The 44679-nt window shown below is 57.9% G+C and carries 27 protein-coding genes and 15 pseudogenes (1 of these 42 running past the window's edge); 14 read left to right on the forward strand and 28 right to left on the reverse strand.

Annotated features, from left to right (window positions below; all coding sequences use genetic code 11):
* Both CUN63_RS26415 and CUN63_RS26420 read left to right on the forward strand, forming a co-directional pair.
* On the forward strand, positions 1 to 1271 hold the 3' end of the coding sequence (locus CUN63_RS26415) for an efflux RND transporter permease subunit (RefSeq protein ID WP_129443763.1). 1888 nt of this gene lie to the left of the window's left edge; only the last 1271 of its 3159 coding nucleotides appear in the window; its start codon lies beyond the left edge, outside the window; the stop codon is at positions 1269 to 1271.
* Entirely contained in the window at positions 1268 to 1618 is a 351-nt protein-coding gene (locus CUN63_RS26420) for a copper-binding protein (RefSeq protein ID WP_129443765.1), read from the forward strand. Before CUN63_RS26415 ends, CUN63_RS26420 begins: the two co-directional genes overlap by 4 nt.
* A gap of 137 nt (positions 1619 to 1755) precedes the next feature.
* Here CUN63_RS26420 and CUN63_RS26425 read toward each other — a convergent pair.
* A pseudogene (locus CUN63_RS26425) lies at positions 1756 to 1986 on the reverse strand (LysR family transcriptional regulator); the annotation flags it as partial.
* Positions 1987 to 1988: 2 nt separating this feature from the next.
* Here CUN63_RS26425 and CUN63_RS26430 point away from each other — a divergent pair.
* From CUN63_RS26430 to cydB, 4 genes and pseudogenes are all read left to right on the forward strand, one after another.
* Positions 1989 to 3401 (forward strand): annotated as a pseudogene (locus CUN63_RS26430) ((Fe-S)-binding protein); the annotation flags it as partial.
* 131 nt (positions 3402 to 3532) lie between these two features.
* A pseudogene (locus tag CUN63_RS26435) lies at positions 3533 to 3887 on the forward strand (transposase); the annotation flags it as partial.
* Between the two features lie 377 nt (positions 3888 to 4264).
* The gene (locus CUN63_RS26440; protein WP_129443767.1) at positions 4265 to 5641 is read left to right on the forward strand and encodes a cytochrome ubiquinol oxidase subunit I; all 1377 of its coding nucleotides are present in this window, start codon (positions 4265 to 4267) and stop codon (positions 5639 to 5641) included.
* Between the two features lie 12 nt (positions 5642 to 5653).
* The gene (cydB, locus tag CUN63_RS26445; RefSeq protein WP_129443769.1) at positions 5654 to 6655 is read left to right on the forward strand and encodes a cytochrome d ubiquinol oxidase subunit II; all 1002 of its coding nucleotides are present in this window, start codon (positions 5654 to 5656) and stop codon (positions 6653 to 6655) included.
* A gap of 103 nt (positions 6656 to 6758) precedes the next feature.
* Here cydB and CUN63_RS26450 read toward each other — a convergent pair whose 3' ends face one another.
* Positions 6759 to 15428, reverse strand: a complete 8670-nt coding sequence (locus tag CUN63_RS26450) for a GH36-type glycosyl hydrolase domain-containing protein (protein ID WP_129445165.1) — start codon at positions 15426 to 15428, stop codon at positions 6759 to 6761.
* 977 nt (positions 15429 to 16405) lie between these two features.
* Between CUN63_RS26450 and CUN63_RS26455 the strand changes: the two genes are divergently transcribed.
* Both CUN63_RS26455 and CUN63_RS26465 read left to right on the forward strand, forming a co-directional pair.
* Entirely contained in the window at positions 16406 to 16636 is a 231-nt protein-coding gene (locus tag CUN63_RS26455; protein WP_129443771.1) for a hypothetical protein, read from the forward strand.
* A gap of 459 nt (positions 16637 to 17095) precedes the next feature.
* Positions 17096 to 17311: pseudogene (locus CUN63_RS26465) on the forward strand (group II intron reverse transcriptase/maturase); the annotation flags it as partial.
* A 219-nt stretch (positions 17312 to 17530) separates the two neighbouring features.
* On the opposite strand, the pseudogene CUN63_RS26470 reads toward CUN63_RS26465, so the two are convergent.
* The 8 genes and pseudogenes from CUN63_RS26470 to CUN63_RS26505 all read right to left on the reverse strand — a co-directional run.
* Positions 17531 to 17704, reverse strand: a pseudogene (locus CUN63_RS26470) (OprD family outer membrane porin); the annotation flags it as partial.
* Positions 17705 to 17854: 150 nt separating this feature from the next.
* Positions 17855 to 17971 (reverse strand): annotated as a pseudogene (locus CUN63_RS32585) (aldehyde dehydrogenase family protein); the annotation flags it as partial.
* Between the two features lies 1 nt (position 17972).
* A pseudogene (locus tag CUN63_RS26480) lies at positions 17973 to 18371 on the reverse strand (bifunctional methylenetetrahydrofolate dehydrogenase/methenyltetrahydrofolate cyclohydrolase); the annotation flags it as partial.
* A 227-nt stretch (positions 18372 to 18598) separates the two neighbouring features.
* Positions 18599 to 18748 carry a hypothetical protein gene (locus CUN63_RS26485; RefSeq protein ID WP_178082677.1) on the reverse strand — a complete coding sequence of 50 codons (150 nt, stop codon included), beginning with the start codon at positions 18746 to 18748 and terminating at the stop codon, positions 18599 to 18601.
* A gap of 32 nt (positions 18749 to 18780) precedes the next feature.
* Positions 18781 to 20136, reverse strand: a complete 1356-nt coding sequence (locus CUN63_RS26490) for an ATP-binding protein (protein WP_129443775.1) — start codon at positions 20134 to 20136, stop codon at positions 18781 to 18783.
* Positions 20112 to 20777 carry a response regulator gene (locus CUN63_RS26495; RefSeq protein ID WP_129443777.1) on the reverse strand — a complete coding sequence of 222 codons (666 nt, stop codon included), beginning with the start codon at positions 20775 to 20777 and terminating at the stop codon, positions 20112 to 20114. Before CUN63_RS26495 ends, CUN63_RS26490 begins: the two co-directional genes overlap by 25 nt.
* A gap of 69 nt (positions 20778 to 20846) precedes the next feature.
* Entirely contained in the window at positions 20847 to 21281 is a 435-nt protein-coding gene (locus CUN63_RS26500) for a hypothetical protein (RefSeq protein WP_129443779.1), read from the reverse strand.
* Positions 21282 to 21310: 29 nt separating this feature from the next.
* The gene (locus CUN63_RS26505) at positions 21311 to 22075 is read right to left on the reverse strand and encodes a hypothetical protein (protein WP_129443781.1); all 765 of its coding nucleotides are present in this window, start codon (positions 22073 to 22075) and stop codon (positions 21311 to 21313) included.
* Positions 22076 to 22289: 214 nt separating this feature from the next.
* Here CUN63_RS26505 and CUN63_RS26510 point away from each other — a divergent pair.
* Both CUN63_RS26510 and CUN63_RS26515 read left to right on the forward strand, forming a co-directional pair.
* Positions 22290 to 22577: pseudogene (locus CUN63_RS26510) on the forward strand (helix-turn-helix domain-containing protein); the annotation flags it as partial.
* A 238-nt stretch (positions 22578 to 22815) separates the two neighbouring features.
* On the forward strand, positions 22816 to 23688 hold the full coding sequence (locus CUN63_RS26515) for a DNA/RNA non-specific endonuclease (protein WP_129443783.1): 873 nt from the start codon (positions 22816 to 22818) through the stop codon (positions 23686 to 23688).
* 217 nt (positions 23689 to 23905) lie between these two features.
* Here CUN63_RS26515 and CUN63_RS26520 read toward each other — a convergent pair whose 3' ends face one another.
* From CUN63_RS26520 to CUN63_RS26540, 5 genes are all read right to left on the reverse strand, one after another.
* Positions 23906 to 24694, reverse strand: a complete 789-nt coding sequence (locus CUN63_RS26520) for an SDR family oxidoreductase (protein ID WP_129443785.1) — start codon at positions 24692 to 24694, stop codon at positions 23906 to 23908.
* A gap of 60 nt (positions 24695 to 24754) precedes the next feature.
* The gene (locus tag CUN63_RS26525; RefSeq protein WP_129443787.1) at positions 24755 to 26302 is read right to left on the reverse strand and encodes an amino acid ABC transporter permease/ATP-binding protein; all 1548 of its coding nucleotides are present in this window, start codon (positions 26300 to 26302) and stop codon (positions 24755 to 24757) included.
* A 64-nt stretch (positions 26303 to 26366) separates the two neighbouring features.
* On the reverse strand, positions 26367 to 27161 hold the full coding sequence (locus CUN63_RS26530; RefSeq protein WP_129443789.1) for an ABC transporter substrate-binding protein: 795 nt from the start codon (positions 27159 to 27161) through the stop codon (positions 26367 to 26369).
* A gap of 45 nt (positions 27162 to 27206) precedes the next feature.
* Complete coding sequence (locus tag CUN63_RS26535; RefSeq protein ID WP_129443791.1) at positions 27207 to 28277, reverse strand: isopenicillin N synthase family oxygenase; 1071 nt, start codon at positions 28275 to 28277, stop codon at positions 27207 to 27209.
* Positions 28278 to 28291: 14 nt separating this feature from the next.
* Positions 28292 to 29143, reverse strand: a complete 852-nt coding sequence (locus CUN63_RS26540; RefSeq protein ID WP_129443793.1) for a sugar phosphate isomerase/epimerase — start codon at positions 29141 to 29143, stop codon at positions 28292 to 28294.
* 734 nt (positions 29144 to 29877) lie between these two features.
* Here CUN63_RS26540 and CUN63_RS26545 point away from each other — a divergent pair.
* Both CUN63_RS26545 and CUN63_RS26550 read left to right on the forward strand, forming a co-directional pair.
* On the forward strand, positions 29878 to 30429 hold the full coding sequence (locus CUN63_RS26545; protein ID WP_129443795.1) for a chalcone isomerase family protein: 552 nt from the start codon (positions 29878 to 29880) through the stop codon (positions 30427 to 30429).
* A 19-nt stretch (positions 30430 to 30448) separates the two neighbouring features.
* Positions 30449 to 30973, forward strand: a complete 525-nt coding sequence (locus tag CUN63_RS26550; protein ID WP_129443797.1) for a DUF3833 domain-containing protein — start codon at positions 30449 to 30451, stop codon at positions 30971 to 30973.
* A 1-nt stretch (position 30974) separates the two neighbouring features.
* Here the strand turns inward: CUN63_RS26550 and CUN63_RS26555 are convergent, their stop codons facing one another.
* The 12 genes and pseudogenes from CUN63_RS26555 to CUN63_RS26610 form a co-directional block, all read right to left on the reverse strand.
* Positions 30975 to 31478 carry a DUF2878 domain-containing protein gene (locus tag CUN63_RS26555; RefSeq protein ID WP_129445167.1) on the reverse strand — a complete coding sequence of 168 codons (504 nt, stop codon included), beginning with the start codon at positions 31476 to 31478 and terminating at the stop codon, positions 30975 to 30977.
* Positions 31479 to 31511: 33 nt separating this feature from the next.
* Positions 31512 to 32135, reverse strand: a pseudogene (locus CUN63_RS26560) (DUF1365 domain-containing protein); the annotation flags it as partial.
* Positions 32132 to 33381 (reverse strand): annotated as a pseudogene (locus tag CUN63_RS26565) (NAD(P)/FAD-dependent oxidoreductase). The pseudogenes CUN63_RS26560 and CUN63_RS26565, both read right to left, overlap by 4 nt.
* Positions 33378 to 34139, reverse strand: a pseudogene (locus CUN63_RS26570) (SDR family NAD(P)-dependent oxidoreductase). The pseudogenes CUN63_RS26565 and CUN63_RS26570 overlap by 4 nt, the downstream one beginning before the upstream one ends.
* A complete protein-coding gene (locus CUN63_RS26575) occupies positions 34136 to 34558 on the reverse strand; it encodes a nuclear transport factor 2 family protein (protein WP_129443798.1) in 423 nt (140 codons plus the stop codon). The pseudogene CUN63_RS26570 and the gene CUN63_RS26575 overlap by 4 nt, the downstream one beginning before the upstream one ends.
* 292 nt (positions 34559 to 34850) lie before the next feature.
* Complete coding sequence (locus tag CUN63_RS26580) at positions 34851 to 35372, reverse strand: DUF3455 domain-containing protein (RefSeq protein WP_306108937.1); 522 nt, start codon at positions 35370 to 35372, stop codon at positions 34851 to 34853.
* A gap of 291 nt (positions 35373 to 35663) precedes the next feature.
* Positions 35664 to 35864, reverse strand: a pseudogene (locus tag CUN63_RS26585) (adenosine-specific kinase); the annotation flags it as partial.
* Positions 35861 to 36772 carry a YeeE/YedE thiosulfate transporter family protein gene (locus CUN63_RS26590; RefSeq protein ID WP_129443800.1) on the reverse strand — a complete coding sequence of 304 codons (912 nt, stop codon included), beginning with the start codon at positions 36770 to 36772 and terminating at the stop codon, positions 35861 to 35863. The gene CUN63_RS26590 and the pseudogene CUN63_RS26585, both read right to left, overlap by 4 nt.
* 231 nt (positions 36773 to 37003) lie before the next feature.
* Positions 37004 to 40024, reverse strand: coding sequence for an EAL domain-containing protein (locus tag CUN63_RS26595; RefSeq protein WP_129443802.1), 3021 nt, complete (start codon positions 40022 to 40024; stop codon positions 37004 to 37006).
* Complete coding sequence (locus CUN63_RS26600; RefSeq protein WP_129445168.1) at positions 40012 to 41031, reverse strand: substrate-binding domain-containing protein; 1020 nt, start codon at positions 41029 to 41031, stop codon at positions 40012 to 40014. The genes CUN63_RS26595 and CUN63_RS26600 overlap by 13 nt, the downstream gene beginning before the upstream one ends.
* A gap of 648 nt (positions 41032 to 41679) precedes the next feature.
* Positions 41680 to 42483: a putative hydro-lyase gene (locus CUN63_RS26605; RefSeq protein ID WP_129445169.1), complete on the reverse strand. Its 804-nt coding sequence runs from the start codon at positions 42481 to 42483 to the stop codon at positions 41680 to 41682.
* Between the two features lie 91 nt (positions 42484 to 42574).
* Positions 42575 to 43105 (reverse strand): annotated as a pseudogene (locus tag CUN63_RS26610) (substrate-binding domain-containing protein); the annotation flags it as partial.
* Here CUN63_RS26610 and CUN63_RS26615 point away from each other — a divergent pair.
* Positions 43105 to 43962, forward strand: a pseudogene (locus CUN63_RS26615) (OprD family outer membrane porin); the annotation flags it as partial. The pseudogenes CUN63_RS26610 and CUN63_RS26615 sit on opposite strands and share 1 nt — an antisense overlap.
* Before the next feature lie 150 nt (positions 43963 to 44112).
* Positions 44113 to 44328, forward strand: coding sequence for a molybdopterin-binding protein (locus CUN63_RS26620; protein ID WP_008145745.1), 216 nt, complete (start codon positions 44113 to 44115; stop codon positions 44326 to 44328).
* Between the two features lie 65 nt (positions 44329 to 44393).
* On the opposite strand, the pseudogene CUN63_RS26625 reads toward CUN63_RS26620, so the two are convergent.
* Positions 44394 to 44679 (reverse strand): annotated as a pseudogene (locus tag CUN63_RS26625) (IS4 family transposase); the annotation flags it as partial.

Genomic DNA, 44679 nt, shown 5'->3' on the forward strand with positions numbered 1-44679 from the left:
TCAAACCACATGAGCAATGGCGTCCAGGCATGACCCAGGAAAAGTTGGTGGAAGAACTGGATCGAGTGGTACGAGTCCCTGGGCTGACGAATATCTGGATACCACCGATTCGCAACCGTATCGACATGCTGGCCACTGGGATCAAGAGTCCCATCGGAGTGAAAGTTGCCGGCACCAACCTATCGGAGATCGATGCCGCGACTCAGGCCGTCGAGCGTGTGGCCAAGGGCGTACCCGGTGTCAGTTCGGCTCTGGCCGAGCGACTGACCGGTGGCCGTTATATCGATGTGGATATTGACCGTAAGGCGGCCGCTCGCTACGGACTGAATATCGCCGATGTGCAGTCCATCGTGGCCGGCGCTATCGGCGGTGAAAACGTCGGCGAAACCATTGAAGGGCTTGCACGCTTCCCGATCAACGTGCGTTACCCACGGGAGTGGCGTGACTCGCTCGGTGCCTTGGAGCAATTGCCGATCTATACCCCGCTAGGGAACCAGATCACCCTCGGCACAGTGGCGAAGGTCAAGGTCAGCGACGGTCCGCCGATGCTCAAGAGCGAGAATGCACGGCCTTCTGGTTGGGTGTACATCGATGTGCGTGGCCGGGACATTGCCTCGGTAGTCGCCGATCTGCGCCGGGTCGTCAGCGAGCAGGTCAAGTTACAGCCCGGCATGAGCCTGAGTTACTCAGGGCAGTTCGAGTTTCTCGAAAGGGCCAACGCACGACTCAAACTGGTGGTGCCTGCCACGCTGGTCATCATCTTCGTGTTGCTCTACCTGACTTTCGCCCGCTTCGATGAGGCCTTGCTGATCATGGCCACTCTGCCGTTCGCCCTTACTGGCGGGGCATGGTTCCTCTATCTGTTGGGGTTCAACCTGTCAGTCGCCACCGGGGTCGGTTTTATCGCCTTGGCCGGTGTTTCCGCCGAGTTTGGCGTGATCATGCTGCTCTACCTGAAGAACGCCTGGGCCGAACGTGAAGACCTCGGCGACAGCACAGAGCGCGGTCTGGTTGCGGCGATTCGTGAAGGCGCCGTGCAGCGTGTTCGACCCAAGGCCATGACCGTGGCCGTCATCATTGCTGGCTTGTTACCCATCTTGCTGGGCAGCGGGACCGGCAGCGAGGTGATGAGCCGAATTGCTGCACCCATGGTCGGCGGCATGGTCACGGCGCCCTTGCTTTCCCTGTTTGTCATTCCGGCGGCCTATCGCCTGATGCGTCGCCGGCACCTCTCAGTTGAACCCATCACCCCTCAAGGAAAAGTCGTATGAAACTGACCCTGATTGCAGTTGCAAGCACCGTATTCACGGCGTCTCTATCGGCCCATGCAGAGGATATGCCAGGCATGAAAATGGGCGGAATGGAGGGCATGCAGATGAAGCAGGAAACAACGCAGGCTCCAGTCGCCACCGCCGACGGAACGATCAAGGCTATCGATACTACGAAGCATACGGTGACCGTCTCTCACGGCGCTGTTCCAGCTGTGCAATGGCCGCCGATGACCATGGCCTTTTCCGTGACGGAAGATCAGCTGACAGGGCTGACGGCTGGAGACCGAGTGTCGTTTTCCTTCCGGCTTGAGGGCGGCAAAGCCACGATTGTGTCCATCAAAAAATAAAATTGCGGTGGTAAAAATGGCCGGCATGCTTTGGCGCGCCAGTGATTCCCAGTAAATCCTCTTGTTCAGGAAAAGCGGTATGTCAGGAGGTTGCTCGAGTGACCGCTTTTAGACTGTGGATTCAACCGGTCAGTGGGGGAGGGGAAAGTGGCCAGGCGCAACGTGCCGCTGCCGGATTGATAAGCCATGGCCTGCAATGTGGCGCTGCGGATGCGTCCGAGCGCTTCGCTCATTTCCCGCTGATAAAGACGACCGACATCGGTCAGTTGCACTTGCCGGCCTTCACGGCGGAATAGCGTCAGGCCCAGTTGCTGTTCCAGCGCCTGGACTTGCCGGCTCACGGCGCTTTGGGTCAGTGACAGTTCCATCGCGGCCCGCCCAAGGCTTGCTCAAAGTCAACTAAGTGACGTTGCGCGGTGATCTGGATCGGCAGATCGACGAGCGCGTCTGGCAAAGCTTCGGCACCGCCATGCACTGCAACGGTAACGGCGCTTGCTACAACGACGACCCCAACGATGCGATGTGCCCGTCGTGGAAAGCCACCCGTGAACGCCAGCATTCGCCGAAGGGCAGGGCGTCGTTGATTCGCGAATGGTTGCGTCTGCAAGGCGCGGCCAATATCGATGTGTTGCAAGCGGCCCGGGGCAAGTTGTCGTGGTTGAGCGGATTGCCGACGCGGTTGCGCAATAACCTGGCGCGCTCGAGCGGTGAGGCGGATTTCTCCCATGAGGTCTACGATGCGATGGCGGGCTGCCTGGCCTGTAAATCCTGTGCGGGACAATGCCCGGTCAAGGTCAACGTCCCGGAATTCCGATCTCGTTTTCTCGAGCTGTACCACGGTCGCTATCAACGCCCGCTCCGTGACTATTTGATCGGCTTGCTGGAGTTCACCATTCCTTACATGGCCTACGCGCCGGGCCTGTACAACGCGGTGATGGGCTCGAAATGGGTGAGCCGCCTGCTGGAGCAACAGGTCGGCATGCTCGACAGTCCGCTGATCCACCGCCATGACTTGCAGGCCACGTTGACCCGCTGCAAGGTCGCTGTCGCCAGCGTGCCAGCCCTGCGCGAACTGACCGCTGCACAACGTGAGCGGAGCGTGGTGTTGGTGCAGGACGCCTTCACCCGTTACTTCGAAACGCCGTTGCTGGCGAGCTTTATCCAGTTGGCGCATCAGTTGGGCTACCGGGTGTTTCTGGCGCCCTATAGTGCCAACGGCAAGCCTTTGCACGTGCAGGGCTTCCTCGGCGCTTTCGCCAAGGCGGCGATCCGCAACGGCAATCAGCTCAAGGCGCTCGCCGCCTGTGGAGTGCCGCTGGTGGGCCTGGACCCGGCGATGACGCTGGTCTACCGCCAGGAATATCAGAAAGTACCAGGGCTCAACGATTGCCCGAAGGTCCTGCTACCTCAGGAATGGCTCTTCGATGCGTTGCCTGAAAACCCGCACACCGCGACCGAGACATTCCGTTTGTTGGCGCACTGCACCGAGAAGACCAATGTCCCAGCCAGTACTGCGCAATGGGAAACCATGTTTGCCCGGCTTGGGCTCAAGCTGGTGACGGAGGCGACCGGCTGCTGCGGCATGTCTGGCACCTACGGCCACGAAGCCCGAAACCAGGACACCTCGCGGACCATTTTCGAGCAGTCATGGGCCGGCAAGCTGGATAAACAGGGTGAGGCGCTGGCCACGGGCTACTCCTGTCGGAGTCAAGTGAAGCGCTTGGCCGACAGGCAGCTGCGTCATCCGTTGGAAGTGGTGTTGGAGCATGTGCGCGCGAAGTAGCTTCACTCGCACTTATGAAGCACCACGCTGAATTTTAAGTTATCCGCCTGCAATTGCTCTGCATTAACCAGGTCTTCGATTCTTAACCCGGATTCAACTTTTTCGATCAGCTGCATGATGCGATTTTCATGGTGGCGACAGGCCTGAAGTTGCACCGTTACTGGAGTTCTTATTGTCAGGGATGAGCGCTGAAATCGAAGTGCACACCGAGCAAGCAACGGCGAGTTCGGCGCTGGGAGCATGAAACCGTATTGGAGGAAATGCAGAACAGGCTGAGCAACGCGCCGTGGATGATGCGGATCCGAAAACGGACTGTTGAGCATCCTTTCGGGACGCTCATGCAATGGAAGGGTGCGACGCACTTCCTGACCCGAAAGCTTAACGGGGGTAAGCGCCGAGATGAGCTTGAATGTGCTCGCCTACAACTTGAAACGGGTCATGAAAATCATCGGCGCTAACGGTTTGATGAAGGCGCTGTCGGCGTAAAGAAGGCTGGTTTTGGCCCATCCAGAGGCTGTAAAACAGCGTTGACGTGCTCCAGGTTGCTACCGATGCAACCCATGGTATTGATCGTGCGATCGCTCAGCCAACGAACGTCGATGCCCCAAGAAAATGAGGCCCATGATCGTTTTTACACACTCTGGGCCGATAGCTGCCGCTCAATTCCGATTGTCCAGGGAGGAATATTCTGTTCGAGCTTTGACTTTCGGAATCATTGGCACTGAGGAGAGTCAACCGACAAATACTGCATCGGACACGTGCCATGCCTATTCTCGCTAACACATTTAGCTATCCGCGTAACCTTCGCTTGGTGCTGCCAACAGCTCATTCCTGCATGCGTTGGCTAACGGTGAGTGGACGGCATGGACGCAATTGATTCGGCGCTGATGGCCGCGCGGGCCCAATTCGCGATCACCATCAGCTTTCATATCGTGTTGGCGGCCTTCACCATTGGTTTGGCCAACTTTCTGATGGTACTCGAAGCGCTTTGGCTGTGGCGTGGGCGAAAGGTCTATCTGGACGTCTACCTTTACTGGCTGAAGGTGTTTGCCCTCAACGTGGCGGTGGGCACTGCCTCGGGTCTTATATTGGAGTACCAATTCGGGCTCAATTGGTCGCGGCTTTCGACTCAGGCAGGAGATATCCTCGGCCCATTGATGTTCTACGAAGTGCTTGCCGCTTTTTTTCTGGAGGCTGGCTTCCTTGGCATCATGTTATTTGGATTGAAGAAGGTAGGCCGTCGTCTGCATTTCTTCGCCACCTGTGCCGTAGCGCTTGGATCGTTAATCAGCGCATTCTGGATCCTGTCGGCCAATTCCTGGATGCAAACACCCGCCGGTTACTCCATTGGCACAGATGGACGGTTCATTGCCGAGGATTGGTGGGCGATCATCTTCAATCCGTCGTTCCCTTATCGGCTTGTGCATATGACGTTGGCCGCGTTGCTCGGCACCGCCACGCTGGTGGCCGGTATCAGCGCTTGGCAGCTGTTGCGTGTGCCTGAGAATCTGCGAGCACGGCTTGCATACTCCATGGTGCTGTGGGCGATTGTCTTGATCACACCTGTGCAAATGGTGGTGGGAGACCTTCATGGTCAACACAGCCTCAAAGTTCAGCCGCAGAAGGTCGCCGCCATCGAAGGCTCCTGGACTCGCCCGGCTGATGGTGCGGGCGAACCATTACGCTTGTTCGCTCTTCCCGACATGAATGAGCGACGCAACCATTGGGAAGTGGCGATTCCGCGCATAGCTTCGCTGTACCTGCGGCATGACCTGAGTGGCACCATCGCTGCACTGGACGAGTTCCCGCCTCAGGACATACCACCTGTTCCAGTGGTGTTCTTCGCTTTTCGTTTCATGGTCGGTCTGGGTCTGTTGATGCTGGGGCAGGGCCTGACCGGTTTGGTATTGCGATGGCGACAACGGTTGTACACGGCGCCTTGGATGCTCCGAGGGTGTGTGCTGATGGCCCCGGCTGGATTTTTGGCGATGCTGAGTGGCTGGGTAGTGACCGAGGTTGGCCGCCAACCCTTCACCGTCTATGGTCTGCTGCGCACGGCTGACAGTCTGTCATCGGTTTCTCGGCAGCAGGTGATTAGTTCAACATGGTTCATCTTGTCGTTTTACCTGCTGATATTCGGTGTTGGGCTCTGGGTGCTGCTGCGAATTCTGCGCGAGCCACCTCACAAGGACGAGGCCGGGCCGCAGCCAACCTTGGCCGACGAGACGGGTGAGTCCTGAGGGCATGAATCCATGTTAGACAACGACTGGATAACACTACTATCCGCTGCAGCCCTGGCGTTTTCGGTGTTGAACTATGTGCTGTTGGACGGCACTGATCTTGGCGTCGGCGTACTGCTGGGCCTTACCCGATGTAGTAAACATCGCCGTGTCATGGCAGTGACAATCCTGCCGATTTGGGATGCTAATGAAACTTGGCTCGTGCTAGGAGGCGGCGGCCTGCTGGCGTTATTTCCGCTGGCCTATGCCATCCTGCTGCCGGCGCTTTATCTGCCGTTTATTATGATGTTTTTGGCATTGATTCTTCGAGCGGTAGCGCTGGAATTTCGTGACTACGCGCCCAGTGACGGGATCAAGCGCGCCGTCGACGGCTTGCTGTTGGGCGGTTCACTGCTCGCCGGTGGATGCCAGGGGCTGGTCTTGGGTTCGCTTGTTCAAGGCATATCTAATGATGGTAGGCAGTACAGTGGTAACGGCTGGGAGTGGCTGGGTATGTTTCCGCTGTACTGTGGCGCAGTGCTCGTGGTGGGCTACACGTGGCTGGGCGCCTGCTGGCTTTATTGGCGTACTGAAGAAGAACTTCAGCAACGATCAGGTCGTCAGGCGAGGGCGCTGGCAATCGTAACCTTAGGGCTATTGGCCGTGTTGGTTACCTGGACAACGACACTGGACACTCGATATGCACATCGGCTTTTAGATCCTCTTCTCTGGCTGCCGGCCTCAACAATGCTCATTGCACTGTTAATCGGCTTCGTCTTGGGATTTCGAAGCCGCCGGGAATATCTGCCGCTGTTCGCTGCATTGGGAGTCTTCGTTTTGGCCTTCGCATTGGTCATCGCAGCGCTTTATCCGCTGATTATCCCGCCGAATCTGACGCTGCAAGCCGTCGCCTCCAGTCCGACCAGCCAGATTTTCATTTTGGTTGGTTTCGCCGTACTGATACCGGTGACGCTGATATACAACACCTATGGCTTTAAAGTCTTTAGCGGGAAGGTTCGTGCCGCTCGTGATTGACTGCATCCACGCTACCGTTCAGAGAATGAGTACTTTCTCCCTCCGGCCTAATCCAAACAGGCACTCTGTGCGCTATCGCTCAGAGCCCCTGTTACAACAGTCGTTAAGAAGTTGATGTGACGTGCCCCTCATTAACCACCGTAGATTTCGGGAAAGTCGCCACAATACGGTGTTCGATCCCATCGTCCAGCAGTCCTAGCGTCGCATCGGTGAGTAGCGTGCCATCCAGGCTGAGTGTGCGTGTTGCGTCTTCGTTTTGGCGCACCTCTATGTGGTAGAGGGTTGCACCGAACCAGTAATGGAGGGTGAAACCCGGCCAATCGGCTGGCAGCACCGGTTCAATGTGCAGCGAGTTGGCGCAGCGTGTCAGTCCCAGTAGTGATTCGACGATCAGGCGATACATCCAGCCAGCGGAGCCGGTGTACCAGGTCCAGCCGCCGCGTCCAGTGTGGGGTGCAACCCCGTAGACGTCGGCGGCCATCACGTAAGGCTCAACCTTGTACGTTTCGATTTGTGCAGCGCTGCGACGGCTGACGGGATTGATCATACGCAGCAGCTCCCATGCCTTGTCGCTGTCGCCAAGACGGGCGAAGGCCATACTTGCCCAAACGGCAGCGTGAGTGTATTGGCCTCCATTCTCGCGTACGCCGGGTACGTAGCCTTTGATGTAACCGGGATCCAGTGCACCCTTGTCGAACGGCGGATCCAGTAACAACACCACGCCGGTATCGCGCCGGACCAAGTGCAGATCCAGTGAGTCCATGGCCGTTCTGCGCCGTACCTGCGACGCGGCCCCGGAGAGCACCGACCAGCTTTGCGCTATGGAGTCGATACGACATTCCTCGTTACCCGCAGAGCCCAATACCTGGCCGTCGTCGAAGTAAGCGCGGCGGTACCAGGCGCCATCCCAAGCCTGATCTTCCAGGCTCACACGCAAAGTCGCCGCCTGCTCAGTACAACGCTGGGCGAAGACCCTGTCGCCTTCCAGCTGCGCAGTACTGGAGAATTGCAGCAGCACCTCGTAGCCGAAGAAGCCAAGCCATACGCTCTCACCAAGGCCTTGCTCTCCGACCCGATTCATTCCGTCATTCCAGTCTCCGCACCCCATCAACGGCAGCCCATGGGAACCGCGCTTGAGGCCATGCTCAATGGCGCGAACGCAATGTTGGTAGAGGCTTTCCTGGAGTTGTGAAGTGCCGGGCAGATCGTAGTAGGACTCTTCACCAGCAGTGAGTGCGCGTCCCTCGATATAACCCACCACTTCGCTCAGTACGCTACGATCACCGGTGATGTACACGTAGCGGCTGGTTGCCAGGGGCAACCAAAGAAAGTCGTCGGAACAGCCCGTTCGCACACCCCGACTTTGCGGTGGATGCCACCAGTGTTGTACGTCGCCTTCGGGGTACTGATGCGCGGCGCAGAGCAGCAGGTGGCGGCGCGCGGCAGCCGGGTCGGCATGGATCATTGCCATGCTGTCCTGCAATTGATCACGAAAGCCAATGGCTCCGCCGGATTGGTAATAACCACTGCGCGCGCAGAAGCGGCACGCGATGACCTGATACATCAGCCAGCCGTTGACCAGCACATCGATGGCTGGATCGGGAGTCTGAATTTGTATGGCCCCCAAGGTCGTGCGCCAATGCAGACGCACAGCGTCCAGTTCGCCCGCCGAGGCCTTGGCACCGCGGTATTTCTGCACCAGGCGGGTGGCTGATTTGGCGTCCTGTTCGGCGCCGAGGCGGAACACCACGTCCTGGCTTTCGCCGTCCGCCAGATCCAGTGCGACCTGCATCGCTGCGCAGGGATCGAAGCCACCACCGCAGCGTCCAGACAGCCGAGCACGAGTCAGGGCTGCCGGCGCTTGCAGGTTCCCATTGCGGCCAAGAAATTCGGCACGGTCACCGCTAAAACTGCGCCCCGTCGAATCCGTGTCGAGAAAGGCGACGCGCCCGGAGAACTCGATCGAAAAGGCGTTGCGCGCGAACAGCGCGCCACTGAATGGGTCCACCTCCGTGACCACATGCATGGCCGACTTGCCGCGCAAATCCCCCAGTACCCACTCCACGTAGCACGTTGCCGACAAACGCCGCGGCCGGCCGCTGGTATTGCGAATTTTCAGGCGCGAGAATTTGATCGGTGCATCCAGCGCCACATAGACCCACAACTCGGTATGGATGCCGTCCTCTTCATACTCGAATACGCTGTAGCCGAAACCGTGGCGAGTACGGTAAAGGCCACTACCTGGGCAGGGTTGTGGGGTTGGCGACCAGAAGTGGCCGGTATCTTCGTCGCGCAGGTACAACGCCTCACCGCTGGGGTCAGAGATCGGGTCGCTATGCCAAGGGGTGAGACGATATTCGTGAGCATTCTCGCTCCAGGTGTAAGCACCGCCACTTTCGGAAATCACCGTGCCGAATTGCGCATTGGCCAGCACATTGACCCAAGGCGCTGGTGTGGGTTGGCCTGGGCGCAGGATCACTACATATTCGTTACCGTCCGGGCTGAAGCCACCGTAGGGATTGTTCAATATCAAGGCAGCGTCGGTTTGTGTGGCACCGGCCACAGGTGGTTGCTCCACTCGCACAAGACTCGGTTCGAGCCTGGGGAGCAGAGGGTCCGCGCGGCGCCGATGGACCTGATCGGCCAGGCTGCCGTGGCTGTCATTGAGTACCAGGCGGGCCACCGATAGCATCAGTGTCCGGTCCTCGCCCGACAACTGTTGTGCCTGCCGCACAAAAATCCCGCCAGGACGGTCGACCAGGCTCGCTTCACTGCCCGAGGTCACCAGTCCCATAATCAGGTCATGCAGTTGCTGGCGATAGCCGGCCTGATCCTCGTTCCAGATCACCAGATCTACCGACAGGCCCTTCTGACGCCAATAGGCATGAGCTTTGACCATCTGCTGCACAAACTCGATGTTAGCCAGATCGTTGATCTGCAGCAGCACGATGGGCAAGTCGCCCGATATCGCCTGGCCCCAGAGGCTGGACTGGTTACGCCGGTTGGCCACCAGCACGCTGCTCTCGGCCCGTAATGCAGCGCTGGCGTAGATGATCGACGCGGCCATCTGCTCGAACAGACGTGCGTCGCTCAGTGAAGCGTTGAGCTGGCGCAGCAGCACCTGGCTATGGGTCCAGGCCAAGTCAAAGACGCGATCGGCCAGATGACGGTCGCGGTACTTGTTGATCAGGTGCAGGCAGTTGTCACGGCTGTCGGCAAGGCCGGTCACCAAGTCGATGGTCGCCGTCTGACCGGGGGCCAGGGTGATGCGACAACGTATCGATACAATCGGATCAAGTACCGGGCCGGCGGTTCCTGATAATTGTTCGACCTCATCGTCCATTGCCGCCGGGGCCACGACACTGCGCCCACGACCGATAAAGCGCGCACGGTCGGTCTCGTAGGAGATCGCATCGACATCTACACCGTGCGCTGCCAGCAAATGACACATCCAGGGCACTGTTTCCTGGCTGGAGCGCGGCCGACGGGTGCAGATGATTGCCTGCAGCGGGCGCAACAGCTCGGTCTGCACGAACAGATTGCTGAAGGCCGGGTGCATCGCATCGCTGATGGCCGAAGCCAGCACTACCTCGGTGTAGCTGGTGAGTTCAATACTGCGGCGCGTTCGCGCGCGGTTGGTGATGTGCAAGCGGCGCAACTCGATGTCGTCTTCCGGTGATACGACGATTTCGGTATGGGTGTCGAAGTCTTGCTCACGTACACGGAATTCGGCACGGGCATCAGTGAAGATGGCTTCGTAGCTTTCCGGATGGCGCAATGTCGGTTGGTGCGCGGCGGACCAGAAAGTGCCGCTTGCAACATCGCGCAGGTAGCAGAACATACCCCAGTTGTCGCAGGTGAAGTCTTCATGCCAGCGGGTAACAGCAATTTCGTTGCTGCGGCTGTAACCTGCGCCTGCACTGCTGACCATCACATGGTAGCGGCCGTTGGAGAGCAACTGCACCGCAGGGCGTTTGCGGTCAGGGTCGGCAAAGACCCGCAGCTTGGTTTCACGTACTCGTGATGCATGGTCCACAACCGGCGCGTTCGAGGCATGCAGGTACTGTGCGGCGGTCTTCGGCACACGCTCCTGCAACAGCAGGGCGGTCGCCTGGAATTGCGGGTCGGATTCGAAACGTCGCTGCATTGGCCGGTCGAGTAGCAGGCAAGTCAGCGCCAGCAGGCTCATGCCCTGATGGTGTGCCATGAAGGAATAGACGACTGCGCAACGCTGTCCGCGTTGCAAGCGCGCCTCTGTAAAGTCCACGGCTTCATACAGACCGTAGCGCCCGGCCAGGCCCAGCGCGGCAAGTCGCTGCAGGTTCCGGCACGAGGCCTCGGGGGCCACCATCAGCGCCAGGGCGCTGGCATAGGGGGCGACAACGGTGTCTTCGCCAAGGCCTCGCTTGAGACCCAGGCCTGGTACACCGAATGCGCGATATTGGTAGTTGAAATGAGCATCCTGAATGTTGTAACCCGACTCGGAAACCCCCCAGGGAATGCCCAAGTGATTGCCGTACTCTATCTGCAAGGCGACCGCTGCGCGGCAGGTCTGGTCGAGCAGGGTACCTTCATAGTTGGGCATTACCAGCATGGGCATCAGGTACTCGAACATCGAGCCTGTCCATGACAGCAGCACGGGTATGCCGCCGCTGCTGGTGAGCAGCCTTCCAAGGCTAAACCAGCCTTCTTGAGGTAACTGGCCTTGAGCGATAACCACATAGTTGGTCAGTCGCGCCTCCGAGGCCAGCAAGTCGTAATAACCCGTATCCAGCTTGTGCTCGCTGGCGTTATAGCCAATGGCGAAAAGATCGCGCTGGGAATCATAGAGAAAGGTGAAGTCCATGTTCGCCATGGTGTCGACCAGATTGGCCAGGCGGGTGACCGAGGCAATGCGCTGTACAGCCAGGCGCTGCACGGACGTCACTTGAGCCTGCTGAGCCGGCAACCAGCGAGCGACATCGAGTTGCGCCAACTGGCGCCAGCTGAGTGCCAACGGCTCGGCCTTGTCAATGGCGGGCGGCAGCCTGAAGCTCAGCAGTTCGGCCTGCAGATCCTGACATTGTGCACGCAGCGCCTCGAGCCAGAAGGCGGCCTCGCCGATCGTCGCCAAGTCGCTGAGGGCAGTGGGTGCACTCATGCGCTCCAGCAAGGTCAGGAGGGTCTCGGAGGCGTCGTCAGGGCTCGAAACAACCCGGGCCTGCGCCACGAGCGCTTCGTCTTGCAGGGTTCGTACGTCGTGGTCGTCCAGCCCCGCGGCGAGGAGGGTGTCTTGCAGCACATCCAGGGTGTCGATAAGTCCGTTGACCACCCGTAGATCAAACAGGGGCGCATCAATCAGGTCCAACAGCCCAGGGCGCAAGGTCAGTAGCAGTCCTGCCAGATTCCCGCTATCTACCGTCGATACGTAGAGCGGTGGCAAGGGCTTGAGCGTCAAGGTGTCATACCAGTTGTAGAAGTGCCGACGGTAGCTCTCCAGGCCGGCCATGCTGGACAAGGACTGATCGAGGCGCTCGAGCAACCGTCCACTACTCAGGTAGCCAAAGTCGTGCGCGGCCAGGTGGGACAGCAGCGCCATACCCATATTGGTCGGCGATGTACGGTGTGCAATGGCTGGGTGGGGCTGCTCCTGGATGTTGTCAGGGGGTAACCAATTGTCGGCCGGACCGACGTATTGATCGAAGAATGCCCAGGTTTTTCGCGCCAGACATCGCAGGAAGCGCAGCTCCTGCGCTGAAGGATTGAATTTCGCCCGGGGGGAAGGCCGGCTGAGCCACCAAGCGACGGCCGGGCTCGTCAGCCACAGCACCAAAAATGGTCCGGCCAAGGCGAGCACATTCGGAGTGGGTAGTAACAGTACAAAAAGGACCGTCGTCAGCAATGGGGCTATCCACATTGTGCGGTACAGCTCAGATAGCTTGTTGCTGTCGCTGCGTTCCACTTCCCGTGAAGGGTTCCACTGCAACAGACGACGCTTGCTGATCAGCATGCGCCACAGCGTACGGCCGATTGCATCCAGGCTGTATAAGGCTTCGAACGGCAGCCAAACCAAAGGAAGGATCGCCCGCGTAAAGTGTTGGCTGGAGGTGCCCAGGGCCGCTGTCAAATGCTGCTCGATCGGAACGTCGACGGTTTTGTGCATGAGCTCCTGCAAGGCGCTCGACAGCGGTTGGATCAGTACCAGGATAAGCACCGCGAAGGTCCACGAACGCGGCTCCATTGCTCCAAGCCAGCCCCACAGCAACATTGTCAGGAAAGCGGTCGGCTCCAGACTACGCCGGAGATTGTCAAAAATTTTCCACCGAGCCACGGCGCAAAGGCGATTGCGTTCCAACCCTCCACCTGCCTTGGGCGTCCAGGGCATGACCCATGGCAGCAATTGCCAGTCCCCGCGAATCCAGCGATGCCGGCGCTTGACGTCGGTGCTGTAACGGGAGGGGTATTCTTCGAACAGTTGCACGTCGCTGAGTAATCCCGAGCGGGCATAACAACCCTCGATCAGGTCATGGCTAAGGATGCGGTTCTCCGGGAAACAGCCTTCCAGGGCGTGCTCGAAAGCATCCACGGCGTAGATCCCTTTGCCAATGAATGAACCGAGCTGGAAAAGATCCTGATAGACGTCCGAAACAGCGCGGGTGTAGGGATCGACGCCTGCATCGCTCCCGAACAGCCGGGCATAGGAAGAGCGTGCAGTACTCGGCAGACTGATACCCACTCGCGGTTGCAAAATCGCATAACCGCTGCTGATATGGCCCTGATGCGGATCGAACACGGGGTGGTTTAGCGGGTGCTCCATCGCGCCGATGCATTGCTGTGCAACATCACGCGGTAGTTGGGTATCAGTGTCGAGGGTGATCACGTAACGAACGGGAGTCAGTGTCTGGATATCGCCAACGATCAGTGAAAAGTACTCCTGGCCACGGCCTCGCAGCAGGGCATTGAGCTCGGCGAGCTTGCCGCGTTTGCGCTCATAGCCCATCCAGGTCTGCTCTGCCTCGTTCCAGCGTCGTGGTCGGTGCAACAGGAAAAATCGGTCGTTGTCTGGGGCGGGGTATTTCTGATTTAACGCTTCTATCAGCCGCCGTGCCAGCAACAGCAGACTCGCATCCTGCTCCAGCTCCTGGGTGGGGGCATCCATGAAATCGGTGAGCAGGGCGAAGTGCAAATTGGCATCCCGATTGGCCAGGAAGCGTACTTCCAGGCCTTCGACCAACTCTTCGACATCTACGCAATGGGCTATCAGCGCGGGAATGACCACCAACGTGCGCGCTTGCACCGGGATACCCTGGCTGTAGTCCAGTCGGGGAAGAATGCAGGGGGGCATGGTGAGAGTGATCAGCCAATTGACCAGCCCGATGGCCAGGCGGCTGGACATCAGCAGCGTGGGTATCGCGAGCAATACCAGCAGGTATCCAGACCTTGCGTCGCGATAAACGGCCTCAAGGAAAGGCCAAGCGAACAATGTTGACAGGATCAGCACCAGACCCAGGTAGAAGGTCAGCGGTGCGCGAAGCAGCAGGCGTGCCCATTGCTCGCCCAAGGGCACCCGAGCGGCGATTCGATGCTCGAGCTCATTGAGTCCAGGGCCCACCAGGTAGTAACCCACATGTCCGGCCACATCGCCCTCGGGCGGTGGTCTTACCCGCGCATCGGCCAGCGCGATGGCCGCTCGCGCGACGTTTTCTTCAGTCTGGTCACAGTTCTTCGCCATGCGTTCGACCACATGCCGATAGTGATCGCGGGTGGCGAAATCCATCCGCGCATAGATCCCTGCCGGGTCTGTGCGCAACACGTGCTCGACGTGGCTCAGATGCTCGACGAACTCCCGCCAGTCGGTGGCCGACAGCAGACGCAAGCTGGCGATGCTGTTGCCGATGGACACCTGATCGGCGGCTTGCTGCTGGGCATCCACCTGCACCAGTCGCTCGATATTGAGTCCTGACTCGCTGAGCATCTGCTCGATCCAGGCCAATGGCAGTATCAGCGCGGCACTTTGCCCTTGTAGCCGTCGCGCCAATTCAGCGACGAATGATGAGGTCATCGGTGGCCCCGAGCGCGCCATGTCAGCCACTGTCAGGACCACGCTTTTGGCATCGCGTTCGGCGGTTTCGATCAAGTGATCGGCCCAGTCATTGGCCAGGTTGCGGTCATCCCAGTTAGCCATGACGCGCGAGGCTACTCGCCTCAGATTCTCGATCAGGGCCAGGCGCAGCATGATCGGAATCGCCCACAACTCGCCGAGAGTCAGTGGTGTGATCGTCTGATAGAACACTACAAAACGGCTCAGACTCTCCTCATCGACCCTGCCGTCGCCATGTGAAATGGTCTCCAGAGCGATGTCGTAGACCCGTGGCAATCCGGCCGACGGGCCATCGGCCAATTGCGGCAACTCACGGCTGTAGCCTCGGGGTAGGTGAGACTTGGTGGTGCGGATTTGCTCTTCGACCAGGTAATAGTTGTCCAGCAACCATTCCGCTGCCGGTGTTGCACGCCGGGCGGACAACGGTGCAGCAGTGAGCGCCTTGCAGCTACTGGCTAGCGTCGCCTCGTTGTCGGCTAGGCGCGCCAGCAGAGAGTCTTTCGCCGTGCGGCCACTAATATGGTGCTGTTGAGCCAGTAGAGTTCCATGGCTGGCCATCTGTTCGGCGCTGAACAACTCCGAGCGAAGCAGTGGTTCGTACTCGAATTTCCTACGTGATTCGCTCCACTGGCGATAGTAAATGGCAGGCAGACGCCAGAACTGGAAGAGTACATTGGTCCAATGACTGTCCATGTTTCCTTGCATGACACTCTCTCGACGAATGGCGTGATGAGGGTGGCAGTGCTCCCGACGCTGCTCTTGACCTGATAGCTGTGTCACGAGCACCTTGCATCACACAACGATGGCAGGCTTCGAGTCTGCCAAAGGAGGCTGGCCAAAGTCTGTATGCTAACGAGCATAGCTGCGTCCACGGTTGGCCGGAAGGTGATGTCACCTGGTTTGCGACATAACTGAAGTTAGCGTCACACCGTCGCAGTGCAAGGCTTGACCTTTTCTGCTGAGCTCAATCGAGAGGGCGCCAGAGTCGTTCCATCCGAACGGGAACAGGCCGAGGGCACAAGCGACGCGGTTTTAGATCACCTCAAATAATCAAGGTAGTCCCAGTGCCAGATTCTCTTGCAGAGGATCCAGGAGGTCGCGCATTCAGTGAACCTCCCGGTCTTCCGGGTCCAATTGCGCGTTTGATCCACACGCAAGCCTCGGCCATTCCCTCGCGCAGATCCTCAGCATCGTCTTCGGACGTTTCGGCAGCACTTTCGAGTTGACGAACTTCTTCGCGTGGCTCGTTCAGCTCCGCGCTCGGGTCGATGCATTGCGCCGTCAGGCGTCGGGTCTTGTTTGCCGACTTGGTTATCGTAGCGTCGAAAGCAGAGCTGCCCGATCTGAACGCAGCGAAGCGAGTGAAGGCGCATTACCTGGTCACTCTGGCGCTTCAGTCGTACAAGGCCCAGGTGAGCGGTGCAACCTGTTTGGCAGGTGAGTCGCGCGGAAAAATAATAAAACGCGGCATAAATATATTGATATGACGGGGATTTATGCGTGCTTTTTCCATGATGTGCAATTCACGCATCACGCACACGAATATCTGAACCCGGCCAGTGCGCCGGGTTTTTCATTTGCGCCGCTCGTCTACTCGAATGCACGCTGCCTAGGCGCCAACTTCAAATCTGTACGGCCCGGAAAATCTGGACCTCTGTTGTGAGGTGCGTATGTCTACCGATTTGAGTTTCCAAGACAAGACGGTGCAAGGTACTGTCCCTTCCAATCCTGAGCCAGGTACAGATGAGCCGACGCTGGATCCTAAAGATCGCGGCAAATTCGATCCTCTGGAACGCCCGGACAATGTAAAGGAGGAGCGTCCAGAGGATTGGAAGGCTCCAGCTGACAGGGATCTGCCAGAGGCGGATGAAGAAACGCCACTATCTGACGACAGGCGATAAGAATCAGAGCCCGACCATTGAGTCGGGCTTTTTGTGTGCGCCCAGCATGGGCGCAATCTTGTGGGTGAAAGTCCCGCCGTAAGCTGATCACAGCGAACGAAGTGAAGCGCAACTGCATGAGGGTGACCGAATGTGGGGAGGAAGCGTGAATCGAAGCCATGAGCCGATGTACAAGAACCGGATAAAAGGCGCGGCAGGATCAGGGCGAGCGGGCACAAAACCGCGAAGCTCTTGTGGTCAAGGGTCAGGCTGTGTAAATCCGGCGGTTGTGTGGTGAAGGATTGCGTTCTTACCTGGGGAGATCTCGCCTTATGCCTGAAAGGGCGACGGTGCCAGCCGGAGCGAGAAGTCAGCAGAGGCCGTAGTAGTCTTTTTTTTTGACGAAGGGCTGAACGAGAGAAAGCGTTATAGGCCATGTTGATGCGAAAGACCGGAAGTCAGATGCCTGCCAAACGCGGGATGGAGACTGCGAGCGGTGAAGCCGTGAGAAGTCCCGTCAGCGACGAGGTCAATCGCCCGCAAGATGAATCCGACAACGCAGGGCAAGGGCTGCTGGATCGGGCCTTTGCGAGAGAAAACCTGAAACGGGCGTGGAAGCGAGTCAAGGCCAACAAGGGGGCAGCGGGAGTCGATGGTCTGGACATTGAACAGACCGCCGAGCATCTACTGAGCCAGTTAGTGAATGATCAACGCTGATGTGGGAGATCCAGTTCAATTCGCGGATTGGGATGGGTGGTAAGCCGCAGCTTCACATATTTGATCAGGATGAGCCGCCTTGCCGAGAATTTTGACTTCCCAGATAAGTGACACCGCACTCAGCGAGCACAATGCCAGGATGTTCGGATCGCCAAAGGAGCGCTTGGATTTTTACCGACGGGAGATTCAGTACGAGACGATCCCGAGACCGGTATACATGTCCAGACCGAATCCCACCAGGCCTTCGGTGTAACCCGATTCGGCCTTGAGAATGAAGCCTTGCGCCCACTCCTCGATCTTCGATTGAGCCGGAGCGTTTGAATCCCGAAGGTCATGGTTGTAGTAAAAATTGCGCATCAGCACTGTGGCTTTATCCATTTCGGCCATTCGAGCTATGACTGTCACGTAGTCTGGTTAGCCCGAAACCGGATGGCAGGCAAAAAAACCGCAGAGCTTATTTGAGTCCGGGAGGTAGCTCGAGACATATCTTGGAGCCAACACTTCCAGGCATCGTCGATGCAATCAGCGCCGATCCAGCCACACCGTTTGTGCGTTACAGAATTCGCGCACCCCGAAATGCGACAGCTCTCGGCCAAAACCGCTTTTCTTCACGCCGCCGAAGGTGACGCGAGGGTCGGTTTCAGTACCGAGCAGCAGTATTACTCTCAATCGCCTCTGCCGCTGTCAGCGTATTTCTCATCAAACAAGCAACGGTCATTGGACCCACGCCGCCCGGGACTGGAGTCATGGCCGCTGCGACGTCCTTCGCAGAGTTGAAATCTACGTCACCCACCAGCACCGATACTCCGTTCTTTTCGATTCTGTTGATACCTACGTCGATGACCACTGCGCCTGGCTTTATCGCGCTTGCATCGATAAATTCAGCCCGGCCAATCGCCACCACCAGGATGTCAGCCTGACGACATTCGGCGATTAGATCTCGCGTGCGCGAGTGAACAATTGTGACGGTGCAGTTTTCCTGCAGAAGCAAATTCGCCATTGGCTTGCCGACGATGTTCGACCTACCGACAATCACCGCTGGTACGCAGCGAGGCTTTCACGGTGGCCGATGCTGACTACCGTTATGTTGGTGGCTGATAATGCTTGATTCAGGTGACGTTCTGCGTTCTCGTCCAGTCCAGAGGTGGCTTCGTCGAGGAACAGCAACGTTGGATATATCAACCAATAGCTGCGAGTCCCCGACGATGATGGCGGGATTTGGCTTTCATCGCGCGTCAGGCGGATACGGGGTCCCTCGACCAACGGCTAATAGCGTTCGGCGGCATCGGCGCTGATCAGGTTCAGGTCCAGCGGTGCGAAGTGACTGCGACGGGCGCAGTTTTCATTTTCCGAGATGCCCACTAAGGCCTTGAATGTCAGCAGCAGGGCTTTGGCTTCGGTCAACGTGCGCTTCATGCATCTGCCGAGGTACGCTTTAGAATAGGGTTTCAGTGCTTATTTGTTTTCAGTGATACCGAGACACATAACCCGCTTTTTTGATTCTCGTCCGAGAAGCTCAATCGTATCTGTGCCCCCGTGCGATCGGCTATCGCCTGAACAATGGACAACCCCAATCCGGACCCAGCCTCATCGGTCCCCAGGCTGCGATAAAACGGATCAAACACCCGCGCTCGCTCCTCAATCGTGATCCCTGGCCCCGAGTCCTTGATCTGCAGCAGCGCCGCGCCGTTATCCATGACCACTGAAAGATCAATCCGGCCACCCTGCGGTGTATAGCGAATCGCGTTGTCCACCAGGTTTTTGACCAGCGTCATCAAATCCATCTCATTGATCAGCACCCGCACGTCCTGTTCACCCTCAACACCGATGTCCAGGCGTTTGAGGTCGGCCAGCGGCAGCAGATCTTCCAGCACCCGTCGATAGACGTCATGCACCGAAACCGGCGACGTCGGCTCCCGGGTGTCGGATTGCACCTTGGCCAGGGTCAGCAGTTGATCAATCAGGTTTCTACCGCGCTCGATGCCTCGGCGCAGTGGCACCAGGCGCTCGTGGGCCACGGCCGACATCTCCGCGGCGGCCAGGCGTTCGGCTTGCAAGGAGAGGGCCGTCAGCGGCGAGCGAAGTTCGTGGGCCGCATCGGCGACGAAGCGGCGCTGGGTTTCCATGGCGTTCGCCACGCGTGCGAGCAAGCGATTGATCGCCACCACGAAAGGCCGGATTTCGGTGGGTAGATGGCTTTCGTCAATCGGGTGCAGTTCCTGTTCGGCGCGCTGATCGATTTCCGACGACAGTGTGGCGATGGGCCGAAACAGCTTGCGCACCAGGTCGCTGACCACCAGCAACAGCACCGGAAATAAAATCAGAAACGGCAGCAGGCTGCGCCAGGCACTTTCGCGGGCGTCCTTGTTACGGGCACCGGTTTCCTGGGCAACGGCAATGCGTTCGCCACGGGCGGTGGTCCGGACCAGCACCCGAAACGCTTCGCCGCCGACATTCACCGTGGACAAGCCATCGGCCAGCGTCGTCGGGAAGGGCAGTGGTGTGACGTCATCATCGGTTCCGGAGGCGCTGCTGCCATCGGCCAGGTACTGAATCATCAGCCTGGATTCCTCATCGTCGCCGGCAATGCCTTTGCCCTCGGGATACTTGAGCGTCATGTGTTGCCGGTCAAACAGCACGGCGACCTGGCGCAACGTGGCGTCCTGCATCTCGTGGGCTTCATCGAATGCGGAAATGAACGCAAAGATCCCGGCCACCAGCGCGACAATCAGGATCGCCAGCGACAGGGTGACGGACAGCCTGAGTTGTACTGATTCACTCAAGCGTTTTTTGAAACCATCCATCCCACACCCCTGACGTTCTTGATGACTTGGCTGCCCAACTTGCGCCGCAGTGCATGGATCAAAAACTCCACGGCGTTGCTTTCCACTTCATTGCCCCAGCCATAGAGCCGGTCTTCGAGTTCGCTGCGCGAGAGGATCGCCCCCGGCCGAATCAACAGCGCTTGTAGCAGGGCGAACTCGCGGGCCGAGAGCTGGACGCCGGGATGCTCCGCGGTCGAGGCTTCTTTGGAGACGAGATCCAGCGACACCACGCCGTTGTCGAGCACGGACAGCGCGCTGCCGCCCTTGCGCCTTAAAACCGCGCGCATCCGCGCCAGCAACTCGGCCATCTCGAACGGTTTGAGCAGGTAATCGTCGGCGCCACCATCGAGGCCGCGCAGTCGATCATCGAGGCTGTCCCGAGCGGTGATGATCAGCAACGGCACGGGGTTGTTGTTGGCGCGAATCCGGGTCAGCACGTCGAGGCCGTCCTTACCGGGCAGGCCGAGGTCGAGCAGCACCAGGTCGTAGTGTTGAGTTTCCAGGGCCGCCAGGGCGGTGAGCCCGTTCTTCACCCAATCGGCGGCGTAACTGGCGTCGTTCAGCGCACCGTGGATTGCATCGCCAATCATCGGGTCGTCTTCGACCAACAGTATCCGCATGTCCCGCTCCGGTAAAAAAAGGCGCGAGGGTCATGACCCTAGCGCCTGTATTGAAGCATCTGTGTGCGTTTACTGCTTTGCTTTCATCGAATCGAAAGCCTTCAACAATTCAACCATCATCGCCTTGCAGTCGCTCTGCTGCGGCTTGTTGGCGCGCAAGGCGTCGAGCGCGCGGTCGATGGCTTTGTCCACCACGTGCCAATCGCTCGCGGCGCGGGGCTTGATGCCGGCTTCTGCCGAGTCCCAGGAGGTTTCCAGGTCCTTGATTCGGGCTTTGGCGGCGGGCAGGTCGTTTTTGTCGACCAGGCCGACGACGTCGGCGGCGATGTTGCGAAACTCGGACAAGTCGCCCAGTTTCGAGGCCGAGTTCTGAGTCATCTCGACTGCCGAGGTCGTACCCGCCTTGGGTTTGTCGGCGGGTTTCGAGCAACCGGTGGCGATGCTCAGCATGAAAATAGCCGAGACGATGCAAACGTGACGAATGAGGTTTTGAACGCGGTACATAGTGATTCCTTAATGCCTTTTTGAATGAGTTATTGAGTGATGGCTTTACGATTGCCGACGCTTATTTGCGCCACGGTAACCAGAATGACGATGACGCAGAGGAACAGTGCGCTGGTCCAGGTGGCGCCCATGCCGAGGCCGCCATAGGTTTTGGCCTGGGTCAGCAAGTCGCCGAGGGACGCGCCGAACGGGCGGGTCAGGATGTAGGCGATCCAGAAGGTCAGCACCACGTTGCCGCCCAAGTGCCAGGCCACCAGGGTGGCGGCGATCAACACGCCGAAAATCATGGCGCCCACGGTGAAGCCCAGGCCCAGCGCTTCGGTGGCCAGATCGCCCGCTGCCGTGCCAAGGGCAAACGTGCAGAGCACGGTCGCCCAATAGAACAGCTCGCGCCGGAGCGTGACGATCTCGCGGATCGACAAGTTGTGTTCCATCCGATACCAGACCAGAAAGTTGATCGCCAGCAACACGGAAAACACCGCCGTGCTGGTGTACAGGCTGACGTCGAGCATGTCGGTCAGAATGTCGGTGATCTGCGTCCCGACGATGCTCACCAGCACCACGGTCAGCCAGTAGATCCAGGGTGTGTAGGCCTTGGTGCGCAGTTGGTAGAACAATGCGATCGCCAGCAGCGCGGCCATGCCGATACTAGTCCAGCCGGCACCGAAGCCGGCATCGACGGCGAGAAAGTCCGCGCCGGTTTCGCCCACGGTCGTGGACATGATCTTGATCACCCAGAACGACAGCGTGACCTCGGGGACTTTGTTGAGCCAGCCGGCTACGGTCGGATTCATGTGGATTGTCTCTCCTGAGCAAGTGCTTTAAGTGCGTACAGGAGAGGCTACGGGCCGAAACTTAGCTGAGACTGAGGGCGGGAAAATCGCCGAACTGGATTCTCTGATCGCCCGCGGCCCGGCATCCTGCTCAGGGCCGTCGACCATCCTCGGGAAAAACTAGCCGGGTTGATGTACAGAGATCGACTGCCCCAAAATTTCTTCATAAGTGGCTTCGGAGCTTACGGTCGAGATACTTGCAGACAGGCTCGCCACAAGTGTGAGGACCTTGATTCGCATGTTTCAGAGGGAATTCAAGACAACGCCTGCGAAGTACGTCGAGGACGCCCGGGTCGAAGCGGCCTGTCGGCAAATAGAGCTGGGAAGGCGATCGATGGAGGAGGTTGCGCGCCGATGCGGCTACCACAGTGTCGACGTGCTGAGAAAAGCCTTCGTGCGACGCATGGGGGTGAGTCCAAAGGAGTACGCACAACGTTTCGCGCCAGTTAACGAGCCTGCTTAGGCATTGGCCAGTAGAATGTAAACGCTGCCCAGCACTTATGTGACTTGTCATGGTCAATAAATCCCGCACGACCGTCAGCGGTCGTACTACTCGGAGCCGACCGGCTCCACATCGGCATTTTGATCAAGGACAGTGAAAGCATGCTCGCCGCAAGATAATCAGCAACCGCCTCCACCTGGTTCCATGAATCGGGACTCGCCGTACGTTCACCCCTCAATCCAATTCGAAGATTAAAAGCATGCACCTACGCAAAATTGCAGTTGGGCTGTCGGCCCTTGTTTTGCTCTCGACCGGGGCAGAAGCCCGCAGTCTGCTGGATCTCCTCAAACCGCCCACCCAGCATCAGGAACAAACGTCCCACTCGGGCTCGATCAGCCAGAACGCGGCCCTGGAACTCTATTCAAACAAACAGAAACAGGCATCGTTTGACGGCTGCGCAGATCTGTTCCCAGCAGCGAAACCGATCAACATGGCCACTGTGCCTGCAACCATGAAACCCTTGGCCCTGTGCTCTGACAACTTCGCGGTGCTGTACTCGCAAACCAGTAGGACGCCGCTGGTAGTGGTCGAACGCCTTAATGCAGCCCAGCTGCAGGATGCCAAGGGGGAGGAGCGCACCAACCAGTTCTACCCGGACCCACGCATCCCCAAGAGTGGACGGGCAGAGTTGAGCGACTACCGTAGCCAGCATCCGGCCGTGGACCGTGGCCATCAATCCCCGGCAGCCGATGCACCGAACCCCAATGCAATGGCCCAATCCTTTGCGCTGTCGAACATGGTGCCGCAAGACCCCACCAACAACCGGAAGATCTGGAGCAAGGTCGAGGCGGATGTCAGAAAATTTGCCAAGCGAGCCGATGGCAATGTGTTTGTCTTTACCGGCCCGCTCTTTGACTCAGGCCACACCACCATCGGCGACAACAAGGTCTGGGTGCCGACCCGCCTGTTCAAGCTGGTTTACGACGCATCGTCCAAGCGTGCCTGGGCCTACGTACTACCCAACGCTGAAACCCGTATCGAGAGACCGATGGACTATGACGCTTTCGTGAAAAGTACCGGGCTTAACTTGCTGGGGAATCTACCGGTCACAGGTTCCGTAGGGCGCTCTTGATGGCTTGATGAATTGCACCTCAAAGGCTGGCTGTAACCGATGGGGTGCTTCATTCACGGATAGATAGCGGTGGTTTAAAAGTTGCTGCGGGGCATCGGATTTGCAAACGCGACTCACGACTTAAACAGATATAGCACCCGCACAATCCACCACGTCGTACACCGGAGGCGAATGGCGAAAGCCCCTATGCCATCCGCTCCACTTGCGCCTGCCGTCTTTATCGGCTGGAGCGAATGGCCCCTCCATCAATCAACAAGTTCTGCCCGGTCAGGTAGCCCGCATGACTGCTGCAAACGAAAGCGCACAGAGCGCCGAACTCCTCGGGTGAGCCGAAGCGTTTAGCAGGAATTTCGCTTCGGCATTCGCCTAGGAATGCCTCACTGTCTTGCCCCGACTCTTGGGCAGCAGCGACCAGGTTGTCACGCAGTCGATCGGTGTCGAATGAGCCCGGTTGCAGGTTGTTGATCGTCACATTCCGACTGGCGATGTTTTCTTGCCGGGCAAGCCCTGCGATAAATCCCGTCAGACCACTGCGCGCGCCATTGGAAAGACCCAGGCTTTCGATAGGGGACTTCACGGCACTCGACGTGATGTTGATGATTCGGCCAAATCCGCGTGTCGCCATACCGTCTACCGTTGCCTTGATCAACTCGATAGGGGTGAGCATGTTGGTATCCAGCGCCTTGAGCCAGGCGTCGCGGTTCCATTCGCGGAAATCCCCGGGAGGAGGGCCTCCAGCGTTGTTGATCAAAATATCGAAATGCTCATGGGCCGCCAGGGCTGCCGTGCGACCCTCAGGCGTCGAAATGTCTCCGGCTACGGCGATGACAGTCACTTCAGGATTGATCGCTCTGAGCTGACGGGCAGTTTCATTCAGCGTCTGTTCGCCTCGGGCGGTGATCACCACGTTCACGCCTTCGCTGACGAGTGCCTGTGCGCAGGCTTTACCCAGGCCTTTGCTGGCCGCGCACACCAGCGCCCAGCGTCCTGCTATTCCAAGATTCATGCGTGTTTTCCTGAAAGAAGGAAGCTCAAAGAAAGTGGTTGCCTACTGCAGCACCCATGCTCACGCATGATTCGCAGTGACAGGCAGGTTTGGCGATCGAGTACTGATTCCCATAAAGCGCCGCACTCTCTCTCCTTCGGCATCGCAGCGTATGGTTTCAGGTGCAGCATCCAGTTGGATATTACCGTTCTCCATGAAGACGACCCGGTCGGATATCGACATGGCAAAGTCCATTTCGTGGGTGACGATAATCATGGTCATGCCTTCACTGGCAAGGTCGCGTATGACGTTCAGCACATCGCCCACCAGCTCTGGATCGAGCGCTGACGTAGGCTCGTCGAACAGCATGATGTCCGGCTCCATGGCCAAAGCACGAGCGATCGCCACGCGCTGTTGCTGTCCGCCGGAGAGCTGGTGCGGGTACTTGTGGGCGTGGGCGAGCAGGCCGACCTTGTCCAGCAGCGCATAAGCACGGTGCTCGCTCAGCTCGCCCGGGATGCCGTGGTAACGCGGCGCCAGCGTGACGTTGTCGAGAATGGTGCGGTGCGGGAACAGATTGAAGTTCTGGAACACCATGCCAATGTGCCGCACGCCTTTGCGCAGACGGGCGCTGTTGGGCTTGTCCGAAGCTTCGATGAATTTTTCACCGAACAACAGAATGTCGCCTGTATCGATGCTTTCCAGACCGTTGACCGTGCGGATCAGCGAAGTTTTGCCGGAACCGGATGGGCCAATGATCGAGATCACCTGGCCGTATTCGACATTCAGATCGATACCCATCAGCACTTGGTGCGTGCCATAGCTCTTCTGGATGTTCTTCAGTTGCAGGATTGGCGTCGCGTTGGTGCCCGCGGCTTTGCGCGCATTGTCGGGCAAGGCTTCGGCGATGGCCTTGAGCTTGACCACGGCGGCGGCATCGAGTGTATGCGGCTTGCGGAAGTTCAGGTCCAGGTAGCGCTCCAGACGCTGCAGGAAAAAGCCGAACACGGTGACGATCAGCACGTAGTACACGCCCACCGCAGCCAGGGTTTCCATGACCAGGAAGTTGGTGGCATAGAGGCGTTGGCCGACCGTGAGGATTTCGGTCAGGGAGATGACCGAGACCAGCGACGTCAGCTTGACCACCGTGATGTATTCATTGATCAACGTAGGCAGCGAGATACGGAAAGCCTGGGGGATCACGATCAAGCGCTGCATGCCGAACAGGCCGACACCCAGCGCGCGGCCTGCTTCCTTCTGGCCCTTGGCCACGGAGATCAGGCCACCACGGTGGATCTCCGCCATGTAAGCCGCTTCCGTGACCACCAGGGCAAGCAAGCCAGAGTAGAAGGGGTTTGACAGGATCGGTCCGCTACCGGGAAACAATTGCGGCAAGTTGTAGACGAAGACCACCAGCACCAGCAACGGGATGCTGCGGAAGAACCAGATGTAGACCGCCGCGGGAATGCGCAGTAAGGGCGACTGGGACAACTTCGCCGTGGCCAGGCCAAAGCCCAGCAGCATGCCGAGGAACCAGGCCAGAGCACTGAGCTGGACCACCGTGACGCAGGCCTTCCAGAAGTCCGGCAGGGAGAACAGGGAGAGGAAATACGACCAATCGAATTGCATAGGGCACCTCAATCTGCCGCCCCGGTGCAGGGGCGGCAGATGACCAGACTACAAGGACACGTTCTTAGTTGGCAGTCGGTTCTTCCAAGCCATATTTCTTAAGAATAGAGGCGTATTCACCGCTCTTTTTGGTCTCCTCGAAGGCTTTTTGCACGGCCTGGAATGTTTCGTCGTTACCTTTTTTGACGAAGATACCCAGGGTTTGCTGATAGATCGGGTTTTCCGTGGTGATCACTACCCGGCCATTGGTCTTTTCCGCGATCATTTTTGCAGCGCCAGCGATTTCAACCTGGGCCTGAATGTTCTTGGACAACAGGGCCTGGGTCACTTCGGGCGCCGAGGGGTACTCGCTGACGGTGATGGCGCCTTTGTTGTTCGGCACGCAGTACTCATCGGAGAGCTTTTTGAATTCCTTGACCCAGGTGGTGCCCTGTTCCAGGCCCAGTTTCAAGCCGCACAGGTCTTCAGGTTTTTTCGCATTGATCTCGCTGCCCTTGGGCACCATGACCGCGGCACCGGTGATGGCATAGGCGATGGTTTGGGCCTGAGTCTGGCGCTCCGGTGTGATGTACATGCCGGAAAAGACCGCGTCGTATTTGGCGGAGTTCAGGCCCAGGATCAGGCTCGGGAACTTGGTGTCGACGAACTCCACCTTGGCGTTCATGTGCTTGGCCAGGGCCGTTGCCAGTTCCGGGTCCGAACCCACCACGTTTTTGTCTTTGTCATAGGACTCGAAGGGCGGGTAGGTGATTTCCATGCCGACCTTGAACGTGTCTGATGCGGCCATGCTCACCGAGGCACCGAGCATACCGGCTGCCAATACAGCCAAGCTCAACAGGCTTTTTTTATTGTTTTTCATTTTTTACTGACTCCGGCGTAGGTAAGGGGTAACTGAAAACTTCAATCAGGACGGTTGAGCCTGATTTTTCAAATGTCCGAAACTGGCGGGCTTGCGTGCCTTGCCTGGCAGTTGAACGTCCCCATTGGCCACCCTCTGGCGCAGATACTGATAGGTCTGCAGTGCCTGGCCATACATGTGTTCGCCGATCGTGATTTCTTCGTAGTCGTTGCCTCCCTGGGCGAACCCGGGCAGTGGTTTGATCTGGGTGTGATAGTCGCAGGCATAAAACAGAGGAAAGGAATAACGCTCCTCCTTCACGCTCCGCACCCGGTGCGCAGTGGCAACGAATGCGCCTGCCGTCATCACTTCCAGCATGTCGCCGATGTTGACCACAAAGGCATCGGCAATCGGTGGTGCATCGACCCATTGTCCAAGGTTGTTCATCACCTCAAGGCCTGGTTTGTCGGCCAGGAGGATGGTGAAGCACTCATAATCAGTATGGGCGCCAAGACCCGGTGCGTCATGGGCGGCACCGTCGAAGGGGTAGTGGATCAAGCGCAGCTTGGACGGCGGTCGGGTGACCAGGCTGTCGAAATAGTTTTCTTCCAGGCCCAGGGTCAGGGCAAAGCCGCCGAACAGGCGCCGGCCCAAGGCGAAGATCGCTTCATAGTAGGCCTGCACCGACGCCTTGAAATCCGGCAGCTGCGGCCAGTCGTTGGGCCCCAGCAACGGGGTGTTGGCCAGCACCAGCGGGTCATCGGCCGGGACTTCGAAGCCGACGTCGAAGGCTTCCTTGTGGTCCGGCTTGCCTTTGGAATAGACCTCTTCACCTTCGGGTACAAAGCCCTTGTGGGTTTGCGAGGTGCCGATGTAGTGCCGCATCTTGGTGTCGAAGGGCTGGTCGAAAAAGTCCTTGGCAGCCTTGCGCAGGTTGGCGATCAGTTGCGGGTCGATACCGTGATTGGTGATATAGAGGAACCCGACTTCGCGGGCGGCGCGCCCCAATTGTTCGGCCACGGCCAAGCGGTGTTCCAGTTCGAAGCTGAACAGACCGGCGATATTGACCACCGGGATGCTATTGAAGTTGGCTTTGTTTGTGTCAGTGCTGGCGCTGTTGTTTTTATTGTCAGGCATGACGCATCGGCTCCCTAAGGATTGCTTGAGTGGTGGAAACGCTTGAAGTGTTCGCGCTCGGTCTGGCCCATCCACACGTTCAATGACCACAGGTCGGCGACCGGGACATTGGTGAAGGGCAAATGATGCAGGTAGCCGTCGGCGCCGAATTCCGGGGTCAGGGTGCTGACCTGGTAACCGCTGGCTTGCTGCGAGCGCCAGATGCTTTCCCAGTGCTGCTGATGGAAAGCCAGTTCTTTTGCATATTCGGGAGCCGCCGGGTGCGGAACCTGCGGGCCTTGGTCGTAACCGACCCGTGCCTGGATATGGTGAACCCGCTCGATGAAAGCGCTCAGATCATCGGCCGGGTCATTCAACAGACGCTCGCAGGTCACGACCCAATGGCTGATGTCACTGGTGAACAACAGATCGGGTAGTTGCCGGATCAACTCCAGGGTCACCCAGGGGTTGAACAGCGAGCGCGAGCGGTGAGTTTCGAAACTGCAGACCTGACCGTGCTTGCGCGCCAGTTCCAGTGCCTGACCGAAGAACTCCACTTGTTGTGGCAACGACCAGCGATCATTGCCCGCCAGTACGTTGACAAAACGTGGGCCGAGCTCGGCGGCCCATGCAAGTTTCTGATCGAGGTCAATGAGGTGAACGGCAGGGGTCGCCGACTGCTCCGGCAGCACATCGTACGCCGTGAAGACTGTGCTGATGTAACCCAGGCGATTGGCCTGGAGAAAGGCGGAGAACTCAGCCCGTTCACGGGCGTCCAGTGGCAGACGTGCTTCCATTCCATCAAAACCCGCCTGCAGCAGCTCTTCGAGCGCTTGGGCCTTGCTGGCGGTGTAACCCCACAGCGTGCGGAAGATTTCCAGCTTCATCGGTGATCCTCAAAAATCCCTAGGCCTACTGCAAAAACACTTCGACAAAGCCAGTCGGCGATCAAGGGCCAGCAACGGCACAAGATTTTTGAGCCGGGTCTCTGCCTGATGGGTCCCACTAAGCGCTGCCGAGGCTGGTTCGCTGTGGAGCCGATGTTAGGCATAGGCGGTGGGGTGGAAGAATCTGAAAATTCAAATGAATACTTCAGACTATCGTCAACAAATAGCTAGCTATTTATCGCGCTTTTCAAGAGGGGTTTTATGGGCGAGTAGGTGTCTACGCTGGCTATTAGCGAGGTGTGCCATTGTTACGGCATTATTTTGAAGAGTCCCAAGCGACACTAGGGCGTTGATGGTCTGTTTCTGGCCGATTTCCGCCTGTCATGACTGACCGCGATCGATACCAAGTTTAAATCTGAGCCAGCCAGCAGCCTCTGATGTCCCGCAAGACAGTAATAAAGAAGTCGCCTCGTCAAAACAGCGCATGCCCAAGCCGGGTCGAGAAACGGCGCTGCGTAACCTGACAATTGCTTTCGAACACTACAACGAGCAGCGTCTGCACAACGCTTTCAATTATCGCTTGCCGAGGGAGTTCAGGCGCTTGGCAATTGCATCATTTGAACAAGACATTGTTGTCCGTTTTGGTGGGGGATAAGGCCAGTTTAAGAGCTGTACAAAATAATTATTTAGTATAACTTTTAAAGGTGTCCATTGAGTCCTATCGAGGTCTTTGCATGACCATGCAGACGGACCGCTTAATCCGCCACCTTATCTGTCTTGTGCTGATGCTCCAGAGTGCTGAACTATTTGCTGATTGGCGCGAGGCGTTACCCGATTCTCGTCGGTTGGGTAGCGGGGAGATGCGCGTATTCGGTTTCTCCATCTACAGCGCGCAGTTATGGAGCCCACGCCTGATTGCCGGAGAACCACTGGGTGCAGATGTGCCTTTTGCGCTAGAGCTGACCTACAGTCGTGCCATTAGTCGCGATGATCTGGTTGAGGCCAGCATCAAGGAAATCCGTCGCTTGTCGCCCAACTCCCTGAATTCAGAGTTGATGGCCCGCTGGGAGTGGGAGATGCAGCAGGCGTTTGTCGATGTGCGCGCCGGTGACCGCATCACCGGAGTCTATATTCCTGGAGAGGGCGCACGTTTTTACGTTGGCGAGAACCTACAACATGTGGTGAGGGATGATGCGTTCGCCAAAGCCTTTTTTGCGATCTGGCTTGACCCCCGAACACGCAACCCGGAGCTGCGCGCCCAATTGCTGGGTGCAGTTAAACCCTGAGTCCGTTGAGGAAATTCGCATGTTGAAGATATGGATGCTGCTGCTATGCATTGGCCTTACAAGTTGCAGCCGGGTGGATGTGCACACTTACAGCCAGGAGACGCCCACGCTTGAGTTGCGCGAATTCTTCGAGGGCCGGGTCGAAGCCTGGGGTATGTTTCAAAAGCGTTCAGGCGAGGTAACCAAGCGCTTCCACGTTGAGATCAATGGCCACACCGAAGGCAATAGGCTGATCCTCGACGAATCATTCACTTACAGCGACGGTACCAAGCAAAAACGGGTTTGGACTCTAACCCCCGCTGGCCCTAGTCAATGGCGCGGAACCGCTGGCGACGTGGTGGGCGAGGCGCGTGGTGAGGTGGCAGGCAATACACTGCGCTGGAAATATGTGCTGAACCTACCGGTGGATGGCAAGGAGTATCAGGTTCACTTAGACGACTGGATGTACCTATTAGACAAGAACACCATGATCAATCGCTCGTTCATGACCAAGTTCGGGGTGGAGGTAGGCCAGATCACCTTGTTCTTCCGCAAGCAGTCTTGAGTCAACGTGCATGCTGTCCGGTCATCCAGTGCAGCGCCGGCATCAACATCGCCCATATCAATGCGAGTAGCAGAACGCTGGGCCAAACACCTAGCGGCAGACCCACGCCTGCTAGCTTAGCGCCTCCCAAATAGGAGAGCGGACAGCCTAAGGCCCCTAGTAGGCTGCCCATCCACCAAGGCCGTTTCGTCCAGCTCAGGCTGTGACGCAAAGTGCTGGCGAAAAGCAGCCATAGCATTGCCAGCCACAGCGGCAGAAAAGTAGCGGCACCGGAAAAGTAGAACAGCCCGAGGTGCAATAGGACACTGTCCAGGACCCAACCGCAGGCTGCCACCCGTAACAGACTGCGCCACTCATTAAGGCCGTTGGCAATCCAAAGCAGGTGTATAGCTAGGCAGGCGATTGCAATCAGCAGCAGCCATGGCCGTTGCGCACCAAACACGCAGGCGAACCAGCCGAGTTGGAACAGCCCTGCGTTCAACAACAACTGGCCCCGCTCGCTCATGCCTTTAGGCCGAAGGGCTGCGGTCGTGCCCCGGCTTTGGCGCGTCAGTTCGATGCGCTCCAAGCCCAGGCCAGCCTCAAACATTTTTTGCTCGCCCTGCCAGTCCTGCATGGTCACGTGCAGCTTTTGGTCGGGAGCAGAGAAATGCATGCGGTACTCCAGATCGCGAGGCAGGAAGGGCGAGACGTGAAAGCTCTTGGCGACCCTATGGCGTGACTCACCGGTCGCATGGGTCGGCAGTACGTAGTGGTAACGCTCTCGCGAAGGGGTGTTACTGACTTCGCAGAGAATTGCAGCCAAGCTGCCGTCCGTTTCGAAGCAGTAAAAAAGACTGATCGGGTTAAAGGAAAGCCCCCAGCTACGCGGCTGGGTGAGCAGACAGATTCGTCCCTGCGGGGCGTGCCCGAGGGCTTGCTCCACGCGCTGGCGTACGGCATCGCTCAGCGTCATACCCTGATGCGTGGCGTGCGGCAGGTAGTCGGTTTCGCGGAAGGCGAAGGCGGCCCAGCGCGAATGTCCGGCCAGCCACGATAAGCCCAGCACCTGCGGTTGTTCCGCAAGATCCAGGTAGAGCATACCCATATGGTAACGAAACCCATGGGCGCGCGGCAGCAGCCGACGGTGGCTGACCCAGCCGCGATACAGCGCGCTGTTCACAGTTGTTCTCCGAAAGCAGCCGCCACGCGCAAGGCGCTCACCACTCCGTCCTCATGGAAGCCGTTAGCCCAGTAGGCGCCGCAGTAGTAGCTGTGTTGAGCACCCTGTAGTTCTTGCCAGCGTGCCTGGGCGACCAATCCAGCTTGGCTGTATTGCGGATGGGCGTAGCGGAAGTGGTCGAGGATTTTGCTCGGGTCAATGGCCGCGGTCTGGTTTAGGCTAACGCAGAAGGTGGTGTCGCTCTGGAACCCTTGCAGGATATTCATGTTGTAGGTGACAGTGGCCGGTTGCTGGGCTGAGCCGCCGAGGCGGTAATTCCAGCTTGCCCAGGCTAGGCGGCGGTTCGGCAGCAGACGGGTGTCGGTGTGCAGCACCACGTCGTTCTCGGCGTAACGCAGTGCGCCGAGTATCTCCCCGCTCGGCTTGGCTGGGAGCCGCCAGCAGGCGTAATGCCTGGTCGCTGTGACAGGCGAACACCACGGTGTCAAAGCGCTCGTTGCCGGCGGAGCTGTGCAGGTTCACTCCTGCCATGTCACGTACCACACGATACACCGGACAGTTGAGGCGGATACGCTCGACAAAGCCGGCGCTCAGCGGCGCTACATAACTGCGCGAGCCGCCGCTGACCACACGCCACTGCGGCCGATGGGTAGCCGACAGGAGCCCGTGATTTTTACAGAAGCGCACGAAGAACTGAAGCGGAAAACCTTGCATATCGCCCAGTGACATCGACCAGATCGCCGACCCCATAGGGACTATGTAATGTTCGATAAAACGCAGACCGTAGCCGTTTTGCCGCAGGTAGGCTCCGAGGGTGGTGTCGGCGGTTATGCGGTGTTCGCGCAGGTCACGCAAGGCTTCGCGGTTGAAGCGCAAGATGTCGCGTAGCATGCCCCAGAAGCTGGGTGAGAGTAGGTTGCGCCGCTGGGCATACAGGCTGTTGAGGTTGTTGCCGTTGTATTCGGTGCCGCTGCGCGGATCCTGAACTGAGAAACTCATCTCGGTGGGCTGCGAGGCCACGCCGAGTTGATCCAGCAGACGGATGAAGTTGGGATAGGTCCAGTCGTTGAAGACGATGAAACCAGTATCGATGGCATAGCGTTCGCCCTTTACTTCAACGTCAACAGTATGGGTGTGGCCGCCGATCCAGTCACTCGCCTCGAACACCATGACATCGTGCTGACGGTTGAGCAGGTAGGCGCAGGTCAGACCGGAAAATACCGCTACCGATGATGGCTATTTTCATGAGGACTCTTCTGTGGCGGGACGCGCCATGAGTTTGCCCAGCGTCAGTTGCAGGCGTTGAGGCAATATCGCTAATACGCGTAGGGCGGCGATAAATGGCCCGGGAAATGCGATTTCTAGCGGTCGTCTTTCCAGCCGAGTAGTGATATAGACAGCAGCCTTGTTGACCGGCCAACGCATAGGCATTGGGAAGTCGTTCTGTTGCGTGAGCGGCGTATCGACGAAGCCCGGGCTGACAACGGTGACGTCGACACCCTCGTGTGCCAAGTCGATGCGCAGCGATTGAAAGAGGTAACGCATAGCCGCTTTGGAGCCGCCATAAGCCTCGGCGCACGGTAATGGCAGGTAGGTAACCGAGCTACACACCGCCACCAGATGCGGTCGCTGCGCCTTGCGCAACAGCGGTAGGGCTGCTTCCACGCAATAGGCCGCGGAAAACAAATTGGCCCGCATCACGCGCTCAATCATGTTGGCTTCGAAGTTGCCAACGTCCAAGTATTCGCAGGTGCCAGCGTTTAGGATGACCTGATCCAAGTGGCCTCATACCTGCTCGATCCGCTCGCCCATGGCTCGAACTTCGCGTGGCTCGGTCAGGTCGCCCGGCGGAAGAAGTACCTGTTGTGGGTGACCTATGTGCAGTTTTCCCAGGACCTGTACATTGCGGGCGCTGACGGCCACGAAATGGCCTTGTGTCAGTAGAATCTCCGCCAAGGCGGCGCCGATGCCGCTACTGGCGCCGGTGAGCCAGATGCGTTTCATGCCAATCTCCCTTTTAGCCAGCCAATCGCGGTCCCCATTAACGGCAGGTGCTCATAGAGCAGAGCGCCGGCATCGAAGTAGTCGCGATGGTGGTACACCTTCTCGCGCCACAGCAGGTACGAGCAGCCAACAACCTCTATCAGTTGGCCACGGCGCAGGCGAGGATGGTGATAATGCATGGTCCAGCGTAGGTAACCGATGCCGTCTTGCACCTGGTCGTAGCCGTCAAACGTGAAACCTAGCTCGCTGACGTTGGCGTATAGCTCTGTAAAATAATCTTGCAGCGCTGTTAGGCCTTGGATCTCATGTAGCGGATCACTGAAGCGCACATCGTGACTGTACAGCTCCTTAAGTTTGTGCAAATTGCTGGCGTCCAGCGCCGCGAAGTCGTTGGCGAAACATCGCAGGAAGTCAGACACGTTGCGTCTCCACTGCCGGCAGATTCTTGGTCGAATTCAGCGTCCGCTGGTGTCTTCTGGCGACGTTGAGAGTCTGCCCTGGGCAATTCGCTATGCCAAATGGGTCACCTCGCTTGGATGAGGTGCTGATCCCGATTTTGCCGGTGTCTGTGGTGTCGACCATGGAAATCACCCCCCTTTTTTTCTTGTACGGCTCGAAGCATCTTGTACAGCTTTTTAAAGAATAGGGTGCATGCTGTACAAGTAAATTTTTTTGTACAACTATTTCTGCGGGCGGCCATTTGATGAGTGCTCAGCAGGACCAGTTCCTTTTCACTGAAGACAAAACATGTCTCTTCGGATCGTTGCGCTGGCTTGGGTGGTGGGGGCAGGTAGGTTTTTGCGCATGTGCGTAGGGCGCTTTGCCCGATAATGAGGTGTTAGAGGCGTAGTTGGCCTTGACCAACTGATAAGGGAGGTCACCAGTACCTGAGGGTGCAACCGCCAGTTGCGCCCCGGTGATTTTAGAGCCGTCTTTGGCTTGCCAGGTGGCAGGCGACCCGAAGTAGGTACCGACCTGTTTGCTGCTGCGATCATTCAAGACCGCTTTAGGCCCGACAAAAAACCATTCAGTCTGGCCAGCGGCGTTCGCTTTGTCGCGACACTCATACGTGATTTCGCCCACGCCCACGGTCTCCAGCGCGACCTTGTGACCGTCAGGGACCTTGATGCTGTCGGGCAGATCTGTTTGGGCATAGGCAGCTGGGACTGTGACCAACAAGCAGGTCGCAGCAAGCGTAGTACTGACAATGCCCAGGACTCGTTTAGCGTTCATGCAAAGCTCTCCAGAAAGGTGATCAGTTCAGCAGCTATGGCTACTACCTGTACTACCCACTGGAGGACGAACTGGATGCAGCTAGTTGAAAAAGTATCAGTGCCGGAAGGTGTGTAACGTTATTGCTTGATCGCTGTATCGGTGTCGGCTAGTGGCCGTTTTCTGTCTGTCGTCACCGTCTATATTGAGTCGAAAGCGGCTGTCAGCGACCAGTTCCAATCGACACTTTGCAGATGTTCAGCCAGACGAAGTCAAACCAGTCCCTTTCCCACGAAATGCTCGCTCTGCAATTCACAGCTTGTAGCCAATCTGCCGCAACAAGTTCTTGCGCCACAGGATGTCTTCATAGCCTTCAACGTCATTGGCACAGAAGCCATCCACTACGCCCAGGATCGCTCGCCCTTGTTCCGTCTCAGCGAGAATCACTTCAGTTGGATTGGCTGTTACACAAAAAATACGGCACACCTCTGGAACCATCTTGAGGGTGTTCAACTCGTACCGCGTTTTTTGCACCACAATGACACCAGAATGCCTGTGGCAATCGACACCAGTGGAATGCTTGAAGCAACGCCCAGTGTTGGAAACACCAACAGTATTTGCGAGTCGTTACCGCCGAGCATCATCGAAGCCCCAATCCCCATCAAAATACCCGCCAACAAATGAACGCCAGCCTTTGATGGGGTAAAGGCCTCGAAACGGAACGTTTTCCTGTACAGGGTAAAACTCAGCATGCCTGCCAGCAACATAACAAACACCGCAATACGCCGGGCGCTGATTGCCATATCGGCTTGCCAGAACATCTGCGAAACATTGTAAAAGAACACACTAGGTGTCCATAACGGCTCGAACGTATAGAGCGCACTCGTCAACGCACCCAGCAGCATACTGGAGAGCACCAGGTGTTTATTACCATGTATGCCGACCAAAAATATCAGCACCAGCGCCACTACACCGATCAACAGCCAGTAATGGCGGCTGGAAATTTCCGGCATCAGAATGGTCTTCTGTTCGGGCATCATGCGCATGTAATACCAGAGCACGATCCCCAGGACCCAACCGATCATCGTGAACAGTTTATTGAAATTGCCACAGGCAAACTTGGTTAGCGTGCCTACGCTGCAACCGTTGTTCAGCACCGATGCCACCCCGAACAACAAGCCTCCCGAAACCAGTGAAGGATAGGAAATACCAGGCGAGTACAGCGGCAGGCTGACCTCGGAGAAACGATAGAGCGGGGCCAGCATCAACCCGAACAATCCACACGATGTCAGTGCCACAAACAACGTCGGGCGCCCCGCCAGCAATTGTTCGCTCGCTTTGACAAGACACATACCCATACGCTGCGAAACCCAGCCAATCAGGAACGCTAATACCAACGCCATCAGTAAAGAGAAAACCATGTTCGTGCGCCACTGCTGATTTGGATGGACGGGGCCTCACTAGGCATTAGCGTAGCTCTCGATCAGGCTAACTGTGTATCTGACACAGCCGATTGCTGCCAGTCGTGAATGGTAGACACAGTCCCTAGTGGCCGATAGCTGCCCGTCACTAACGGCAGCTATGCGGGCTGTCGCCGATCGGTAACGTCGCGACTTTACTGTTGAAAGATTGGGTATGGGCCCTGCGCAGTATTAATGCCCGGGCATTGGACTGCGTGGGCGTTTTACATCGCGTTTTCGCCTTACCGAGTCAGGGCTCGCAATGCGGCTCGGTTGAGGCAACCGGGGCGTACGCAGTAACACACTGATTTCCTCTGCGCTGACCGCTTTGCTGAAAAAGTGGCCCTGAATTTCATCGCAGCCGTTTTCACGCAAAAAGGTTTGCTGCTCTTCGGTTTCAACACCTTCGGCAATGACCTTGAGGTTCAGTTTGTGCCCCAACGAAATCACTGCGGTGGCGATGGCTTTGTCGTTCTCGTTGTCGGGCAGATCGCGCACGAAAGACTGGTCGATCTTGAGTCTCGCGATCGGGAAGCTTTTCAATGCGGCGAGGCTGGAGTAGCCGGTGCCGAAGTCGTCGATCGAGAGACTGATCCCCATAGATTGCAGTTCCTTCATTTTGCTGATGGCTTGCTGAAGGTCTTGCATGATCAGACTTTCGGTCAGCTCCAGCTCAAGGTACATCGGGTCCAGTCCAGTTTCTTGCAAGGCATGCCTCACCCGATCGATCAGGTCCCTTTCGATGAACTGGCGTGCTGAAATATTCACCGACATGGTGATCGGGGGCCAGCCCGCGTCCTGCCAGGCCTTGTTCTGTCTGCACGCGGTATGGACCACCCAGTCGCCGATGGGCACGATCAACCCGGTCTCTTCGGCCTGCGGAATGAATTTGATTGGAGACACGATGCCGAGTTCGGGGTGCCGCCAGCGGATCAGTGCCTCTACGCCGATAATCTGACCTGACTGCAAATCCACCTGTGGCTGGTACAGCAGCAGGAACTCGTCATGGTTGAGTGCGTTTCGAAGCCCGTCTTGCATGGCGAGCTTGCCCTGAACCTTGTTATTCATCTCGCTCGTATAGAACTGATAACTGTTGCGACCCAGCTCCTTGGCCCGGTACATGGCGGCGTCCGCGTTGCTGAGCAACGTGTCGGTATCGCTGCCGTCGGCAGGGTAGGTGGCCAACCCCATGCTGCAGGTGACGTGGAGTGTATGTCCGCTGAGCTGAATCGGCCGCAGGATGGCTTCCTGGATTTTGTGCAGGGCTGGAGTAACGCCGTCGAGGTCTGAGGGCTGGTCGAACAGGATGATCACAAACTCGTCGCCACCCAGTCGCACGACGGTGTCGGTGCGGCGTACACACTCCAGCATGCGCTGGGCGACGGTTTTCAGCAGTTCGTCTCCAGCGCTGTGCCCAAGGCTGTCATTCACCAGTTTGAATTTGTCCAGATCGAGAAACACCACCGTCACCAGGCGGCTGTAGCGCTGAGCATAAAGTATTGCCTGCTTGAGACGGTCTTCGAGCAGTGTGCGATTCGGCAGCCCGGTCAGTGCGTCATGGTCGCCCATATAGCGAATGCGCTTTTCGGTCAGTTGGCGTTCTATCGCAATGCCGGCAAGCGGTGTCGCCATGTCGATCAGTCGCGTCTCGGCCGAGCTGGGGCTGCGTACGGTGTTGGAATACAAGGCAAACGTACCCAATACCTTTCGCTCATGGGACAGAATCGGCGTCGACCAGCAGGCGCGAAATCCATAGGGCGCAGCGGCTGAACGGTACTCCTCCCACAGCGGATCCAGCTCGATATCCGTGACGATGACCGGTTCTCGTCGATACACCGCGGTGCCACATGAACCGACGTTCGGACCGATTGCAATCCCGTCAATGAGCTGGTTATAGGCTTTCGGCAAACTGGGGGCAGCCCCGTGCAGCAGGTGCTTGCCATCCTCATCCAGCACCAGGATGGACACCATCATCCCCTTCAGTTGGGACTCCACCAGGTGAGCCAGGCTGTCGAGGACTTCTGCAAGCTCGGTGCTCCTGGCGATCAGTTCCAGTACATGACGTTGTCCGGCACGGATGACGGCTTCTTGCTCTAATCGGCTGTTTTGCAGGGCGAGCCGCTCTGTGGCGATACTCAATTGGACCGTTCTTTTTTCCAGCTGAAGTCGGTCTTCGAGGAATTGATTCACCGCGCGAGCCATGTTGCCGATCTCGTCCTTCCCATGTTCCGCCATCATCAAATGCGTTTTGTCAGTGTGTTCCTGACGCAATTGCCGGCTTATTTCATTCAGACGCACGAGCACATGACGGCCCATGAAAACCCGGGTCACGAACCAGGCGAACACCAGGCTGACCCCCAACATGATCAGCACCCATTGCTGGCTACGATTTGAGGCCTCGACCAGGCGCTGCAGGGCTTCGCGATAGTCTTCGGTGTAAGCACTGGATTGCGCACGGGCCACCGCGACCAGAACCCCGGCCTCATTCTTCAGTTCCTCATTGAAGCGCCGTATGACGCTGTGCTGATTGATGAGCCTCAGGCGCAGGGAGAAGAGATCGGGCGTCTCCACATCAGCGTCGGGTAACTTGCCTGCGGTGCGTGACAGGCGCTCATAGCGGATCTGCAGCCGTTGCACGGCATCACTGTCAACAGCCTGCGGCAGATCGAAAAGTAACATCGCCAGTTCCAGGCTGGCCCGGGTCTGAGGCGCGGTTAACCGGGTGGTGTGATCCTCCATGGTTTGCTCGAAGGTGACCTCGGTTTGCAGCAGGCTTTCTCGCAGTTGCGCAACGATGTTGGCGGTATTGCGGAACATCTGACTCGACTGATGCATGTCGAGTATCGCCACGCCACTGTTCGCGGCAGTCAGCTGCTGCACCAGTTGATCAAGGGCTTCAAGCTGTTCGACGGTCGCCGCATAGCTTGAACGCAGGGTGTCGGGGGAGCGGGTTGTCAGAAGCTGATCGGTCTGGCGTTCGATCAGCAACGTACGCTGCAGCATGTCTTGCCCATCTTGCATGCGGACCAGTCGTTCATCCGTCAGATGGCGGGTGGCGCTGTTTGACGTGCGCAAGGCGTAGACCGCAGTTGCACCACTCGCCAGAATCAGTAGCGCCAGCGTCAGAAACGCCAGTGTGAACTGTGCGCGTAGCGATTGCGGCAATAGCTGGCGTCCGAGCCGGGAAATAACGTCCAATCTCAGGGATTCCATTGGTGGCGATAGATGTCTCGATAGCCATTGTCAGGGTCGTACTGGAATTTCTTCCCGCCGTCGAAGGCGATATTGTCGGCATTGACCAGGTGAATCGGCGCGACGAAGCCGCTCACCGGCTGACCTGCAAACAGCCGGTTCAATTCATCCATCACTTGCCAGCCATGCAGGTTGAGCGGCTCGGCCACGGTGACGGTCTGGTAGGTTTTTGCCTGTATGCGCAAGAAAGCCGAAGCGCTGCCATCACCGGCAGACAACAGACTGATGCCGTCGCTGGGTATTGCGGCGTTGGTCAATGAGGCGATCGAGTAGTCGAAATAGATATCGTTGATGGCCAGCGTGTGGGTCCAGCGCTTGCCATAGCGCTGAAGCAGCTCCTTGGTGATCGCCGGCATCTTCTCGCCACTTTCGGAGATCGCGACATCGCGCACTTCCAGCAACGTACATTCCCGACAGGCCCGAATGACGTTTTCCATGGCCTTGGCTTTCGCCATGGCGATGCTGTACTTGGAGTCGGTGAGGATGACCACGCCGGCCTGTCCGTTTGACTGTGCCACTGCCGCCATGGCCGTGAGGCGAGCCACTTCGAGCGGGTCGGTCGTGACGTTCATGGCCACCGGCGTGCCGTCAATCGGCCCGGGTCGTGCCCCGGCGTGCCAGCCAACCACTGGCACATCCCTGTTGGCGAAGAGGGTCAGCGCCGTATTGTTCTCAAGGGCATCGGAGCCGCACAGAATGAGGCCGTCGGGTTTCGCTGCCAGGGCATCGGAAAAGGCCTTGGCGCGCCCGGCCGATGATCCCGCGCCATCGAATATCTTCAGCGTCCAGCCCATCGCCTTGGCTGCCTCGCGAGCGCCCTGCGCGACACCGACAATTCCTCCGTTACGCAAATCTTCTGCGACAAAGGCGATGCTCTTGCCCCGCAGGGCTTGCGGGCCGGATTCAGGGCCGCTCCAGCGAACGGCTTCGAGGGTGGCCCTGGAAACGATTTCCTGCGCTTGAATCACCGTAACCGTGGCGTTTTCGACACCCGCGGCGGTTGGCAGGTTCTGGCCGAATCCGGGAGTTGCCGTGAAAAGACAGAAAGCCGTAATTGAAGCCATCCAGGGTAGCCCGGACCTGATCAGACAGGTTCGATCACCGGATGTGATGCCGGGTCTGGAGCCGATGGCGCGATCATGGTCTGGCATGGCGTCCCTTTTTGCCAAGAGTGCAGCGTTCACTGTCCGAAAGGATAGTCGGTTCTGCTGTCATCAGGTCTTTTGTGGGTAATGTGCGCGAACTTTAGTCCTGAACATTCAGGAAATGGGGCAGGGTCCATGGCACAAAACAAGGGACGAAGGCCGATTGCATCGTTGACTACATTGAGTGGTTTTACAAGGCTTCGACTTTGCATATACACCAGGTAAAAAAACGACAGCCAAAACGCGATCCGTAGCAGCTGGCGAAGCCTGCGTTCGGCTGCGCAGCCGTCGTAAAACCTGAGTTTGCGGTCTTCCTGAAACACCGTATCGTCTGATTTCACGACTGCTTCGCAGTCGAACGCAGGCTTCGCCAGCTGCTACGGATTGTTTCGTTCCTTAACTGATTGGCATTACGGCTTCGGCCTTTTTTTTCGTTCCGGCACCCCCCTGAACTCAAGCACACCCACGCCTTTACAAAGCACTGTTGTACAAATCCGTCACCAGCATGCACCCGGGGGCATGGGTGATGCACAGTGGCGGGCGTGAGGCCTGCACCACCGATTGAGGTGTCACACCGCAGGCCCAGAACACCGGTATTTCATCAGCTTCTATGGGGACGGCATCGCCGTAGTTCGGGGTGTTGAGCGCGCGGATGCCGATCAGCGACGGATCACCGATGTGCACGGGAGCGCCGTGGACGTTGGGCATGCGTGCGGTGATTTGAATGGCCTGGATGGCGGCAGCAGCTTTCATCGGCCGCATGCTCACCACCAGCTTGCCACCGAGGCGAGCGGTGGGGCGCGTGTCGATGTTGGTCTGGTACATGGAGACATTACGCCCCAGATCGATGTGCTTGAGGGGGATGCCGGCATCCAGCAGCGGTTGTTCGAAGGAGAACGAGCAGCCAATGGCGAAGGCCACCAGGTCATCCTGCCAAAGGTGCTCGATATCCAGCGGTTCATCGCTCAGTTCGCCATGGCGATAGACCCTGTAGCGGGGCACGTCGTGGCGAATATCAATGGCTGTCCCGAGATTGCGAAAGTACGGATCGCCTGGCTCGGTAATGTCGAGCAACGGGCAGGCCTGACGATTGAGGGTGCAATACCTGAGGAATTCATTGGCCCAATCACTGGGCAAAATCACGATATTGGCTTGCACCCGGCCTTGGCCAAGGCCGCTGGTGTGACCCTGATAGTGCCCGGCGGCGATGCTTTGGCGCAGGGCGAGAGGGGTGCTGCGCTGCAGTTGTTCGAAGGACGGGGCGGGTTGATTCATCATGGCATCTCGGCAGGTTCTTTGACCCTTTTTAGAAAACCACGGTGATGCCGTCCAACAAGGAATCTTGTTGCCCCCAGACAACTAAAAGTTATTCAGGGGGCAGTCGGCTGTCGAGGCCCGGCGCCGCCACCATGAGTAACGGACCCACATCCGCAGCGTATTGGCAGACCACCTGGCGGCTCATCTCGACAATATTCTCGATCAGCTCCAGCCCGACCCCGGCACGCCACGAGGCCACGACATCCAGTTGCGGCAAGCGGCTGCCGGGATCCAGCTGGATCAACTCGCCGCTGGCCAGGGGTTTGGCCACCAGTGCCGCCGGCAACGCACCGATACCGAAGCCGTCACGAATCAGCCGGGTCATGGCCGACACCGAGTTGACGCAACTGACGCGCGGTGCGCCGATGCCATGGGCGTGCAGCAGGTTGAGCACATCCTGATGCGGTCGTGAGTGTTTGACGAAGGTGATGATGCGCTCGCCGGCCATCTCGGCGAGCGAGGCATAAGGCCGGGCGTAGATCGAGTTGCTGGCGGCGATCCAGTGCATGGGATAGTGCGCCAGTTCAAGGTTGCGCACGCTTTCGTGGCGGATCAGGTCCGTCTGGAAAACGATGTCCAGTGTCCAACAGCACCCTGAAGTTCGGGACGTTGCAGATCAAGGACCCGGTGGTGAATTCCAACGATACCCGCCTGCTGCCCGGAACGTTCAAGGGCGGCCTGGTGAACGTGCAGGAAATCGATCGCTTGAAGCTCACTGCCGGTCAACTTACACAGATCAATTTTGTCGACTCCACCGACTATCAGGACATGACCGCCAACCGCATTGGCGGGAAGAGTGACAAGTTTCAATTTGCCGGGGCCGACTATCAGTTCCTGCCGAACCTGACCGCGCAGTACCGCTACGGCCAGCTGGAAAACATCTACCAGCAAAATTACCTCGGGCTTGTGCACTTGCTGGACCTGGGCGCCGGCCAGTCGCTCAAGAGCGACGTACGCTATGCGCGCAGCACCGAAGACGGCAACTTTCGAGATATCGATAACCAGGCCTTCGGTGCGATGTTCACCTATAGCCTGGGTGGCCATGCGTTGGGCTTTGGCTATCAGCGCATGAGCGGCGACGATCCGTTTCCGTATATCGGGCGCAGCGATCCGTACCTGGTCAACTTCGTGCAGATCGGTGACTTTGCCAACATCGACGAACATTCCTGGCAGGCGCGTTACGACTACAACTTTGCCGCACTCGGTGTGCCGGGATTGACCTTCATGACGCGCTACATCTCTGGCGACAATGTGCAACGCACTGCGCCGGGTGAAGGCAAGGAATGGGAGCGCAACACCGATATCGCTTACGTGGTGCAGGACGGTTCGTTGAAAGGGCTCGGCCTCAAATGGCGTAACGCGTCAGCGCGCTCGAACTTCGGTAATGACCTGGATGAGAATCGCCTGATTGTCAGCTACACCGTGGCGCTGTGGTAGATGATTTTCAGGGAGCGGATATCGGCTTTGATATTCTATTTATGAATAAACAAATCAATATATATTCCTTTTAATATTGATTCGGGAGGTTCATTTTGAAGGCCTGCACATCCGTGCGGATGTATTCGACATCAGACAGGAAGCCTCATCATGACCATCAAAGCGATCAACGTCCGCAACCAGTTCAAGGGTGTCATCAAGGAAATTGTGACAGGCGAAGTGGTCTCCGAAATCGATGTGCAAACCGCCTCCGGCATCGTCACCTCGGTGATTACCACCCGTTCAGTGCGCGATCTTGAATTGAAAGTGGGGAGCGAGGTGATTGCCTTCGTCAAATCCACCGAAGTCTCGATCGCCAAGCTCTGAAAGAGTGCCTATTCGTTACTCCTGCAGAACCCACAAAAAACGCCGCTCACTGAGCGCAATGCTGTTCACTTAAGCGGAGCAGCCTTGCGGTTAACCGGATACCGGGTTTTAGACATCTTCACCGCCCTAGGCCTCGCAGGCCTGGGGCGTTTTACTATGAAGAGCACACCAATGCTGCCGCGAAGCTCGTCCAGGCGTCTTGGCGTGTGTGAGGGCGAGACCGCTCCGGCCATGACCACTAGATGGCTGGCGATGTGCTGACAGGCAAACTTGAAACTCACCTCGCTGGGAGCCCGCTTATGAGCTACAGCCGCCTGACTGGCTTCTCGACGCACTACGTTATAAGCCAGT

The sequence above is a fragment of the Pseudomonas sp. ACM7 genome, assembly GCF_004136015.1.
Classification (GTDB): domain Bacteria; phylum Pseudomonadota; class Gammaproteobacteria; order Pseudomonadales; family Pseudomonadaceae; genus Aquipseudomonas; species Aquipseudomonas frigoris.

Coding starts and splice junctions, on each gene's coding strand:
- CUN63_RS26590 (WP_129443800.1), bottom strand. CDS start 36,772: ATGGTTTTCTCTTTACTGATGGCGTTGGTATTAGCGTTCCTGATTGGC.
- CUN63_RS26595 (WP_129443802.1), bottom strand. CDS start 40,024: ATGGAATCCCTGAGATTGGACGTTATTTCCCGGCTCGGACGCCAGCTA.
- CUN63_RS26525 (WP_129443787.1), bottom strand. CDS start 26,302: ATGCAATTCGATTGGTCGTATTTCCTCTCCCTGTTCTCCCTGCCGGAC.
- CUN63_RS26620 (WP_008145745.1), top strand. CDS start 44,113: ATGACCATCAAAGCGATCAACGTCCGCAACCAGTTCAAGGGTGTCATC.
- CUN63_RS26555 (WP_129445167.1), bottom strand. CDS start 31,478: ATGAGCGAGCGGGGCCAGTTGTTGTTGAACGCAGGGCTGTTCCAACTC.
- CUN63_RS26490 (WP_129443775.1), bottom strand. CDS start 20,136: ATGGATGGTTTCAAAAAACGCTTGAGTGAATCAGTACAACTCAGGCTG.
- CUN63_RS26495 (WP_129443777.1), bottom strand. CDS start 20,777: ATGCGGATACTGTTGGTCGAAGACGACCCGATGATTGGCGATGCAATC.
- CUN63_RS26545 (WP_129443795.1), top strand. CDS start 29,878: ATGACCATGCAGACGGACCGCTTAATCCGCCACCTTATCTGTCTTGTG.
- CUN63_RS26520 (WP_129443785.1), bottom strand. CDS start 24,694: ATGAATCTTGGAATAGCAGGACGCTGGGCGCTGGTGTGCGCGGCCAGC.
- CUN63_RS26500 (WP_129443779.1), bottom strand. CDS start 21,281: ATGTACCGCGTTCAAAACCTCATTCGTCACGTTTGCATCGTCTCGGCT.
- CUN63_RS26440 (WP_129443767.1), top strand. CDS start 4,265: ATGGACGCAATTGATTCGGCGCTGATGGCCGCGCGGGCCCAATTCGCG.
- CUN63_RS26550 (WP_129443797.1), top strand. CDS start 30,449: ATGTTGAAGATATGGATGCTGCTGCTATGCATTGGCCTTACAAGTTGC.
- CUN63_RS26485 (WP_178082677.1), bottom strand. CDS start 18,748: ATGAAGCGCACGTTGACCGAAGCCAAAGCCCTGCTGCTGACATTCAAG.
- CUN63_RS26455 (WP_129443771.1), top strand. CDS start 16,406: ATGTCTACCGATTTGAGTTTCCAAGACAAGACGGTGCAAGGTACTGTC.
- CUN63_RS26580 (WP_306108937.1), bottom strand. CDS start 35,372: ATGAACGCTAAACGAGTCCTGGGCATTGTCAGTACTACGCTTGCTGCG.
- CUN63_RS26505 (WP_129443781.1), bottom strand. CDS start 22,075: ATGAATCCGACCGTAGCCGGCTGGCTCAACAAAGTCCCCGAGGTCACG.
- CUN63_RS26530 (WP_129443789.1), bottom strand. CDS start 27,161: ATGAAAAACAATAAAAAAAGCCTGTTGAGCTTGGCTGTATTGGCAGCC.
- CUN63_RS26535 (WP_129443791.1), bottom strand. CDS start 28,277: ATGCCTGACAATAAAAACAACAGCGCCAGCACTGACACAAACAAAGCC.
- CUN63_RS26420 (WP_129443765.1), top strand. CDS start 1,268: ATGAAACTGACCCTGATTGCAGTTGCAAGCACCGTATTCACGGCGTCT.
- cydB (WP_129443769.1), top strand. CDS start 5,654: ATGTTAGACAACGACTGGATAACACTACTATCCGCTGCAGCCCTGGCG.
- CUN63_RS26515 (WP_129443783.1), top strand. CDS start 22,816: ATGCACCTACGCAAAATTGCAGTTGGGCTGTCGGCCCTTGTTTTGCTC.
- CUN63_RS26605 (WP_129445169.1), bottom strand. CDS start 42,483: ATGAATCAACCCGCCCCGTCCTTCGAACAACTGCAGCGCAGCACCCCT.
- CUN63_RS26540 (WP_129443793.1), bottom strand. CDS start 29,143: ATGAAGCTGGAAATCTTCCGCACGCTGTGGGGTTACACCGCCAGCAAG.
- CUN63_RS26450 (WP_129445165.1), bottom strand. CDS start 15,428: ATGGACAGTCATTGGACCAATGTACTCTTCCAGTTCTGGCGTCTGCCT.